56 protein-coding genes and 1 riboswitch (1 of these 57 cut by a window edge) are annotated in these 55,652 nt (G+C 71.5%); of the genes, 21 read left to right on the forward strand and 35 right to left on the reverse strand.

Annotated features, from left to right (window positions below):
- From ACIRQH_RS18170 to ACIRQH_RS18180, 3 genes are all read right to left on the reverse strand, one after another.
- Window positions 1–273 carry the beginning of a DedA family protein gene (locus ACIRQH_RS18170; protein WP_358819161.1) on the reverse strand. Its footprint begins 378 nt before the window's first position, so the window shows 273 of its 651 coding nt (coding positions 1–273); the start codon lies at window positions 271–273; its stop codon lies beyond the left edge, outside the window.
- A gap of 230 nt (window positions 274–503) precedes the next feature.
- Complete coding sequence (locus tag ACIRQH_RS18175) at window positions 504–2,972, reverse strand: beta-glucosidase (RefSeq protein WP_388873779.1); 2,469 nt, start codon at window positions 2,970–2,972, stop codon at window positions 504–506.
- A 143-nt stretch (window positions 2,973–3,115) separates the two neighbouring features.
- Window positions 3,116–3,688, reverse strand: coding sequence for a hypothetical protein (locus ACIRQH_RS18180; protein ID WP_388873782.1), 573 nt, complete (start codon window positions 3,686–3,688; stop codon window positions 3,116–3,118).
- Window positions 3,689–3,873: 185 nt separating this feature from the next.
- Here ACIRQH_RS18180 and ACIRQH_RS18185 point away from each other — a divergent pair, with 185 nt between their 5' ends.
- Window positions 3,874–4,818, forward strand: a complete 945-nt coding sequence (locus ACIRQH_RS18185; protein ID WP_388873785.1) for an SDR family oxidoreductase — start codon at window positions 3,874–3,876, stop codon at window positions 4,816–4,818.
- Window positions 4,819–4,898: 80 nt separating this feature from the next.
- Here ACIRQH_RS18185 and ACIRQH_RS18190 read toward each other — a convergent pair whose 3' ends face one another.
- Window positions 4,899–5,336 carry a DUF4442 domain-containing protein gene (locus tag ACIRQH_RS18190; protein ID WP_358819215.1) on the reverse strand — a complete coding sequence of 146 codons (438 nt, stop codon included), beginning with the start codon at window positions 5,334–5,336 and terminating at the stop codon, window positions 4,899–4,901.
- 217 nt (window positions 5,337–5,553) lie between these two features.
- On the opposite strand from ACIRQH_RS18190, the gene ACIRQH_RS18195 reads away from it, so the two are divergent.
- Together ACIRQH_RS18195 and ACIRQH_RS18200 are read left to right on the forward strand one after the other, a co-directional pair.
- Window positions 5,554–6,618, forward strand: coding sequence for a hypothetical protein (locus ACIRQH_RS18195; RefSeq protein WP_404226558.1), 1,065 nt, complete (start codon window positions 5,554–5,556; stop codon window positions 6,616–6,618).
- Between the two features lie 87 nt (window positions 6,619–6,705).
- Window positions 6,706–8,070, forward strand: a complete 1,365-nt coding sequence (locus ACIRQH_RS18200; RefSeq protein WP_388873791.1) for an MFS transporter — start codon at window positions 6,706–6,708, stop codon at window positions 8,068–8,070.
- Here ACIRQH_RS18200 and ACIRQH_RS18205 read toward each other — a convergent pair.
- From ACIRQH_RS18205 to ACIRQH_RS18215, 3 genes are all read right to left on the reverse strand, one after another.
- A complete protein-coding gene (locus tag ACIRQH_RS18205; RefSeq protein ID WP_388873794.1) occupies window positions 8,032–8,877 on the reverse strand; it encodes a spermidine synthase in 846 nt (281 codons plus the stop codon). The two genes, ACIRQH_RS18200 and ACIRQH_RS18205, sit on opposite strands and share 39 nt — an antisense overlap.
- A 156-nt stretch (window positions 8,878–9,033) precedes the next feature.
- Window positions 9,034–10,212, reverse strand: a complete 1,179-nt coding sequence (gene tuf, locus ACIRQH_RS18210) for an elongation factor Tu (RefSeq protein ID WP_358819168.1) — start codon at window positions 10,210–10,212, stop codon at window positions 9,034–9,036.
- Between the two features lie 350 nt (window positions 10,213–10,562).
- Window positions 10,563–11,297, reverse strand: a complete 735-nt coding sequence (locus ACIRQH_RS18215; protein WP_404226560.1) for a DNA alkylation repair protein — start codon at window positions 11,295–11,297, stop codon at window positions 10,563–10,565.
- A 49-nt stretch (window positions 11,298–11,346) separates the two neighbouring features.
- Here ACIRQH_RS18215 and ACIRQH_RS18220 point away from each other — a divergent pair, with 49 nt between their 5' ends.
- Window positions 11,347–12,171, forward strand: a complete 825-nt coding sequence (locus ACIRQH_RS18220) for a TVP38/TMEM64 family protein (RefSeq protein ID WP_388874144.1) — start codon at window positions 11,347–11,349, stop codon at window positions 12,169–12,171.
- On the opposite strand, the gene ACIRQH_RS18225 is transcribed toward ACIRQH_RS18220, so the two are convergent.
- Window positions 12,168–13,343, reverse strand: coding sequence for a thiolase family protein (locus ACIRQH_RS18225; RefSeq protein WP_358819171.1), 1,176 nt, complete (start codon window positions 13,341–13,343; stop codon window positions 12,168–12,170). The genes ACIRQH_RS18220 and ACIRQH_RS18225 overlap by 4 nt on opposite strands.
- 190 nt (window positions 13,344–13,533) lie before the next feature.
- Here ACIRQH_RS18225 and ACIRQH_RS18230 point away from each other — a divergent pair, with 190 nt between their 5' ends.
- The 3 genes from ACIRQH_RS18230 to ACIRQH_RS18240 all read left to right on the forward strand — a co-directional run bounded on the left by ACIRQH_RS18230 (window position 13,534) and on the right by ACIRQH_RS18240 (window position 15,393).
- The gene (locus tag ACIRQH_RS18230) at window positions 13,534–13,995 is read left to right on the forward strand and encodes a helix-turn-helix domain-containing protein (RefSeq protein WP_358819172.1); all 462 of its coding nucleotides are present in this window, start codon (window positions 13,534–13,536) and stop codon (window positions 13,993–13,995) included.
- A 173-nt stretch (window positions 13,996–14,168) separates the two neighbouring features.
- Window positions 14,169–15,044 (forward strand): undecaprenyl-diphosphate phosphatase, encoded by an 876-nt coding sequence (locus tag ACIRQH_RS18235; protein ID WP_388874150.1) that lies wholly within the window; start codon window positions 14,169–14,171, stop codon window positions 15,042–15,044.
- A 169-nt stretch (window positions 15,045–15,213) separates the two neighbouring features.
- Window positions 15,214–15,393: a hypothetical protein gene (locus ACIRQH_RS18240; protein WP_358819174.1), complete on the forward strand. Its 180-nt coding sequence runs from the start codon at window positions 15,214–15,216 to the stop codon at window positions 15,391–15,393.
- A gap of 36 nt (window positions 15,394–15,429) precedes the next feature.
- On the opposite strand, the gene ACIRQH_RS18245 is transcribed toward ACIRQH_RS18240, so the two are convergent.
- Window positions 15,430–16,170, reverse strand: coding sequence for an SDR family NAD(P)-dependent oxidoreductase (locus ACIRQH_RS18245; protein ID WP_404226561.1), 741 nt, complete (start codon window positions 16,168–16,170; stop codon window positions 15,430–15,432).
- 230 nt (window positions 16,171–16,400) lie between these two features.
- Between ACIRQH_RS18245 and ACIRQH_RS18250 the strand changes: the two genes are divergently transcribed.
- Window positions 16,401–16,886, forward strand: coding sequence for a nuclear transport factor 2 family protein (locus ACIRQH_RS18250; RefSeq protein WP_358819176.1), 486 nt, complete (start codon window positions 16,401–16,403; stop codon window positions 16,884–16,886).
- A 214-nt stretch (window positions 16,887–17,100) separates the two neighbouring features.
- The gene (gene lnt / locus ACIRQH_RS18255) at window positions 17,101–18,687 is read left to right on the forward strand and encodes an apolipoprotein N-acyltransferase (protein WP_404226562.1); all 1,587 of its coding nucleotides are present in this window, start codon (window positions 17,101–17,103) and stop codon (window positions 18,685–18,687) included.
- Here the strand turns inward: lnt and ACIRQH_RS18260 are convergent.
- Window positions 18,605–19,516, reverse strand: a complete 912-nt coding sequence (locus ACIRQH_RS18260; RefSeq protein ID WP_404226563.1) for a Gfo/Idh/MocA family protein — start codon at window positions 19,514–19,516, stop codon at window positions 18,605–18,607. The two genes, lnt and ACIRQH_RS18260, sit on opposite strands and share 83 nt — an antisense overlap.
- A 447-nt stretch (window positions 19,517–19,963) precedes the next feature.
- On the opposite strand from ACIRQH_RS18260, the gene ACIRQH_RS18265 reads away from it, so the two are divergent.
- Complete coding sequence (locus ACIRQH_RS18265; RefSeq protein WP_358819179.1) at window positions 19,964–20,434, forward strand: hypothetical protein; 471 nt, start codon at window positions 19,964–19,966, stop codon at window positions 20,432–20,434.
- A gap of 28 nt (window positions 20,435–20,462) precedes the next feature.
- Here ACIRQH_RS18265 and ACIRQH_RS18270 read toward each other — a convergent pair whose 3' ends face one another.
- The 7 genes from ACIRQH_RS18270 to ACIRQH_RS18300 form a co-directional block, all read right to left on the reverse strand.
- Window positions 20,463–21,020, reverse strand: coding sequence for a hypothetical protein (locus ACIRQH_RS18270; protein WP_358819180.1), 558 nt, complete (start codon window positions 21,018–21,020; stop codon window positions 20,463–20,465).
- A gap of 135 nt (window positions 21,021–21,155) precedes the next feature.
- Window positions 21,156–21,839 carry a uracil-DNA glycosylase gene (gene ung, locus ACIRQH_RS18275; protein WP_388874162.1) on the reverse strand — a complete coding sequence of 228 codons (684 nt, stop codon included), beginning with the start codon at window positions 21,837–21,839 and terminating at the stop codon, window positions 21,156–21,158.
- Window positions 21,840–22,006: 167 nt separating this feature from the next.
- A complete protein-coding gene (locus ACIRQH_RS18280) occupies window positions 22,007–23,587 on the reverse strand; it encodes an ABC transporter substrate-binding protein (protein WP_388874165.1) in 1,581 nt (526 codons plus the stop codon).
- 271 nt (window positions 23,588–23,858) lie between these two features.
- Window positions 23,859–24,620, reverse strand: coding sequence for an SDR family oxidoreductase (locus ACIRQH_RS18285; RefSeq protein WP_404226566.1), 762 nt, complete (start codon window positions 24,618–24,620; stop codon window positions 23,859–23,861).
- A gap of 17 nt (window positions 24,621–24,637) precedes the next feature.
- Window positions 24,638–25,399: a 3-oxoacyl-ACP reductase FabG gene (fabG, locus tag ACIRQH_RS18290; protein WP_081223210.1), complete on the reverse strand. Its 762-nt coding sequence runs from the start codon at window positions 25,397–25,399 to the stop codon at window positions 24,638–24,640.
- A 203-nt stretch (window positions 25,400–25,602) separates the two neighbouring features.
- Window positions 25,603–25,986: a DUF3037 domain-containing protein gene (locus ACIRQH_RS18295; protein ID WP_404226567.1), complete on the reverse strand. Its 384-nt coding sequence runs from the start codon at window positions 25,984–25,986 to the stop codon at window positions 25,603–25,605.
- Window positions 25,983–26,756 (reverse strand): HipA family kinase, encoded by a 774-nt coding sequence (locus tag ACIRQH_RS18300; protein WP_358819185.1) that lies wholly within the window; start codon window positions 26,754–26,756, stop codon window positions 25,983–25,985. Before ACIRQH_RS18300 ends, ACIRQH_RS18295 begins: the two co-directional genes overlap by 4 nt.
- 211 nt (window positions 26,757–26,967) lie before the next feature.
- Between ACIRQH_RS18300 and ACIRQH_RS18305 the strand changes: the two genes are divergently transcribed.
- A complete protein-coding gene (locus tag ACIRQH_RS18305; protein ID WP_358819186.1) occupies window positions 26,968–27,447 on the forward strand; it encodes a Rieske (2Fe-2S) protein in 480 nt (159 codons plus the stop codon).
- A 12-nt stretch (window positions 27,448–27,459) separates the two neighbouring features.
- Here the strand turns inward: ACIRQH_RS18305 and ACIRQH_RS18310 are convergent, their stop codons facing one another.
- Window positions 27,460–28,098, reverse strand: coding sequence for a cysteine hydrolase (locus ACIRQH_RS18310; protein WP_358819187.1), 639 nt, complete (start codon window positions 28,096–28,098; stop codon window positions 27,460–27,462).
- Window positions 28,099–28,243: 145 nt separating this feature from the next.
- Here ACIRQH_RS18310 and ACIRQH_RS18315 point away from each other — a divergent pair, with 145 nt between their 5' ends.
- Window positions 28,244–28,711, forward strand: a complete 468-nt coding sequence (locus ACIRQH_RS18315; protein WP_358819188.1) for a pyridoxamine 5'-phosphate oxidase family protein — start codon at window positions 28,244–28,246, stop codon at window positions 28,709–28,711.
- Between the two features lie 22 nt (window positions 28,712–28,733).
- Here ACIRQH_RS18315 and ACIRQH_RS18320 read toward each other — a convergent pair whose 3' ends face one another.
- On the reverse strand, window positions 28,734–29,636 hold the full coding sequence (locus ACIRQH_RS18320) for a LysR family transcriptional regulator (protein ID WP_358819189.1): 903 nt from the start codon (window positions 29,634–29,636) through the stop codon (window positions 28,734–28,736).
- Between the two features lie 75 nt (window positions 29,637–29,711).
- On the opposite strand from ACIRQH_RS18320, the gene ACIRQH_RS18325 reads away from it, so the two are divergent.
- Window positions 29,712–30,647 (forward strand): DMT family transporter, encoded by a 936-nt coding sequence (locus tag ACIRQH_RS18325; RefSeq protein ID WP_388874172.1) that lies wholly within the window; start codon window positions 29,712–29,714, stop codon window positions 30,645–30,647.
- Window positions 30,648–30,723: 76 nt separating this feature from the next.
- Here the strand turns inward: ACIRQH_RS18325 and ACIRQH_RS18330 are convergent, their stop codons facing one another.
- Complete coding sequence (locus tag ACIRQH_RS18330) at window positions 30,724–32,055, reverse strand: aminotransferase class I/II-fold pyridoxal phosphate-dependent enzyme (RefSeq protein ID WP_404226569.1); 1,332 nt, start codon at window positions 32,053–32,055, stop codon at window positions 30,724–30,726.
- Between the two features lie 35 nt (window positions 32,056–32,090).
- On the opposite strand from ACIRQH_RS18330, the gene ACIRQH_RS18335 reads away from it, so the two are divergent.
- Window positions 32,091–32,777 (forward strand): pyridoxamine 5'-phosphate oxidase family protein, encoded by a 687-nt coding sequence (locus tag ACIRQH_RS18335; RefSeq protein WP_358819192.1) that lies wholly within the window; start codon window positions 32,091–32,093, stop codon window positions 32,775–32,777.
- 87 nt (window positions 32,778–32,864) lie between these two features.
- Here the strand turns inward: ACIRQH_RS18335 and ACIRQH_RS18340 are convergent, their stop codons facing one another.
- From ACIRQH_RS18340 to ACIRQH_RS18350, 3 genes are all read right to left on the reverse strand, one after another.
- Window positions 32,865–33,842: an EamA family transporter gene (locus ACIRQH_RS18340; RefSeq protein WP_358819193.1), complete on the reverse strand. Its 978-nt coding sequence runs from the start codon at window positions 33,840–33,842 to the stop codon at window positions 32,865–32,867.
- 202 nt (window positions 33,843–34,044) lie between these two features.
- Window positions 34,045–35,055: an EamA family transporter gene (locus tag ACIRQH_RS18345; RefSeq protein WP_358819194.1), complete on the reverse strand. Its 1,011-nt coding sequence runs from the start codon at window positions 35,053–35,055 to the stop codon at window positions 34,045–34,047.
- 46 nt (window positions 35,056–35,101) lie between these two features.
- Window positions 35,102–35,623, reverse strand: coding sequence for a Clp protease N-terminal domain-containing protein (locus ACIRQH_RS18350; RefSeq protein ID WP_358819195.1), 522 nt, complete (start codon window positions 35,621–35,623; stop codon window positions 35,102–35,104).
- Between the two features lie 286 nt (window positions 35,624–35,909).
- Here ACIRQH_RS18350 and ACIRQH_RS18355 point away from each other — a divergent pair, with 286 nt between their 5' ends.
- Window positions 35,910–36,338 (forward strand): SRPBCC family protein, encoded by a 429-nt coding sequence (locus ACIRQH_RS18355; RefSeq protein ID WP_358819196.1) that lies wholly within the window; start codon window positions 35,910–35,912, stop codon window positions 36,336–36,338.
- Between the two features lie 108 nt (window positions 36,339–36,446).
- Here ACIRQH_RS18355 and ACIRQH_RS18360 read toward each other — a convergent pair whose 3' ends face one another.
- Entirely contained in the window at window positions 36,447–37,100 is a 654-nt protein-coding gene (locus ACIRQH_RS18360; protein ID WP_358819197.1) for a PadR family transcriptional regulator, read from the reverse strand.
- A gap of 152 nt (window positions 37,101–37,252) precedes the next feature.
- Between ACIRQH_RS18360 and ACIRQH_RS18365 the strand changes: the two genes are divergently transcribed.
- Both ACIRQH_RS18365 and ACIRQH_RS18370 read left to right on the forward strand, forming a co-directional pair.
- A complete protein-coding gene (locus ACIRQH_RS18365) occupies window positions 37,253–37,672 on the forward strand; it encodes a hypothetical protein (RefSeq protein WP_404226571.1) in 420 nt (139 codons plus the stop codon).
- A 244-nt stretch (window positions 37,673–37,916) separates the two neighbouring features.
- On the forward strand, window positions 37,917–38,726 hold the full coding sequence (locus ACIRQH_RS18370) for a PhzF family phenazine biosynthesis protein (RefSeq protein WP_404226573.1): 810 nt from the start codon (window positions 37,917–37,919) through the stop codon (window positions 38,724–38,726).
- Between the two features lie 102 nt (window positions 38,727–38,828).
- Here ACIRQH_RS18370 and ACIRQH_RS18375 read toward each other — a convergent pair whose 3' ends face one another.
- Window positions 38,829–39,629, reverse strand: a complete 801-nt coding sequence (locus ACIRQH_RS18375; RefSeq protein WP_358819200.1) for a type II CAAX endopeptidase family protein — start codon at window positions 39,627–39,629, stop codon at window positions 38,829–38,831.
- A gap of 186 nt (window positions 39,630–39,815) precedes the next feature.
- On the opposite strand from ACIRQH_RS18375, the gene ACIRQH_RS18380 reads away from it, so the two are divergent.
- Window positions 39,816–41,585, forward strand: a complete 1,770-nt coding sequence (locus tag ACIRQH_RS18380) for a substrate-binding and VWA domain-containing protein (protein ID WP_404226575.1) — start codon at window positions 39,816–39,818, stop codon at window positions 41,583–41,585.
- Window positions 41,586–41,675: 90 nt separating this feature from the next.
- On the opposite strand, the gene ACIRQH_RS18385 is transcribed toward ACIRQH_RS18380, so the two are convergent.
- On the reverse strand, window positions 41,676–43,193 hold the full coding sequence (locus ACIRQH_RS18385) for a glutamate-cysteine ligase family protein (RefSeq protein ID WP_358819202.1): 1,518 nt from the start codon (window positions 43,191–43,193) through the stop codon (window positions 41,676–41,678).
- A 544-nt stretch (window positions 43,194–43,737) separates the two neighbouring features.
- On the opposite strand from ACIRQH_RS18385, the gene ACIRQH_RS18390 reads away from it, so the two are divergent.
- Window positions 43,738–44,331, forward strand: coding sequence for a hypothetical protein (locus tag ACIRQH_RS18390; protein WP_358819203.1), 594 nt, complete (start codon window positions 43,738–43,740; stop codon window positions 44,329–44,331).
- Between the two features lie 377 nt (window positions 44,332–44,708).
- On the forward strand, window positions 44,709–44,915 hold the full coding sequence (locus tag ACIRQH_RS18395; protein WP_081223229.1) for a DUF5999 family protein: 207 nt from the start codon (window positions 44,709–44,711) through the stop codon (window positions 44,913–44,915).
- A 134-nt stretch (window positions 44,916–45,049) separates the two neighbouring features.
- On the opposite strand, the gene gcvP is transcribed toward ACIRQH_RS18395, so the two are convergent.
- A complete protein-coding gene (gene gcvP, locus ACIRQH_RS18400; RefSeq protein ID WP_388934827.1) occupies window positions 45,050–47,935 on the reverse strand; it encodes an aminomethyl-transferring glycine dehydrogenase in 2,886 nt (961 codons plus the stop codon).
- A 177-nt stretch (window positions 47,936–48,112) separates the two neighbouring features.
- A riboswitch (glycine riboswitch) is annotated at window positions 48,113–48,208 on the reverse strand.
- A gap of 135 nt (window positions 48,209–48,343) precedes the next feature.
- Between gcvP and ACIRQH_RS18405 the strand changes: the two genes are divergently transcribed.
- Window positions 48,344–48,715, forward strand: coding sequence for a PRC-barrel domain-containing protein (locus tag ACIRQH_RS18405; RefSeq protein WP_388874194.1), 372 nt, complete (start codon window positions 48,344–48,346; stop codon window positions 48,713–48,715).
- Here the strand turns inward: ACIRQH_RS18405 and ACIRQH_RS18410 are convergent.
- The 8 genes from ACIRQH_RS18410 to ACIRQH_RS18445 form a co-directional block, all read right to left on the reverse strand.
- Entirely contained in the window at window positions 48,637–50,187 is a 1,551-nt protein-coding gene (locus tag ACIRQH_RS18410) for a DNA polymerase IV (protein WP_388874197.1), read from the reverse strand. The genes ACIRQH_RS18405 and ACIRQH_RS18410 overlap by 79 nt on opposite strands.
- Before the next feature lie 74 nt (window positions 50,188–50,261).
- A complete protein-coding gene (locus ACIRQH_RS18415) occupies window positions 50,262–50,897 on the reverse strand; it encodes a MerR family transcriptional regulator (protein WP_404226577.1) in 636 nt (211 codons plus the stop codon).
- A 217-nt stretch (window positions 50,898–51,114) separates the two neighbouring features.
- Window positions 51,115–51,588 carry a bifunctional nuclease family protein gene (locus ACIRQH_RS18420; RefSeq protein WP_006123076.1) on the reverse strand — a complete coding sequence of 158 codons (474 nt, stop codon included), beginning with the start codon at window positions 51,586–51,588 and terminating at the stop codon, window positions 51,115–51,117.
- Window positions 51,589–51,673: 85 nt separating this feature from the next.
- Entirely contained in the window at window positions 51,674–52,426 is a 753-nt protein-coding gene (locus tag ACIRQH_RS18425) for a MerR family transcriptional regulator (protein ID WP_358819216.1), read from the reverse strand.
- A 41-nt stretch (window positions 52,427–52,467) separates the two neighbouring features.
- On the reverse strand, window positions 52,468–53,427 hold the full coding sequence (locus ACIRQH_RS18430; protein WP_358819208.1) for an FHA domain-containing protein: 960 nt from the start codon (window positions 53,425–53,427) through the stop codon (window positions 52,468–52,470).
- A 60-nt stretch (window positions 53,428–53,487) separates the two neighbouring features.
- Window positions 53,488–54,327 (reverse strand): DUF881 domain-containing protein, encoded by an 840-nt coding sequence (locus tag ACIRQH_RS18435; protein WP_358819209.1) that lies wholly within the window; start codon window positions 54,325–54,327, stop codon window positions 53,488–53,490.
- 5 nt (window positions 54,328–54,332) lie between these two features.
- Complete coding sequence (locus ACIRQH_RS18440; RefSeq protein WP_003988855.1) at window positions 54,333–54,665, reverse strand: small basic family protein; 333 nt, start codon at window positions 54,663–54,665, stop codon at window positions 54,333–54,335.
- Window positions 54,662–55,567 carry a DUF881 domain-containing protein gene (locus tag ACIRQH_RS18445; RefSeq protein ID WP_358819210.1) on the reverse strand — a complete coding sequence of 302 codons (906 nt, stop codon included), beginning with the start codon at window positions 55,565–55,567 and terminating at the stop codon, window positions 54,662–54,664. Before ACIRQH_RS18445 ends, ACIRQH_RS18440 begins: the two co-directional genes overlap by 4 nt.
- Window positions 55,568–55,652: the final 85 nt, after the last annotated feature.

A 55,652-nucleotide genomic window follows, 5' to 3' on the forward strand; every position in this document is an offset into this window, starting at 1 on the left:
GGGGAACTTCGCGCCGAGCCAGGCGAGCAGCGGGCGGCCTCCCTTGCGGCCGATCGCGTAGCCGATGGAGTCGCCGACGATCGCCCCGAGGCTCGCGCACGCTCCGAGGATGACCGGGTTGATGCCCGCGTGCTGGGAGGAGAGCAGGGCCGCCGAGACCAGAACGATCTCTCCGGGCAACGGGATGCCCAGGCTCTCCAGGCCGATGACCAGGCCCACGAGCGCGTAGATACTGACCGCGGGCACCGTCTCGAGCCATTCCTGGACGTGCAACGCCGGTTCCTCCCGTTGAGCTGTGCCTGACTCGGGCGGCTGTGTCTCGCTCGGTCACCCGGCGCGCGATTCCCCCGGAGCGCACGCCCGGAAGCCTACCTGGTCGCTCCGGGCCGGGGTCCCGTCGTGCGGCCCGGCAGCCGCCCCGGCCCGTCGGCGGGGGCAGGGGCGGCGCACGAGGGAGGGGCCGCCGGGCCGCGCGGGCGGGCCCGTGGCGCACCGGCTCCGGGTCAGGCACGCACCTCCGCGGTGGTCCTGAGCCGCAGGTCGCGCGAGGACGCCCCGACCCAGACGGTCCGGCGCCCGGTTCCGAGCACCCAGCCGTGCTTCTCCGTGTCCCAGGAGGAGAGGGTGCGTGCGGCGACTCGCACGCTGACCCGTCGTCGCTCCCCCGCGCGCAGCGCGAGCCGCCGGTAGCCGCCCAACGCCCGTACGGCCTGGTCGAGTCCGGTCCGGGGCGAAGGCCCGACGTAGACCTGAGCGACCTCGACGCCGTCGCGCCGCCCCGTGTTGCGCACCGTGAACTCGACCCGCAGTCCGCGCTGGTCCTGCCGTACGCGGACGTCGTCGTAGGCGAAGGAGGTGTACGAGAGTCCGTGGCCGAACGGGAAGAGCGGGCGCACGCCCTCGGCGTCGTACCAGCGGTACCCGGCATGGATGCCTTCGGAGTACTCCTCGGTGCCGTCGACGCCCGGGTAGCGGCGCGGGTCCCCGGCCACGGGGTGGTGGTCGTCGTCGACGGCGAAGGACTGGGTGAGCCGGCCCCCGGGATCGCGGTCGCCGAACAGGACGGCGGTGGTGGCGGCGGCACCCTCCTGGCCCGGGTAGTACATCTGGAGCACGGCCGCGGTGCGGCGCAGCCACGGCATGGACGTGGAGGACGACGTGTTGAGGACGACGGTGGTGCGCGGGTTCGCCGCCGACACCGCCTCGATGAGGTGTTCCTGGTGCCCGGGGAGGGCGATGGTCGTGCGGTCCAGGCCTTCGGTTGCGTCCTCGTAGGCGAACAGGACGACGCTGTGGGCGGCCCGGGCAGCGCGGACGGCCTCCGCGACGTCCTGGGCGCGGGTCGCGCCGGTGATGCGCCGCAGCCGGAACACCTGTCCTCCACTCCCGCCGTTCGCGGTGATCCGGAGGCTGTGGGCTCCCGCTGCGAGGTTCAGGGTCGCGCGCCGCACCGCCAGCCCGTCCGGTGCGGCGGAGACCAGGCCGCCGGAGAAGTACTCGCCGTAGCCGGGCGCCACGGGGAAGAGGTCCTGCCCGTCGAGGAGGACCTTGGGCCGTTCGCCCGAGTAGTGGATGACCAGCGTCCACTCGTCGGCCTCGGCGACGGTGAGCGTCCCCTCGTACGACCACGCCTGTCCTGCGGGGACGTTCTGTTCCTCGGTGGTGAGCCCCGGGCTGACCGCGCTCGTGGGAACGGCCTTGCCGAACAGGTCCTCGCCCAGCGAGTAGGAGACGCGGGCGCCGCGTCCGGCGCGGGCGCGGATGGCGTCGAGCGGGCTGTCGGCGTGGTCGGGCACCACGTGCGCGCTACCGCCGCCGCTGACGAAGGGCAGCATGCCCGTGGGCCCGACGACGGCGATGTCGCGTGCCGCCGCGCCGGTGAGTGGCAGCGCGTGGTGCTCGTTGCGGAGCAGGGTCGCTCCCGCCGTGGCGACCTCCAGGGCCACGGCCGCCCCCGCCTTCGCGTCGCGGGCCGGGCGGGCCGGAGCGCTCCCGTCGAGCAGGCCGAAGCGGTCCATCACCCCGAGGATCCGGCGCACGGCGCGGTCCACGTACGTCTCGGCCACGCTGCCGTTCCGGACCGCGGACTTCAGGGCCTCGCCGAAGTAGGTGCCGTCGGGCATCTCCATGTCGAGGCCCGCGGTGATCGCGGCGGCGGTGCTGTGGGCGGCGAACCAGTCGGTCATCACCCAGCCGTCGAAACCCCACTGATCGCGCAGGACTCCGGTCAGGAGCGGCCGGTTCTCGCAGGCGTAGGTGCCGTCGACCTTGTTGTACGCGCCCATGACCGCTCCGGTGCCCGCGTCGACGGCGGCCTCGAAGCCGCGGAGTTCGACCTCGTGCAGGGTCTGTTCGTCCACCACGACATCGACGGACTGGCGGTCCTTCTCCTGGTTGTTCAGGGCGAAGTGCTTGACGGTGGCGATGAGTCCCTCGCCCTGGATGCCGCGGATCTCGGCGGCGACCAGGTCCGCGGCGAGCAGCGGGTCCTCGCTGAAGGTCTCGAAGTTGCGGCCCGCGTACGGGGCCCGGATGAGGTTGACCATCGGGGAGAGCAGGACGTCCTGGCCGAGGGCGCGTCCTTCGCGTCCGATGACCTGGCCGTAGCGGCGGGCCAGTGCCGGGTCGAAGGCGGAGGCCAGCAGCACGGGGGCGGGCAGGGCTGTCGCGTGACGGGTGACACGCACGCCCGCCGGACCGTCGGCGAGGCGCAGGGAGGGGATGCCGAGGCGGGGTACTCCGGGGACGAAGCCAGCCTGGCCGAGCGACTCCGGGTCGGCCGCGCCGTGCAGGAGGGAGATCTTCTCGTCGAGCGTGAGTCTGCGGATCAGGCTTTCAACGCGCGGGCCCGCGCCCGGTCCGGATGCCGCGTGGGCGCCGGGGACGAAGCCGGGAGAGGTGGCGGCCGCGGCGACCGCGACGGCACCGCCGACCAGTCGCAGGGCCGATCGCCGGGAAAAGGTGTGGGACATGAGCCGTCACTCCTTCGGTGCGCGGGCACGTCGTCGTGGTCCGCGTGTACGGGTGCCGGCGGCCGGCGCGTTCGGTCCTTGAACACAGCGTGCTGCGAGGCCGACTTGACCGCCCGTCAGGCTCCGTGGGTACGGCGCGAAAACTATGACCCGAGGTGACTCGTGTCAATGAAGTGAACAGAAACAGCGGGGAGTCGGACAAGAACCGAAGGAGTGCGGTCAGCCGGACCGCGTCCGGCCCGCTCGGGGCGAGGCAGGCCGGTCGGGCTCCGGGCGCGGAGTCGGCGCCGTCGCGTGCCGCGCGGGCGAGCAGGCCCGCGACGCCGACCGCGAGCATCTCGCGCAGGACCTCGGTGAAGTCGAGGCAAAGGAGGGCCAGTTGGGGATCGGCCTCGTGGCGCCGAGCATCGCGACGGAGGCCGCGAATGCGGCCAGGCCGTTCCGGCGACCTTCACGATGGCGGCGGCAGACGGTCCGGCGTCACGGTCGCCGAGTTCGGGCACGTGTGTGCGCACCAGCCGGGCGAGCACGCCGACGCCGGCGATCGCGGCGTGCTCGTACTCGCACTCGGCGGCGACGACGGGCGAGACGTTCCGTTCGAGGGCGGGCGCCTGCGCGCCGAGCAGGTCGCACAGAACCGGTCGCGCCGCGAGGGACACCGCGCGCACCCCGGTCACCGCGCTCGGCCACGGACGCGCCCCCGTCGACGGCCGCACCGAACTCCCCCGTCACGGAGGGCCGGCGCCCCCACCGCGCGCCACTCCTCGCTACGGGCGCGCCGGAAGGACGCATTCACGGCCCCACCCTACAGACCCTCGGTCTCTCGTTATCAGGCCAACGGTCTGCTACGTTCGAAGGCAGAAAAGACCGCTGGTCTTTTGAATCTGCCGAGGGAGTTCTCATGTACACCGTGCCGGACCGGACCGGGAAGCTCGTCGTGGTCACCGGGGCCAACAGCGGCACCGGCAAGGAGGCCACCCGGCGGCTCGCCGCCGCCGGAGCACACGTGGTCATGGCCGTCCGTACGGTCGCCAAGGGCGAGCAGGCCCGCGCCGAGATCCTCGCCCGCCATCCGCAGGCCCGGCTCGACGTGCGCCGCGTCGATCTCGCCGACCTCGCGACGGTCGAGGAGTTCGCGGACGGTGTCCTGGCCGACGGCATCCCGCTCGACCTGCTGGTGAACAACGCGGGCGTGATGGCGCCGCCGACCCGGATGACCACGGCGGACGGGTTCGAGCTCCAGATGGGCAGCAACTTCCTCGGCCCGTTCGCGCTCACCGTGCGACTGCTGCCGGCCCTGCTCGCCTCGGGCGCCCCGCGGGTCGCCACGATGAGCAGCGGCACCGCCGCCTACGGCCGTATCGACTTCTCCGACCTCCAGTGGGAACGCCGCCGCTACAGCGCCAACCTGTCCTACGCCCAGTCGAAACTGGCCGACCTGATCCTGACCCGGCAGCTCGCGGCCGTCGCCGCCGAGCGCGGCTGGAACCTGCTGAGCACCGGCGCCCACCCCGGGTACACCGTCACCAACCTCCAGACGGCGGGCGCGAGCCTCGGGCGGGACAAGCCGAAGCGGTCCCTGCTCAACGCGCTGGACTTCCTGCCCAAGCAGCAGGTCGAACAGGGCACCGAGCCGCTCCTCCACGCGGCCACCAGCCCCGACGCGGCGGCCGGCGGCTACTACGGTCCGGGCGGCCGGTTCGGTCTGGTCGGCCCGACGGCCACGGCCCGCGTCACCCGCCGGGCGCTCGACCCCGCGACCAACGCCCGCCTGTGGGCCGAGGCCGAACGGCTCACCGGGGCCGCCCTGCCGGCGGTCACGGCCGGGTCCGGCCCCGCGGCCTGAGCGACGGCGGGGCCCGGGAACGACCGCGGGCCCCGATCGGGTCGTACTCCCCGATCAGGGCCCGGTGCGGACGATGCGGCTCAGCCGTTGGGACGCAGCGTCCACACGACGGTCATCTCGCCGGTCACGGCGCCGTCGCCGCGCCGGATCGCGATGGCGACCGGGAACTCGGGCCGCTGACCGGCGTCGAGTTCGGCCACCACCTCGGCGGCGGGCCGGCCGAGCGTCGCGGTGGCGGTGACGGGGCCCATCGCGAGCTTCTTGTACGCGATCTCGGCGCTCACGGCGAGCGGCACGGCGCGCGAGAGCTGGTCACCGAAGGCGGCCAGGACGATCGCTCCGCTGGCCGACTCCCCCAGCGTGAACATGGCTCCGGCGTGCGGTCCGCCGACGTGGTTGTGGAAGTCGCCCTGGTCCGGGAGCGCCACGACGGCCTTCTCCGGAGAGGTCTCGACGAACTCGAGGTTCAGGGTCCGGGCCATCGGCACGGTCGCGGCGAGCATCTCGCCGATCGTCATCTGGTCTGCGCTCATACCTCGATGTTACCCATGGGTAGCAAACATTGACCAGCCCGCCGCCCACCACCCGTTCCGGCCGACCGGCCGCATGCGCGAGACAGAGGGAGGTCGCCGCCGGTCGCAAGCCGGGACCAAAGGGGGCAAGTACCGTGGCGGCGCGGCCCTTTCGGGGACCGCCATGGCACTCGGGTCTCCGGCCCCTCTATCGTTACCGGCCATGTGGCCAGGACAGCAGCCGCCCGGGGGCGAGCAGAACCCGCAGGACCAGAACCCGTACCAGCAGCCGGGGTACCAGCAGCCGAATCCCTACCAGCAACCCGGATACCAGCAGCCGGGCCCGCAGCCGGGGCAGCAGCAGCCCGGCCCGTACGGACCGCAGCAGGGCCAGCCGCAGTGGGGGCCTCCGACCGTCCCCCTCGGCGGACCCCGGCCGGCAGGCGGCGGGGGCGGGGGCGGGGGCGGCGGCAACAAGACCAAGATCACCGCGATCGTCGCGGCCTCCGCCGTGGTGATCGCCGCCGGAGTCACCGCGTTCCTCGTCCTGGGCAGCGGGGACAAGGACGACAACGCGGGCGGTGACGCGTCCAAGTCGCCCAAGGCGTCCGCCTCGACGTCGCCTAGCGCGAGCGTCAGCGGGAGCGACGACGACCCGCGCGGCGGCGACGAGGAGAAGGCGACGGTCGCCGGCTGGAAGGTCGTGGTGAACCCGAAGTGGGGCACCGCCTTCGACGTTCCGGCGGACTGGAAGGTCGAGACGCCCGGCACCTTCATCGGCTTCGAGGACGACAAGAAGGGCGACGGCTCCGCCCTCATCGGCATGTCCGCGCCCGCGTTCCTCAAGGAGAAGTGGTGCACGTCCGACGACGACAAGGACGGTCACGACAGTGACACGTCGCTGGCCGCGACGGGCACCAAGGGCCAGAGCGGCGCCAAGAACACGGCCGACGTGGCGCGCAACGACTCCGCGTGGTGGGTCTTCGGCGGGTACACCGACCAGAAGGACGCCTCGAAGAAGCTGCTGAAGATCGGCAAGCCCGAGACGTACACCACGGCGTCGGGCATCAAGGGCAGTGTCGCGACGACGTACTCCACGGCTGTCCCCGAGAAGGGGAAGTGCGACACGAAGGGCAAGGCGACCACGTTCGCCTTCAAGAACTCGGCGGGCGACTTCGTGGCGTGGACCTTCTACGGCGCCAAGGGCGTCAAGGAGGAGGTCCCCGACGCGACCGTGCGGAGGATCCTCAGCACGGTGCGGTTGCACGGCACCCCGACCGACTCCTGAGGGCCGGGATCCGTCCCGGCGGGGCGTTTGCTCGACGCGGGTGCAATCGGTTTGGCAAGTCGAGCGCCGGGCGGCGATAGTCTCGGGGTGACCTCAGCCGCCGCCCTCCCCCGCCGCACCCGACGCCCTTCCTGGGCGGGACGGAACTACACCCTGCTGACCGCCGCCGCGGTCGTCACCAACCTGGGCAGCCAGGGCGCGCTCATCGCGGCGGCGTTCGCGGTTCTCGACACCGGTGGCGACGGCGGCGACGTCGGTCTGGTCGCGGCGGCAAGGACGTTGCCGCTGGTCCTGTTCCTGCTCATCGGCGGGGCGATCGCGGACCGGCTGCCGCGGCATCGGGTGATGGTCGCCGCCAACGTCCTCAACTGCGTCTCACAGGGCGCCTTCGCCCTGCTGGTCCTCGGCGGTCACGCGCAGCTGTGGCAGATGATGCTGCTGTCCGCGCTCGGCGGCACCGGACAGGCGTTCTTCGGCCCCGCCGCCGAGGGCATGCTGATGTCCTCGGTCGACGGCGAACAGGCCGGCCGCGCGTTCGCGGTGTTCCGGATGGCGATGCAGGGCGCGGGGCTCGGCGGAGCGGCCCTCGGCGGAGCGCTGGTGGCCGTGATCGGGCCGGGCTGGGTGCTCGCCGTGGACGCGGTGGCGTTCGCCGTCGCCGGCGCGCTGCGCTCGTTCCTGGACGTCGGCCACATACCGCCGCGCGAACCCGGCGGCGGTCTGCTCGCCGATCTCCGCGACGGCTGGCACGAGTTCGCCGGCCGCCCCTGGCTGTGGACGATCGTCGCGCAGTTCTCCGTCGTCGTCGCGGTCGTCGGCGCCGCGGACGCGGTCTACGGTCCGCTGGTCGCCCGGGACAGTCTCGGCGGGCCGGGGCCCTGGGGGCTGGCCCTCGGCGCGTTCGGCGCCGGAACCGTCGGCGGCGCCCTCCTCATGACCCGTTGGAAGCCGCGGCGGCTGCTGTTCGCCGGCACCCTGTGCGTCTTCCCGCTCGCGGCGCCCGCCGCCGCGCTCGCGGTTCCCGTCCCGGTGGGTCCCCTGTACGCGGTGATGTTCGTCAGCGGTCTGGCGATAGAGGTGTTCGGTGTCTCGTGGATGACCGCGCTGCACCAGGAGATCCCTGAGGACAAGCTCTCCCGGGTGTCGGCGTACGACTGGTTCGGCTCGGTCGCGATGGTCCCGCTGGCCACCGCGCTCGCGGGCCCCGCCGAGCAGGCCTTCGGCCGCACGTCCGCGCTGTGGGGCTGCTCCGTGCTGGTCGTGGTGGTCACGGCGGCGGTGCTGTGCGTGCCGGACGTACGGAACCTGACGCGCCGGACCAGGCAGGTGGCGCAGCGGACGCCCGTGTCCCCCGCCGACGGTGTCCCGCTGCTCGGTGCTGAGGGCGCCCAGCTGTCCGGCGGAACGCTCGCGTCAGCCGATGCCGAAGGATCCGCCGGGCGGCTCGGGTGACGGGACCGCGTCCTCGTCCCCGACGGGCGCCGCTCCGGCGACGAAGCGCCTGAGCGCGGCGCCGTGTTCGACGCGCGCCGGGAAGGCGTCGGCGGCGGTACGACGGGCCAGGGCCGCCGTGTCGAGGGGACGGTGGGAGGCCACGAGCACGGCGTTCCCGAACCTGCGCCCGCGCAGCACCCCGGGTTCGGCGATCAGGGCGAGTTCCTCGAACACCGTCGAGAACGTGGCGAGTTGGGATCGGAGGAAGGCGAAGGGCGCCGCGTCCGCGAGGTTGGCGAGGTAGACGCCGTCCGGGCGCAGGGCCCGTTCGGCGGCGTGCGCGTACGCGGTGGACGTCAGATGGGCCGGGATGCGCGAGCCGCCGAAGACGTCGGCGATCAGGATGTCCACGGCGCCGGGGGCCGCGGCTTCGAGCCAGTGCCGGGCGTCGGCGCCGTGCAGGGTGACACCCGTGCCGGACGGCAGCGGCAGGTGCTCGCCGATCAGGGCGAGCAGGCCCAGGTCCGCCTCCACCACGTCCTGCCGTGAACCGGGCCGGGTGGCCGCGACGTACCGGGGCAGGGTGAGCGCCCCGCCGCCGAGGTGCAGGACGTCCAGTGCCCGTCCCGGCTCGGCCACCGTGTCCAGAACGTGCCCGAGGCGACGCGTGTACTCGAACTCCAGGTGCGTCGGCTCGTCGAGGTCCACGTACGACTGGGGTGCGCCGTCCACGGTCAGCAGCCACGCCCGCTTCCGGTCCACGTCGGGCATCAGCTTCGCGGTCCCGTGATCCACGGCCCGCGTCACGGGTATCGGCTCGTCCACGGCTCCATTGTGCGGCCTGCCGCCGGCCGCGCCGCCCGGGGGAAGCCCGGCGCCCCGTCCGGGCGCGGCCGGTCCCCGCATGTGCGGGCGGGCACCCGTGTCGCCACCCCTGTGGGGCGACGACACGGGTGGAGAACCGTGGCCCGGCCGAGCCGGTCAGCCGATCGACGTCACCGTCCCGGCGCCGACCGTCCGGCCGCCCTCGCGGATCGCGAAACCGAGCCCCGGCTCCAGCGGGACGTCGCGCCCGAGCTCGACCGTCATGGTGACGGTGTCACCGGGCCGGGCCACGGCCCGCTCGCCGAGGTCGACGTCGCCGACCACGTCCGCGGTGCGGATGTAGAACTGCGGCCGGTACCCCGTGGCGACAGCTGTCGTACGGCCGCCTTCGCGGGCCGACAGGACGTACACCTGCGCCGTGAAGCGACGGCTCGGGACGACACTGCCGGGCGCGGCGGCGATGTGCCCGCGGCGGACCGCGTCGCGGGGCACCCCGCGCAGCAGCAGCGCCACGTTGTCACCGGCCTGCGCCTCCTCCATGGGCTTGCCGAAGGTCTCCAGGCCGGTGACGACCGTGTCGACGCCGGCGCCGAGCACCTCGACGCGGTCACCGACGCGGACCGTGCCGCGCTCCACGGCACCGGTGACGACCGTTCCGCGTCCGGTGATGGTGAGCACGTTCTCGACGGGCATGAGGAACGGCGCGTCGAGATAGCGCTCGGGCATCGGCACGTAGGTGTCCACCGCGTCGAGCAGCGCGTCGATCGCCGCGGTCCAACGCGGGTCGCCCTCAAGGGCCTTGAGGCCGGACACCCGTACGACGGGTACCGCGTCGCCGCCGTACCCCTGCGCGGAGAGCAGCTCGCGGACCTCCAGCTCCACGAGGTCGGTGAGCTCCTCGTCACCGGCGTCGGCCTTGTTGAGGGCCACGACGATGTGGTCGACGCCCACCTGCCGGGCGAGCAGCACGTGTTCGGCGGTCTGCGGCATGATCCCGTCGAGCGCGGACACGACGAGGATCGCCCCGTCGAGCTGGGCCGCGCCCGTGACCATGTTCTTGACGTAGTCGGCGTGGCCCGGCATGTCCACGTGCGCGTAGTGCCGGGTGTCGGTCTCGTACTCGACGTGCGCGATGTTGATGGTGATGCCGCGGGCGGCCTCCTCCGGGGCCCGGTCGATGCGGTCGAACGGAACGTATCGGGTGGAGCCGCCGGAGCCGCGCTCGGCGAGCACCTTGGTGATGGCGGCGGTCAGCGTGGTCTTGCCGTGGTCGACGTGACCCATGGTGCCGATGTTCAGGTGCGGTTTGGTGCGCACGTAAGCCGTCTTGGGCATGGCTGTACCTCGAAGCCTCTTCAGTGTCAGCGGAGCTGAGTGATGGCCCCGGCGTGAACGGGCCGGAGCGGGGACCCCCAGGAGTTGCCGACCCTCCCCCTGCGGGGTCCGCCGGACGATCCGGGAAGGGTCAGCTTCGGGCGCCGTCGACGGCTGCCGCGATGAACGGGACGGCAGCCTTCGGCGCATCCGCGACTGCGGATGCTGCGAGGAGGAAGGCGTACCGGAACATGAGGAAATACTCATCCATGCGTCGTCGCACGTCGAATGGTTTTCCGTCCCCCCGCCGCGGCGTCGTAGCGCGAACGGAGCTTCAGGAGGCGGGGGTTCACGGGGAGGCCGTCCGTGCGTCAGGGGCCGATGTTCTTGAGGGCTTCGCGCACGGAGAGCGGGGCGAGCCTTTCGCGCTCCGCGGCCACGAAGTCACGTACCGCCTGCGGGTTCGTCTTGGCGTACTCGCGCAGACACCACCCGATCGCCTTCCGGATGAAGAAATCCGTGTCCCCGGACCGGCGGACGCAGTACGCGAACAGCCGCTCGACGTCGGTGGCCTCCTTGTGTCGGAGTTGATGGAGCAGCGCTGTCCGGGCGACCCACAGATCGTCGTCCTCGATCCAGGCGTCCATCGCGGACCGCAGCGCGGGGTCGGCGGCCACGAGCCCGCCCACGACGTGCGCGGCGAGCGCGTCGACCGTGTCCCACCAGGAGACGGTGGCGACGAGGTGCCGGGCCACCGGCAGGAAGTCCGGGGACAGACGCGTCACATGACGGCGCAGGTAGTCGACGGCGAAGTACTGGTATTCGCGTTCCGGCAGCTCCCAGCAGCGCAGCGCGAGCGCGGTGCAGTCCCTCTCCTCGGGGCGGCCGGTGTCCAGGAGCACCGTCCGCGAGAGGGCGCGGCGCTCGGGAGTGGTCAGTCCGAGGAAGGGGGCGATGTCCTTCATGTACGCGCCCGTCGACGCGGCACGCTCCGGATCCGCGGCGGCCGGGTAGACGGCCGTGAGCCGTTCCATCAAAGTGTCCGCGAGCGTGCTGTCCGGCACCTCGAACGGAGTATCTGACGTTCCGGAAGCTGTGACGCCCATGAGACGAACCATACGGCGATCACACACATCCGTCGGTTAGTGTCACCGGATGCTCGATGCCACCAACCGCTCTGGGGGCACCGCCACGGTCACTCCCCAGGCCACCGCAGGCAAGCTCGGCGTCACCACCGATCTGGTCGTCGCCGCTGAGCTCGTCGGCGCCGCGCCCGCCGCCCTCGACACCGCACGCACCGGCCCTGCCGCCCGGTGTCTGAGAGTGCTCCTCTCTCCCTGGTCACGCCTGTCCCTGCTGCTCGTCCTGCTCGCCGGCGCCGCGTCGAGCGTGCTGCTCTTCGAACCGCAGCGCCTGCTCGCGGACGGCTGGCCGCCCCAGCTCGGCGGCGCCGCGGCAGCCCTGGCGTTCGCCGTCGCGTACGGACTGTGCACCGTCGCGTTCGTGCCCCGCCCGCTGCTCAACCTGGCGGGCGGCGCCCTGTTCGGCTCCCAACTGGGTCTCGGTACGGCACTGGCGGGCACCGTGCTCGGCGCGGGTGTCGCCTTCGGGCTGGGCCGGATCCTCGGGCAGGACGCGCTGCGCCCGCTGCTGCGGGCCCGCTGGCTCAAGGCGGCGGACGGACAGCTCAGCGAGCACGGGTTCCGCTCGATGATGGTGGCCCGGCTCTTCCCGGGCGTGCCGTTCTGGGCCGCCAACTACTGCGCCGCCGTCTCCCGCATGGGATGGCTGCCCTTCCTTCTCGCGACGGCGCTCGGCTCGATCCCGAACACCGCCGCGTACGCGGTCGCCGGCGCCCGCGCGTCGGCTCCGACCTCTCCGGCCTTCCTCATCGCGATGGGGTTCATCGCGGTTCCGGCCCTGGTCGGCGCGGTGGTGGCCTGGCGCAAGCGTCACCATCTGCGCGGGACGGCACCCTAGGGCCGGACGGCTTCCAGGATCATCGCGTTGGCCAGGCCGCCGGCCTCGCACATCGTCTGCAGCGCGTAGCGGGCTCCGCGGGCGCGCATGGCGTGGACGAGGGTCGTGGTGAGCCGGGTGCCGCTCGCGCCGAGCGGGTGGCCGATCGCGATCGCTCCGCCGTGCACGTTGACCTTGGACAGGTCGGCGCCCGTCTCCTGCTGCCAGGCGAGGACGACGGCCGCGAAGGCCTCGTTCACCTCGAAGAGGTCGATGTCGCCGAGGTCGAGGCCCGCCCTGCGCAGCACCTTCTCGGTGGCCGGGATCACGCCGGTGAGCATGAGCAGCGGATCGGAGCCGGTGACGGCGAAGCTGTGCAGACGGGCGAGGGGCCGCAGGCCCAGGCGGTCGGCGGTCTCGCCGGACATGATGAGCACGGCCGAGGCGCCGTCGTTGATCGGGCTCGCGTTGCCCGCCGTGACCGACCAGTCGATCTGCGGGAAACGGTCGCCGAATCCGGCGTCGTAGTAGGCGGGCTTCAGACCGGCGAGCGTCTCGGGTGTACTGCCCGGCCGGACGCTCTCGTCACGGGTGACGCCTTCCAGAGGTGCGACCTCGGCGTCGAAGAGACCGCTGTCCCACGCTTCGGCCGCCTTGTGGTGCGAGCCGACGGCGTAGGCGTCCATGCGCTCGCGGGTGATGCCCCACTTGGCGGCGATGAGTTCGGCGCTGATGCCCTGCGGCACCAGCCCCTCGGGATAGCGCTCGGCCACCCCGGGTCCGAACGGGTCCTTGCCCGCGGGCACGTTCGACCACATCGGAACCCGGCTCATCGACTCCACGCCGCAGGCCACGACGATGTCGTACGCCCCTGACATGACGCCCTGGGCGGCGAAGTGGACGGCCTGCTGGGACGAACCGCACTGACGGTCCACGGTCGTCGCGGGCACGCTCTCCGGGAAGCCCGCGGAGAGCACGGCGTACCGGGTGGTGTTCATGGCCTGCTCGCCGACCTGGTCGACCGTGCCGCCGACGACGTCGTCGATCAGCGCCGGGTCGATCCCGGTGCGCTCGACCAGCGTGCGGAGGGTGTGGGCGAGGAGTTCGACGGGGTGGACGTGGGCGAGCGAGCCGTTCGGCTTGCCCTTGCCCACGGGGGTGCGTACGGCTTCGACGATCACGGCGTCACGCATGGGATGCCTCTCTCAGGTCTCTGAGGTCGGGTACCGGCGTCCGAGCGGGTCCGGCTCCCCCACTCGGTGCACCGCGCCGGGTGCGCCGACGACGCGTCCGGACCGAGTGCGTTTGATTTCCCAACCCACTAAGTGACCCAAGAGTAACCGAGTGAGTTGGAACATCCAACCCTCCCCGTAGACTGAAGCCATGAAGGACGCGCGCCCCTGTTCCATCGCCGCCACCCTCGCCCTCGTCGGCGAGAAGTACTCACTGCTGGTCCTGCGCGAGGTGTCGCTCGGCGCCACCCGCTTCGACCAGCTCGTCCGCAACACCGGCGCCCCGCGCGACGTGCTGACCACCCGGCTGAAGCGCCTCGTCGACGTGGGCGTCCTGGAGAAGGTGCAGTACAGCGAGCGGCCCAGGCGTTACGAGTACCGGGCGACGGCCGCCGGGCTGGAGCTGGAACCTGTCCTGCTGACCCTCATGGCGTGGGGCGACCGGCACCTCCAGGAGGACGGCGCGCGGCCCATGGTGCTGGAGCACGACTGCGGTCACGAGCTGGTCCCCCAGGTGGTCTGCCGGGAATGCGGCCGGCAGGTCGACCACGACACCCTGACGCCCCACCCCCAGAGCCCGGGGTGGACGGTGACGGGACCGGTGGTGGCGTAACGCGCGACGGACCTGGCCTCACCGGCGAGCCGGGCGTGAGGGGCCGGTGAAACCCCTGTGGCGGGACGATCGGGCGCGGACGCTACGCTGCCCTCAACACCCGTGATCACCTCGCACCGCGATACGGCGTGCCCGTCGCCCTCCCTCGATCAGCGCTTGGACCACGTAACTTCATGTCTTGGTTTGAATCCCTCATCCTCGGACTCGTCCAGGGGCTGACCGAATTCCTTCCCGTCTCCTCCAGCGCGCATCTGCGGCTCACCGCCGCGTTCGCGGGCTGGGAGGACCCCGGTGCGGCCTTCACGGCGATCACGCAACTGGGCACCGAGGCGGCCGTGCTGATCTACTTCCGCAAGGACGTGGGACGCATTCTGTCGGCGTGGTTCCGCTCGCTCACCAACAAGGCGATGCGCCGCGACCACGACGCCCAGATGGGCTGGCTGGTGATCGTCGGCTCGATCCCGATCGGGGTGCTCGGCATCACCCTCAAGGACCAGATCGAGGGGCCGTTCCGCGATCTGCGCGTCACCGCGACCATGTTGATCGTGGTCGGCATCGTCATAGGCGTCGCCGACCGGCTCGCGGCCCGCGACGAGACGGGCGGCAGGCACCGGGCGGCCAAGCAGCGCAAGTCACTCGAGGACCTGAACACCAAGGACGGCCTCATCTACGGCCTCTGCCAGGCGATGGCCCTGATCCCCGGCGTCTCCCGCTCGGGCGCGACGATCAGCGGCGGCCTGTTCATGGGCTACACCCGTGCGGCTGCGGCCCGTTACTCCTTCCTCCTCGCCATGCCGGCCGTCCTGGCCTCAGGCACCTTCGAGCTGAAGGACGCGGCGGAGGAGGGCCATGTGGCCTGGGGTCCCACGATGTTCGCGACGGTCATCGCCTTCGCCGTCGGATACGCGGTCATCGCCTGGTTCATGAAGTTCATCTCGCACAAGAGCTTCATGCCCTTCGTCTGGTACCGGATCGCCCTCGGCATCGTCATCATCGCCCTGGTCACGATGGGCACCCTGAGCCCGCACGCGGCGGAGTCGGCGGGCTGATCCCCCGCCCGGCCCGGTGGACGGAGCGAGGGACCAGGTCAACCGGCGTCTCGCCAAGGGAAGTTCGTCGACCGGCGTGATGTCGTTCCGTTTCGTCGTGACGAAGCGCATACGGGTTGCGTAGCCGTCCGGTAGCGCAGTGTCAGTCCTTGCCCCTAGGCTGGTGCGCATGTCCCCCGACTTCGATCCGTCTGGTTCCGTGCGTTCGGCCGCCGCGTTAAACGAACAGATCCGTGCCCTGTGGACGCGGGCGGGCGGATCCCTGTCCGCGCAGGAGCGGGCCGAGTACGAGCTGTTGGTCGTGCGGTGGGCCGAGGCGATCCGCGGGGAGATCATCGAGGCGGCCTGAGGCCGACCGCCGCGAGCCCGTGGCTCTGCCGCGGCCTCAGCGCCCGCCGGACACCCGCAGCACCGCTCCCGTCGCGTACGACGCGTCGGGGGACATCAACCACGCGACGGCGGCGGCGATCTCCTGCGCCCGGCCGGCCCGGCCCAGCGGAATCGACGCGGCGGCCCGCTCGGCACGGTCGGGGGCGCCCATGGCCGCGTGCATCCCGGTGTCGATCATTCCGGGCGCGACCGCGTTGACGCGGATGCCGTCGGCACCGAGTTCCTTGGCGAGTCCCGTGGTCAGCGCGTCGACGGCCGCCTTGCTCGCCGCGTAGTGCACGAACTCGCCGGGACTCCCGAGGGTGGCCGCGGCCGAGGACACGTTGACGATGACACCGCCGCCCAGGGCCGCCATCGAGCGGGCGGCGCGGCGCGAACACAGCAGCGTGCCCAGCACGTTGACCTCCAGCACGCGCCGCAGGTCGGTGGGATCGGCGTCCGCGAGGCGGCCGAGCGGTCCGGTCACCCCGGCGTTGTTCACCAGTCCCGTCACCTGTCCGAGGCGGTCCTCGGCCGTGGCGAACAGCCGCTCCACGTCGGCCTCGTCGGAGGTGTCCATCCGCACCGTGACGCACCTCGCACCGGTCTCGCGAACGGCGGACTCGGTCCGCTCGGCCGCATCGGCGTCGCTGACGTAGCCGACGGCCACGTCGTGCCCGTCGGTCGCGAGCCGGACACAGGTCGCGGCCCCGATGCCCCGGCTGCCACCCGTGACGATCGTGACAGGACGTGCCATGACAACCTCCCAGCGCGGCCGACCGCGTCACCCGGGTCCGCGGTCGGAAGTGGATCACCCACGATCGCAGATCCGTTGCGACGACGCGTCACCGGCTGCGGTCCGTGGTCCGCGCCCGGCGTCCACGGTCCGCGACACCCGTGGGCGAAAACGGAACCCGATGCGGCCGGGCACCGAATAACCCCGCCGACCCCCTTGGCGTGGCTGTCCCGGTGGCCAACACTGAGCCGATGACGCAGCGCGTGGAACTCGCTACCGTGATGGACCGGTTGGCCGTGGACGGACTCGTGACCGAGTACGCGGTGGCGGTGGACGACGGCGACTGGGACGCCTACCGAAGGCTGTTCACGAAGGACGGACGCGCCGACTACCGCACGGCCGGCGGCATCGAGGGCGACGCCGGCGCGGTCGCGGAGTGGCTCGCAGGGAGCCTGGAGCTGTTCTCGATGCGCCAGCACCTGATCGTCAACCGGCGCGTGCGCTTCGAGCTCCTGGACCAGAACGCGGGCGACACCGGCCTGCTCCAGGCGGACTACATCAACCCGATGAGGCTGGCCGGCCAGGACGGAGCGTCCACCGCCCCCGACTTCGTGTGCGGCGGACGCTACTCCTTCGGCCTGCTCCGAACGGACGACGGCTGGCGACTGCGTCAGGTCGTCGTCGAGGAGAAGTGGCGCCGGATGCCGCAACCCCGGCACGCCCCCGCGACGACCTGACCGACCACCGCCCCCCCGACCCCGGCGCCTGCGCCCCCGCGCCGGTGGCCTGCGCGCCACCGGCCCTAGCCCGCTCCTCCTCCCCGCCAACGTGTCAGGTGTCACGACCTGGGTCGCTGTCCCCGGTGCGCGCCCCGCCTCACGCTCCGTGCCCCCTGTCGTAGATCGCCGGGGACACGCACACTGGAGGGACCACCGGGGAGGGAGGCACGTTGTGACGAGGCCCGATCGCCCGCTCGGCCGATGGCTCGTCTCCCCCTGGAGGCGGAACGCCGTGGCGGCGCTGGCCGGCGCGCTGCCCATGTTCGCCTTCCCGGCCCCGTCCTGGTGGTGGTTCGCGTACGTCGCGCTGGTGCCCTGGATCCTGCTGGCCCGCGCGGCGCCCACAGACAGGCGTGCCGCGTACGACGGCTGGCTCGGCGGGCTCGGTTTCATGCTGGCCGTGCACCACTGGCTGCTGCCGAGCCTGCACGTCTTCACGGTCCTCATAGCGGCTCTGCTCGGCGCGCTGTGGGCCCCTTGGGCCTGGCTCGTACGCCGGTTCCTGGCGGGAGTGCCCTCACCGGCCCGGGTCGGCGCCGCCCTCCTCGTCCTGCCCTCGGGCTGGCTGGCGATCGAACTCGTCCGCTCCTGGCAGGGGCTGGGCGGCCCCTGGGGTCTGCTCGGTTCGAGTCAGTGGCAGGTCGAACCAGCGCTGCGGCTGGCCTCGGTCGGCGGGGTGTGGCTGCTCAGCTTCCTGCTCGTCGCGGTCAACGTCGCGGTCGCCGTCCTGGTCGCGGTGCGCGAGTCCCGGGTGCCCGCCGTGGCCGGACTGGTCGCGACGGCAGCCGTGACCTCGGCGGCCTGGGTGTGGTCGCCGCGCCCGGACGTCGACGGCCGCATACGGATCGCCGTCGTGCAGCCCGGCGTCGTGGACGGCCGCGCCAGTGGTGACAAGCGGTTCGACCGGGAGGAGGTCCTCACCCGGCAACTCGCGGGCCGGGGGGCCGACCTGGTCGTCTGGGGCGAGAGCAGCGTCGGGTTCGACCTCGCCGGCCGGCCCGATCTGGCGAACCGCATCGCGGCACTGTCGCGCGAGGTGGGCGCCGACATCCTGGTGAACGTCGACGCGCGCCGCTCGGACCGACCCGGGATCTACAAGAGTTCGGTGCTGGTCGGTCCGCACGGCCCGACCGGCGACCGCTACGACAAGATGCGGCTGGTCCCCTTCGGCGAGTACGTGCCGGCGCGTTCCCTGCTGGGCTGGGCCACCTCCGTCGGCAAAGCGGCCGGCGAGGACCGGATGCGGGGCACCGAGCAGGTGGTGATGGACGTCGGGCACGGCCTGAGCATCGGTCCGATGGTCTGCTTCGAGTCCGCGTTCCCCGACATGAGCCGCCATCTCGCCGAGGACGGAGCCGAGGTGCTGCTCGCCCAGTCCTCGACGTCGAGCTTCCAGCACAGCTGGGCACCCGAGCAGCATGCCTCGCTCGCCGCGCTGCGAGCCGCCGAGACCGGCCGCCCCATGGTTCACGCCACACTCACCGGAGTCTCGGCGGTCTACGGCCCGAGCGGCGAGCGGATCGGCTCCTGGCTCGGCACGGACGCGAGCGAGGCCATGGTGTACGAGGTGCCGCTGGCCACCGGCGTCACCCCGTACGTCCGCTTCGGGGACTGGCCCGTGCACGGTGCCCTGCTCGTGCTGGCGGCGCTGTGCCTGACGGAGGGTGCCCGTGCGCTCAGAGTGCGGCGGAGCGCTCCTGAACCGCCAGGACCACCCGCTCGCACAGCTCATGAGTCGCCAGCGCGTCCCGGGCGCTGAGCACCTTTCCCGCGCGGACGGCGTCGAGGAACGCCAGGACCACCTGCTCGATGCCCCGCTGACGGGCCACCGGCACCCAGTCCCCGCGCCGCCGGACAGTCGGCTGTCCCTTGTGGTCCACGACCTCGGCGAGGTTGACGACCTGTCGCTTGGTGTCCTGGCCCGACACCTCGAGGATCTCCTCGCTCGAGCCGCTCATCCGGTTCATCACACCGAGCGCGGTGAAACCGTCCCCGGCGAGCTGAAGGACGAGGTGGTGCAGCAGTCCGCCCTCCGTACGGGCGCGGACGGTCACGTCGTCGACCGGGCCGGGCACCAGGAACCGCAGGGTGTCGACGACGTGGATGAAGTCGTCGAGCACCATCGTCCGAGGGGCCTCGGGCAGCCCGGTGCGGTTCTTCTGCATCAGGATCAGCTCGCGCGGGTGCTCGACGCACTGCGCGTATCCGGGTGCCTGACGCCGGTTGAACCCGACGGCGAGGCTGACGTTCCGCTCCTCCGCGAGCCGCACCAGCCGCTCGGAGTCGGCCAGTTCGTAGGCGAGCGGCTTGTCGACGTACGTCGGGACGCCCGCCTCCAGCAGGCGCGTGACGATCTCCGGGTGGGCGACCGTGGCAGCGTGCACGAACGCCGCGTCGAGGTCCTGCGACAGGAGGTCGTCCAGGTCGGTGTGGCGCTGCGCCGTCGGCAGGTGAAGGGTGTCGGCGACCCGGGTGAGTGTCTCGGGGTTCCGCGTCTGGAGGTGCAGTTCGATCCCCGGCTGCACGCCGAGCACGGGCAGATACGCCTTCTGCGCGATGTCGCCGAGTCCGATGCAGCCGACCTTCACAGCGATCTCCTTCGTTCGTCCGAGCCTGTCCGCGGGCACGTGTCCCGGCGCGCCTGTCCGAGGGCGGGGGCCCGAGCCCGTGCTCCGTCGGAAGCATACGGCCGGCGCGTCGGGCGTCCGTCGGCGATGCCGTCCCGCGCGGCATGGGAAAAGCGCAGGTCCGCAATGGTCGGCGACGGCACCTTTCCGCGTGCGGCCGTTCAGGGGCGCCCGCTCTTCGCGATCACGGTCCGCCCGGTCGACGCCTCTCGGTCGGCGGGCGGGGCGGAAGGGGGGCGGCGGTCGGTGGGACCCGGCCCGACGGGGACCGTGCCCCCGGCTCGCGGTCTCCTCCGTCGTCAGCTCGCCGGGCCTCGCGCCCACCGGAGGAGCGGAAGGATCACTCGTGCGGGGCAACCTGCGGCTCTCCGCTCCCCAAAACCGGTCCGCACCAGCAGAGTTGCGGGGGTGCATCGAACGACGACGACCGCGACGCTGCTGGTCACCGTGGCGGTCACCGCCCTCTCCGGCTGTATGACCGTCCAGCGGCCGCCCGCCTCCGGCCCGCCGACCGCCCCGTCCGGATCCGCCGTGCCGCAGCCGGGCGGCCGTGCGGAACCGCAGATCGTGCAGGCACCGGCCCGTGAAGCCCTGGAACGCGTCGGCCCCTCGAAGGAGCCGAGGCCCGCCGCGTCACCCCGGCAGCGGGCGGCTCCCCCGCCGGCCGCCGCGCCGGTGGCGCCCGCGCGTCCCCGCCCGCATCACCCGCGCCCGGCCCCTCCTGCCGCGCCGCGCCACTCCGAGCCCCGCGCCACTGTCCCGCGTGTCTCCCCCGACGTACCGAGGAACACGGACGTGTGTGCCCTGGGAAGGACCTACGGCGGCTGGAAGGCGGACAGTCCCGAGGCGGTCATCTGTTCCGGGACCTACGGAAACTGAAGCCCGCCCGCGGCACGCCCGCGCGGCCTCACGGACGCTGCCTCGGCGGTCCCAGGGTCTCGCCCCCGGGGCCACCGAAACGGTCGGGCCTGTTCGTCCGCACCGAGCTGCCGGTGTCCTGGATGCGCAGTTCGAGGCGGCCGATCGCCGCCCGGACGCCGTCGCCGTACCGGTCGTCCGCGAGCGCGCCGGTCGCTCCGCGCGCCCGGCTCAGATGGGTGCGCGCCGCTTCGGAACGGCCGAGCTTCACATAGTCGGCCGCGAGGTTCAGATGGAGCGAGGGGTAGAACGCGCGCACGGCGAGGGACTCATGGTGCTCGGCGACCCGGCCGTCCGTCAGCTCGTCTGCGGCCGACAGGGCCCGCAGGTCCCACGCGAGTTCGTCCGCGGGGTCGTCCTGGGTGTCGGCCATGTAGTGCGCCAGGGTGCAGCGGTGCAGGGCGTCGCCGCCGTCGCCGATCTCACCCCACAGATCCAGGAAGCGGGTCCGGGCCTCTTCGCGGTCACCGGCGTGGTGCAGCATGACGGCCTGTCCGATCCTGGTCATCATGGCGTCCGGCGCCGCCTGCTCCTGTTGCTCCGCCACCGTGTCCTCCAGGCTCGTCACTGTCTCCGCCGACGCTAGCCCGAGCCGCCGACAATCGCGCTCAGGCGCCCCCGTGCACCGATGGGCCAGGACGGTGACGGTCCTGACCCAGCGGTGGTCCCCGGCGGACGACGGTCAGCCGAGGTTCGGAACGGTCCAGTCGATCGGGGCGTGGCCCTGCGCGGCCACGGCCGCGTCGATCTGCGTGAAAGGACGCGAGCCGAACCACTTCTTCGCGGACAGCGGCGAAGGGTGCGCCCCCTTCACCACCACGTGCCGCGTCTCGTCGATGAGCGGGAGTTTCTTCTGCGCGTAGTTGCCCCAGAGCACGAAGACCGCGGGGTCGGGGCGCTCGGCCACCGCGCGGATGACCGCGTCGGTGAACTTCTCCCAGCCCTTGCCCTTGTGCGAGTTGGCCTCACCGGCACGCACCGTCAGCACCGCGTTGAGCAGCAGGACGCCCTGTTCGGCCCACGGCATGAGATAGCCGTTGTCCGGAATCGGGGTGCCGAGCTCCTCCTTCATCTCCTTGTAGATGTTGCGCAGCGACGGCGGGGTCTTCACTCCCGGGCGGACCGAGAAGCACAGGCCGTGTCCCTGGCCCTCGCCGTGGTACGGGTCCTGGCCGAGGACGAGCACCTTCACCCGCTCGTACGGTGTGGCGTCGAGCGCGGCGAAGACCTCCTCCCGCGGAGGGTAGACGGGGCCGTTCGCACGCTCCTCCTCGACGAACTCGGTGAGTTCCTTGAAGTAGGGCTGCTGCAGCTCCTCGCCCAGTACGCCGCGCCAGGACTCGGGCAGCATGGCGATATCGGTCACGTCAACTTCCTCCGATGTGCGGTCACTTCCGGACCACAGAACCTACCGTCGCGCACTGACAACCGGTTCCGTGCCCCGCGCCGCTCACCGTCCGCCAGGACGTGACCGGACGGCAGGCCCTGGTGTCCGGCCGCACGCGGGTCGTCGCGGCGGCCGGTCCGGGCCCGCTACCAGCTGGTCTTTCGGTCCAGCTCCCACATCGTCATGATCGTCGACGGGTCCAGGGCCCGCTCACCGCCGGAGATCTCCCCGCTCGCGGCCACGTACTGCTTGCCCTGCCACAGGGGCAGCAGCCGTGCGTCGTCGACGAGGATCTGCTGGGCCTCCTCGAACTCCTTGACCACGGCGGCGCGGTTGCTCACGCCGCGGGAGTCGGGCAGCAGGTGCTCGGTGATGCGCGGGGCCGGGTACGGCGTTCCGAGCGCGTTCTGTTCGCCCACGAAGGGTGCGATGAAGTTCTCGGCGTCCGGGAAGTCGGGGAACCAGCCGCGCCCGAACACCGGGTACTCGCCGTCGCGGTAGCCGGCTTCGTAGGTCTTCCAGGGGCGGCCGCTGAGCGTGACCGTGAACAGGCCGGAGTTGTCGAGCTGTCGCTTGAGCTCGCGGAACTCGGGGGCGGTCTCGGAGCCGTAGCGGTCGGTCGTGTACCAGAGTTTGAGCGGGACGCGTCGGTTGATCCCGGCGTCCTGGAGCATCTTGCGGGCCTTGGACGTGCTGGGGCTGCCGTAGGCGTCGAAGTAGCCGGTGGTGTGACCGACCAGGCCGGCCGGGACCATGGAGTACAGCGGGTCGACGGTGTCGCGGTAGACCTTGTGCGCGATGGCGGGCCGGTCGACGATCTGCGCGATCGCCTTGCGGACGGCGGCCTTCCCGGCCCAGGGGTCCTTCGGGTTGAAGACCAGGTAGCTGATCTCGGTGCCCGCGCCCTCGACGAGCTGGAGGTCCTTGTCCGTGCCGCCGTCCTGCAGGTCGACGATGTCGGAGGCGGCGAGCCCGCGGTAGGTGAGGTCGATCTTCCGGTCCTTCAGGGCCCCCACCATCTGGGCCGAGTCCGGGAAGTAGCGGATGGTCACCGCGTCGTTCCGGCGCTTGGCGAAGCCCTCGTAGTGGCTGTTCCTGACGAGGACGGCCTGCTTGCCCTCCTGGTAGGACTCCAGGCTGTAGGGCCCGGAACCGAAGACCTTGTCGCCCTTGTGCAGGGAGCGGGCCGGGTACTCCTCGGGGTCGACGATCGACATCGCCGGGGTGGCCAGCACGAACGGGAAGGTGGCGTCGGGCTGGTTGAGGTGGAAGACGATCTCGCGCTCGCCGAGCACCTGGACCCGTTCGAGGCTGCCGAGCAGACCCGCGGGGCCGCCACGGACGTTGATCTTCCTGATGCGGTCGATGGAGTACTTGACCGCCCGGGCGTCCAGCGGGTCGCCATCGGAGAACGTCAGGTCCGGCCGCAGTTCACAGCGGTAGGTGCGGTTGGTTCCGTCTGTGAACGCGCACTTCTCCGCCACGTCCGGCTGGGGGCTGACCGAGCCGTTCGGGTAACCCAGCAGGGTCTGGTAGATGTTGCGGAACAGCTCCCAGGACCCGTCCCAGGAGGCGGCAGGGTCCAGCGTGCTCGGGGAGCTCGTGGTGCCCACCACGATCGGCCCCTTGTCTTCGGACGAGCCCGAGGAGAAGACGCCGCATCCGGCCACCAGGGTTATGGACGTGATCGCAGCCAGCTGTCTCAGGCATCTGTTCCGGTTGAACACGCGCACGCTCCTCGATCTGCCGTACCAAGGGTCGGCAGACCATACCGCAGCACCCCGGCGCCGGAACCGTGTTCGCGGCAGGGCACTTGATCAGCACGTTTGTGACTACGTTGTCAGGATCCTGTGAACCGTCCGAGGCTCCGCATATCGGACTCCGCGTCGCCCGACACGGGCACCCGCGTTGTCGACTGCCCACAACACAAGGGCCGGTGGTCCCCCGCGTGCGGGAGGCCACCGGCCCTGGGTCCGGGGAACGATCCCCGACGGTGTCTCAGGCGACGCCGGCGTTCAGGAACAGACCGCCGTCGACCACGAGCGTCTGACCGGTGACCCAGTCCGACTGCTGCGAGGTGAGGAACGCGGCGGCCCCGCCGATGTCGGTGGGCACGCCGAGCCGGTTGAGCGGGTAGGCCGCAGCGGCCTCCGCCTCACGGCCCTCGTACAGTGCGGCCGCAAACTTCGTCTTCACGACAGCGGGTGCGATCGCGTTGACGCGCACCTTCGGCGCGAACTCGTGCGCCAGCTGCACGGTCAGGTTGATCATCGCGGCCTTGCTGATGCCGTACGCCCCGATGAACGGCGAGGGCGCGAGGCCGGCGACGGAGGCGATGTTGACGATCGCGCCGCCGTTCTCGCTCTGCCAGGCCTTCCAGGTCTGCTGGGCGAAGCCGAGCGCGGAGACGACGTTGGTCTCGAAGACCTTGCGCGCCACGTTGAGGTCCAGCTCGGCGATCGGGCCGAACACCGGGTTCGTACCGGCGTTGTTGACCAGGTAGTCGACGCGTCCGAAGGCCTCCATGGTGCGTTCCACGGCGACGGCCTGGTGGGCCTCGTCGTGCGCCTTGCCGGCGACACCGATGACACGGTCGGCGCCGAGCGCCTCGACGGCCACCTTGAGGGCGTCCTCGTTGCGGCCGGTGATGCAGACCCGGTCACCGCGGGCGACCAGGGCCTCCGCGACGCCGTAGCCGATGCCGCGGCTCGCGCCCGTGATGAGCGCGACCTTGCCCGAGAGTTCGGGAAGAGTGGTCATGTCGGTTTCCCCCGGCCTCAGTTGAGCGGTCCGCCGGCCACGTACAGCACCTGGCCGGAGACGAATCCGGCGGCTTCGCCGGTGAAGAACGCGATGCTGTTGGCGATGTCGTCGGGGTTGCCGACGCGCTGCACGGGGATCTGCGTGGCGGCCGCGGCCTGGAAGTCGTCGAAGTCCATGCCGACGCGGGCGGCGGTGGCGGCGGTCATGTCGGTGACGATGAAGCCGGGCGCGACGGCGTTCGCGGTGACGCCGAACTTGCCGAGCTCGATGGCGAGCGTCTTGGTGAAGCCCTGCAGACCGGCCTTGGCCGTGGAGTAGTTGGCCTGGCCGCGGTTGCCCAGCGCCGACGAGGACGACAGGTTCACGATCCGGCCGAACTTGGCCTCCACCATGTACTTCTGGACGGCCTTCGCCATCAGGAAGGCACCACGCAGGTGCACGTTCATGACGGTGTCCCAGTCGGTCGCGCTCATCTTGAACAGCAGGTTGTCGCGCAGGACACCAGCGTTGTTCACCAGGATGGTCGGCGCGCCGAGCTCCTCGGCGATGCGGGCGACGGCGGCCTCGACCTGGGCCTCGTCGGAGACGTCGCAGCCGACCGCGAGGGCCTTGCCGCCGGCGGCGGTGATCTTCTCCACGGTGTCCTTGCACGCGGCCTCGTCGAGGTCGATCACCGCGACGGCGCGGCCCTCGGCGGCCAGACGTACGGCGGTCGCGGCGCCGATGCCGCGCGCGGCACCGGTGACTACGGCGACGCGCTGCTCAGTGGTGGACATTGCTGGTTCTCCTCGCCCTTGGAAAGCCGGCCCAAGCCCGGCCAAGCTGTCTCGACAACCTTGCGGCACCTTCGGAAGCCCCGAAGGACCTGCGGCTCACACGGTACGCCCGTCCAGTGAGCGACCGCTTAGTACCTTCAGCAGACGTGACGCTAGAAGCCCTGGCACCCGGTGTCAACGGCACACCGCGCGCATGTGATCCATTACCTGACCAGCAGCTGGAGCAACCGCTCGGCCTCGGCCTGCGGATCGGCGGTCAGGCCGGTGTGCACGGGGCCGGGCTGGACGACCGTCGAGCGGGGTGCGATCAGCCAGCGAAAGCGCCGCCCCGCGTCGTCCCCCGCCGCCTGACCGGCGGCCTTGCCTCCGGCGCAGACCCCTTCCACGGCACGCAGCGCGGCGCGTACGCCCGCCACGTCGGCGCCCGGGTCGAGTGCGAGCAGCTTGCCCTCGTCCAGATGGGTGCGGGCCGCCACGAAGGTCCGGGCGCGGCAGTACACCAGCACGCCCGCGTTGAAGCACTCCCCGCGTTCGACGCGCGGCACCACCCGCAGCAGCGCGTACTCGAAGACGTCCCGCTCGCTCACTTGTCCCCCTCGATGCCGTCGACGCCCTTGATCCGTCGGTGGATGTCGCCCGCCCGGGCCAGCAGCGGTCGCGCGTAGGCGCGGCGCAGCGCGTCGGGCGACTCGAAGCCGGGTTCGTCCGCCAGCCAGGCATCGGGAATCCGGGCGGTGACCTCGGCGAGGAGGTCCTCGGTGACCAGCGGGGCCAGCTCGGCGGCGGCTGCGGCGATGTCCGGGCCGAAGGGCGCGAGAGCGTGGTCGGCGATGTCGTACGGCTTGGCGGCGGAGGCCTCCGCGCCGGGCCAGTGGTGGTGCCAGATCATCGTGGCACCGTGGTCGATGAGCCACAGTTCGCCGTGCCACATCAGCAGGTTGGGGTTGCGCCAGGACCGGTCGACGTTGTTGACCAGCGCGTCGAACCAGACGATCCGGCCGGCCTCCTCCGGGCCGACCTCGAAGGCCAGCGGGTCGAAGCCGAGGGCGCGGGAGAGGAAGTCCATGCCGAGGTTCGGGCCGCCGCTCGACTTCAGCAGTTCCTGGACCTCCTGGTCCGGTTCGCCGAGGCCGAGGACCGGGTCGAGGCCGATCGTCACGAGTCCGGGCACCCGCAGTCCGAGCCGGCGCGCCAGCTCACCACAGACGACCTCCGCGACGAGCGTCTTGCGCCCCTGGCCCGCGCCGGTGAACTTCATGACGTACGTCCCGAGGTCGTCGGCCTCGACGAGTCCCGGCAGCGAGCCGCCCTCACGCAACGGCGTGATGTAGCGGGTGGCGTTGACTTCCTTGAGCATCGCCCCAGGCTACTGGGGCGTCCACGCCCGGCCGACCCAGCCCGCGGGCCTCGCCCGAACCGGTTTCCCGGACGGGGACACCGCGCCGCGGCGCCGCTCCTGTCGACTCGCTGTCGATCCGGTCAAGAAGTCCTCATGCCCTGAACAGGGCGGACGGCCCGACCGTACTTCTGATCAGAATCACCTCACGTCCGTCGAAGGGAAAGTCAGCATGACCAGCGAATCGCTTCACCCCGTGCCGGGACCGGCACGGCGCACCGTCGTGGCGGCGGTCGGCGCGGCGGGACTCGCCGTGGCGCTGACCGCGTGCGGTGCGGACGACAAAGCCTCCGACAGCGTGGGCCCCGGCGACGGCGGGAGCGGCAGCAAGAGTTCGGGCGGCACGGACAGCGGGGCCGGCGGCGGCACGGAGCTGGCGAAGACCGGTGACATCCCGGAGGGCGGCGGCAAGGTCTTCGCCGATCAGGGAGTCGTGGTGACCCAGCCGGCGGCCGGCACCTTCAAGGCCTTCTCGTCCAAGTGCACCCACCAGGGCTGTGCGGTCAAGGGCATCGCGAACGGCGTGATCACCTGCCCCTGCCACGGCAGCCAGTTCTCGGCCACCGACGGCAGTGTGAAGAAGGGGCCCGCGACCAGCGCCCTGGCCGCCGCGACCATCACCGTCGAGGGCGACTCGATCAAACTCGCGTGATCGTGCCGGGCGTCACCGCCGGGGCCCCTTGAGGCAGGCGAGCACGTCGTCGGTCGTCGTGATGGTGGCGACCAGCGCGAGGGTGTTCCGGATCATCGCGGGGGTGTACTCGGCCGGCACCCCCGCGATGGCGTCCGCCGGCACGACGACGGTGTAGCCGCGGTTCACGGCGTCGAACACGGCGTTGGGGACGGCGATGTTGGCCGAGACGCCGGTCACGACGAGCGTGCGGCAGCCCAGATTGCGCAGCAGCGGATCGACGTCGGTGCCCGCGATGGGCGACAGCCCGTGCAGCCGGCGAACGACGAAGTCCTCCTCGGCGACCTCGATGGGCGGCGCGACCCGCACCGCCGTGGTGCCGGTGAGCTGCTGCACGGGCAGGCGTTCGGCGGCACGGAAGAGCCGGGCGTTGCGGTTCGCGCCGCGACCGTCCGGGCGCCGCTCGGCGACCGCGTGCACGACCTGCACGCCGCACTCGTGGGCCGCGTCGACCAGGCGGGCGACCCGGGCCAGCACTCCGGAGGACCGTGCCTCCTTGGCTAGTTCGGGCAGCGCGCTGTCCTGCCCCACGACACCCTGTTGGCACTCGATGGTGAGCAGTACCGTGCCGGCCGGGTCGAGGAGTTCACTGAGGTGCTCGGACGACGGCATGGCTCTCCTTGTCGTCGTGGGTCGGGGCGGGCGAGCGTAACGACCATTGCGTGAGGACGGAAGACACCTCATGCTTTTCTGACGGAACGTCAGAAGACCCGATCCGCAGGGAACGGGGCCGACAGACACAGGACGAGGGGACCGCATGGCCGTCACTCAGCGCCGAGGCCGGAAGATCATGATGACTCCCGGCGAACTGGACGAGTTCCTCACCACCGAGCGCACCTGTCGCGTCGCGTCCGTGTCCAAGGACGGCGTCCCGCACGTCAGCGCGCTCTGGTTCACCTGGGACGGCACCTCCCTGTGGCTCTACTCCGTGGTGCGCAGCAAGCGCTGGGTGCAGCTGCGCAACGACCCGCGCGTCGCCGTGGTGATCGACTCCGGTGAGGAGTACGGGGAGTTGCGCGGCGTCGAGCTGTCCGGCACCGTCGAGTTCGTGGGCGAGTTCCCGCGGACCGGGGAGCTGTGCGCCGAACTCGACGTCCCGGAGACCCTGTTCGCCCGGAAGAACTTCGGTCTGGAGGAGATGCCGCACGACGGCCGGCACGCGTGGATGCGGCTGACGCCGGACGCCATCGCCTCCTGGGACTTCCGCAAGCTGCCCCCGATGTAGCCGAACCGCCCCTCCGGGCGGCTCACTCGACCGCCTCTCCCGCCCTGCGCAGGGCGTCCACCGCCGCCCTGATCGAAGGCCTGCGGTCGGCGTCGGCCCGCCAGACCACGTAGACGTGCCTGCGCACCCGCTGGCGCACCGGGACCGTCACGACCCCCTCGGGCATCGGATGGCGCCCGAGGAGCGGGGCCACGCACACGCCGAGTCCGGCGGCGACCAGCCCGAGCTGGGTGTGCGTCTCCGCGGCACGGTGCCCGACGTGCGGTTCGACGCCCTTGGAGCGCAGGGTGAACATCAGCCACTCGTGGCAGAACTCGCCCTCGTTCCAGGTGATCCACTCGTCGTCCGCGAACTCCCCGAGGTCCACCTCGTCCCGGCCCGCGAGCCGGTGTCCGGCCGGCATCGCCACATCGGCGGGGTCGTCGAGGATCGACGCCTTCACCAGGCCGTCCGGGAGCGGCATCGGCTTGTTGTACCAGTCGAGCACGACCGCCAGGTCGAGGTCGCCGCGGACCACGCCCGCGACCCCGGCCTCCGGCTCCAGCTCGCTGGAGCGCACCCGCAGTCCCGGGTGGTCGGCCCGCAGCGCGGAGAGCGCGGCCGGGAACAGCCCGCGCGCCGCGGTCGGGAACGCCGACAGTCTCAGCTCGCCCACCACCTGCCCGCGGTGCGCCTCCAGGTCCGACTGCGCCAGCTCGACCTGGGACAGGATGCGCGCTGCGTGCTCGGCGAGCAGCCGTCCCGCGTCGGTGAGGCGCACCCCCCGGCCGTTCTTGGCCAGGAGTTGCTGGCCCACCTCGCGCTCCAGCTTGGACATCTGCTGCGAGACGGCCGATGTCGTCACATGCAGGCCCTCGGCCGCCGCACTCACCGAACCGTGCCGCGCGAGGGCGTCCAGGGTGCGCAGGCGTTCCAGATTCAACATGTAAGTGATGCTACGAGATACCGCTCCGAACTTCTCGCTTGTGCTACGAGCTCGTGGTGCCTCATCGTTGGCCCCATGACCACCGTCACCACGCCCCGCACCACCTCACCGGCCGGCGTCCCGGCCCGATCCCGTACCGCCCTGGACTGGCGGATCCGGTTCGGGATCCTGTCCCTGATCTGGGGCTTCAGCTTTCTGCTGATCAAGGTCGGCACGGAGGGCTACGCGCCCTTCCAGGTCACCTTCGGCCGGCTGCTGTTCGGGACGGCGGTGCTCGTGGCCGCGATGGCGGTGAAGCGGGAGCGGCTGCCGCGCGGGGCGCGCACGTGGGGTCACCTCGCGGTCGCGGCCCTGCTGCTGAACGCGCTGCCGTTCTCCCTGTTCGCCTACTCCGAGCTGACCATCCCGTCCACGCTCGCGGGCATCTGCAACGCGACCTCGCCACTGTGGGGCATGGCCCTCTCCCTGGTCGCCCTCTCCGAGGACCGGCCCACCCGCCGCAGGGTCGCCGGACTCGGTATCGGATTCCTCGGCGTCCTGACGGTCCTCGGCGTCTGGCAGGGCTTCCACGGCCTGGACGCCACAGGCACCGCGATGGCCCTGCTCGCCTCGCTCAGCTATCCGGTCGGCTGGATCTACGTCCGCCGCACGCTGGCCGGCACCGGCTCCTCGCACCTGTCGATGACCGGCGCCCAGTTGCTGCTGGCGACCGTGCAACTCGCTTTTGTCACGCCGCTGTTCACCACGCTGCCGAGCCGGTTCCCGGTGGTTCCGCTGCTCGCGATCGTCGCTCTGGGCACGCTCGGCACCGGCCTCGCGATCTTCCTCCAGTACGGCATCGTCGCCGAGGTCGGTCCGACGACGGCCCAGATGGTCACGTATTTCATCCCGGTCATCGCCACCGCCGCCGGCGTCGCCATCCTCGGCGAGTCGCTGACCTGGTCGACCCCGGTCGGCGCGGTGATCGTCCTGGCGGGCGCGGCCCTCACCCAGGCGAAGGCGCGCCGCTGAAACGCGGGGCAGCCACCGTCCGGTGCGCGCCCGGCGCCGTCCGCGTACACGACGGCCGGCGCACGCCCCGCACGCCTCAGACGTATCGGCGTGCCGGACCGGGGTGCACGGCGGAGGCGACGGCGTCCGCGAGCGGCTCCATGTCGTCTGGCCCGAGCGTCGAGACGGTGATCCGGATGCCCGGCGGCGCGCTCATCCGGAACCGGGCGCCGGGGGCGACCGCCCATCCGGCGTGCAGCAGCCGGGCGACGGCTCCGGTCTCGTCCGGGACCGGGATCCAGACGTTCATGCCGCTGCGCCCGTACGCCGTGACGCCGCGTGCCTTCAGGGCGGAGATCAGCGCGTCGCGGCGCCGTCCGTAGGCGGCCGGCACGGCCGCCACGTCGACCGCGCCGGAGGTCCACAGATGGACCACGGCCTTCTGCAGCAGACGGCTCACCCAGCCGGGTCCGAGCCGCTGCCGTCCGTGCACGCGGTCGACGGTGACCGCGTCCCCGGTGAGCACGGCGAGCCGCAGGTCGGGGCCGTAGGCCTTCGCGGCGGAACGCACGAACGCCCAGTGGCGCGTGACCCCGGCGAGCGGATGCAGGGGCACGTCGACGATCCGGTGACCGTGGTCGTCCTCGACGAGCAGGGTCTCGGGGTACTCGGCGAGCACGGAGCGCAGGGCACGCGCGCGTGCGGCGGTCACCGCGGCGCCGGTGGGGTTCTGCGCCCGGTCGGTGACGATCAGCGCCCGCGCCCCGCCGGCCAGCGCACTCCGTACGTCGTCGGGCAGCGGGCCCTCGTCGTCGACACCGACCCCGACCGTACGCAGCCCCAGCACCGGAGCGAGGTCGAGCACACTGCCCCAGCCGGGGTCCTCGACGGCCACCGCGTCGCCGGGCTTGAGGTGCGCCGCCAGGACCCGCTCGATGGCGTCGAGCGATCCCGAGGTGACGACCAGGGGCCCCTCTGGCACTCCGTCCGCGTCGAGGTCGGCGCGGGCGATCCGCCCCAACTCCGGCTCCACGGCGTCCTCCCCGTACTGCACGGGGTGACGGTCGGTCGCCCGCCCCGCTGCCGCGAAGGCTTCGGCGAGGCCGGGCAGCAGCGCCCGGTCGGGGTTGCCGTGGGCGAGGTCCCGCACGCCCTCGGGGACCTCGACGCGGAGGTACTCCCGTCCCGTGGTGACCGGCTTCGACCGCACCCGGCTGCCCCGCCGGCCCGCGGTCTCGATCACCCCGCGTTCCCGGAGCGTGCGGTAGGCGGCCGCGACCGTATTCGGATTGACCCCGAGCCGCTCGGCCAACTCCCTCATGGGCGGGAGCAGTTGCCCCGGCTCCAGCTCTCCCGACCCCACCGCGCGCTCGACACTGGCAGCGATGTCGGCTGCGCGACGCCCCTCGATCCGATACTCTCCTAGCACAAACCAGATTATGCACTAGTGCAATGGAGAAGGCAATGCCGGAGACGAGCACCCAGCCGAGGACGACGCAGTCCGCTGCCTACACCCCGACCGACCGCACCGTCCCCACCCGCTCCAAGGAGCGCGCCGCGTACGACCACGAGCTGGTGCACGCGATACTCGACGAGGGATACGTCTGCCACCTCGGCTTCGTCCGCGACGGCGCGCCGGTCGTGCTGCCGACGTTGTACGCACGGGCCGGTGAGCGTCTCTACGTCCACGGCTCCACCGGGTCACGCCCCCTGCGGATGACCGGCCAGGCCGATCCCGGCCTCGCCGTGTGCCTCACCGTGACGCACGTGGACGGACTCGTCCTCGCCCGCTCGGCCTTCCACCACTCGATGAACTACCGCTCCGTGGTGGTGCACGGCATCGCCCACCAGGTGACGGACCCCGAGGAGAAGCGCCTGGCGCTGGACGCGCTGGTCGACCACGTCGTCGCCGGGCGCTCGGCCGACTCCCGGCCCGCCAACGCCAAGGAACTCGCGGCCACCGCCGTGATCAGCCTCGATCTGGACGAGGTCTCCGCGAAGCTGCGTACCGGCGGCCCGAACGACGACGAGGAGGACCTCGGTCTTCCGTACTGGACCGGCGTGGTTCCGCTGACCAAGGGGCACGGCACCCCGGTCCCGGCGGACGACCTGGCTCCGGGTATCGAGCTGCCGGACTACCTGACCGCCTGACGGATCACCGGTCGAGGGAGACCCGCGTTCCGCACGGCAAGTGCGGGGAACCGGGCGCGGGCCGATCGGCCCGCGCCCGCGCGGTCCTCACACCAGTGCCGCCTCCCGCTCCGCCGCCGAACGGCGCCCTGCACCCGCGGCACGCGCCTCCGCCACCGCGAGTCCTCCGACCGACCCGAGCATGAGCAGGGTGCCGGCGACGGTCGGCAGGGTCAGCCGCTCGCCGAGGAGACAGACGGCGAGCACCGCCGCGCTGACCGGTTCCAGCAGCATGATCACCGACACCGTCGCCGAGCGGACGACAGCGGCACCCGCGAAGAAGAGGGCGTACGCGAGCGCGGTGGGAACCGCGGCGATGTACGCGAGCAGGGCCAGCACCTGGACCGGGTGCGCGGTGTGCGGCGTCAGCCCCTCGGCGAGCGCGAACGGCAGCAGGCAGGCGGTGGTGACGGCGAACGCCCCCACCGTCGTGCCGGACCCGTCGGCCCGGCCGTCGCGCCCCCACCACCGGGTGAGCAGCGTCATCGCCGAGTATCCGGCCGCGGAGAGCAGGGCGAGCACGACACCCCAGGGCCTCACGGTCGCGCCCTCACCGCCCAGGACCAGCACTCCGAGCCCGGCGAGCGCCCCGACGACGGCGGCGCTCCCGCCGCGCCCGAGCCGCTCCCCCATGGCCAGCCGCGCGCCGAGCGCGATGAGCACCGGCCCAGCGCCCAGCGTGACGACGGTCGCCACCGCGAGCCCGGTCGCCTCGACGGCGGCGAAGTAGGCGGTCTGGAAGACCGCGAGACCGATCCCCGTGAGACCGATCCGCAGCGCCCTGCCGCCGAGGGGCTCCCGGACGACAGGACGGACCGGGCGGCGCCCCGGCCGCACCCGCACGGCGAGCAGCAGCGCGAGTCCGCCCGCGCAGCGCCAGAAGGAGAGCGCGATCGGCCCCATGTCGCCGGCCCGGTAGACCAGTGACGCGGCCGCGCCCGCGGTGCCCCAGGCGGCACCGGCGACGATCAGATAGAGCAGGCCTCGCCCGATGGGCAGGCCGGAAGAAGTGTTCGAGTTCGACACGTGTTCTCTCCGCAGATCCGCAGAAGTTTCGGGAAGGACCACGTCGCCGTCCCGGCCGTGGTGGCGGGGACGTACGGAAAGGTCCTCGGACTTCTTCTGCGGGCAGCGCCGTTCCGCCCGGCACGGGGCCGGGCGGTCTCCGGAACGCCCGCCTCAGGCGGCCGGAGGCGGAAGAACGAGCGTCACTGGCATGATCCGCAGCCTAGACGGCGGTTCCGTGGGCCGACAACTCCCTTTCGGCGTCGCCCGGCCCACCGGCCACCGGCCCGTCGGAGGGCTTCGCGGGCGCCGACGACTGCGCGATGAACGCGCCGAGCAGGACGACCGCTCCGCCGATGATCTGCGGAGCCGAGAGATGCTCGCCGAGCAGCACCCAGGCGAGAACGGTGGCGATCACCGCTTCGAGGCAGGCGACCACCCCCGCGACCTGCGGGGAGAGCCTGCGCACCGAGAGCACCCCGGTGACGTAGGCGACGACGGTGGCGATCAGCACGATCCAGCCGAGGAGCAGCGAGGCGAGGACGGACGTGCCGTTCATGTCCGCGCTGCCGCCGAGGACGGACCAGTCCATGCGCCAGGGGCGGGCGACGGCGGTCAGCACGACCGTTCCGACGAGCAGCCCGTACGCGATGACACCCAGCGGGGCGGGTGCCTCGTCCCCGGCGTCGCCGCCCTGGTCGGACAGGACGAAGTAGCCGACCTGGCAGCAGGCGGCACCGAGCGCGAGCAGGAGCCCGAGGAGGTCGAAGCTCAGCCCCGACCACACCTCGACCACGCAGGCGAGTCCGCCGGCGGCGAGGACGACGCCGAGTGCGGCGGCACGGGTGACGGGCCTGCGCTGCACGAACCGCACCCAGCCGAGGACGAGTGCCGGAGCGAGGTACTCCACGAGCAGGGCGACACCCACGGGGATGCGGGAGATGGCGGCGAAGTAGCAGGCCTGGACGCCGGCCACGCCGAGCAGTCCGAACCCGGCGAGCAGCGCGGGGCGCCGCTTCACCAGCGCCCGGTGCCGGACGGCCCACGGAAGCATGACCAGCGCGGCGCCCGCGACCCTCAGCCACACCACGTGGAGCGGGTCGAGCCCCGCCTCGATCAGCGGCTTGGCCGCGACACCCGATCCGCCGAAGGCGACCGCCGACACGAGCGCGAGTCCCAGGCCGACCCCCCTGCCGCGGCTGCCCTGACTCCCTTGAGACGTATGCACGGGCACATGATGGCAGGCGATGACATGACCGTCATCCCCGTTGACACCTGTCTCAACGACTGGACTCCGTCGCCGCCCCTCCCGGCAGCACCGGGACGTCGACCCCGGCATGGGCGAGGACCTCGACGGCCCTCGACCGGGGGTCGGCGACGAGCGCGGCGAGCAGGTCGAGGCCGCGGGCGCGTTCGTCCCCGCGCAGCACGGCATTCTCGTGCGCCCGCTCCATCGCGCCGGCCGCCGCCGGCGACCAGCCCGCCTCGGTCACGACCGGGACGACGCCGGAATCCTCGACGGAGCCCTGCCAGCGCAGTCCGTAGCCGATGCTGCGCTGCACGAGGTAGCCGAGGAGGCGGGCGAGCTGCGCCGCCCCGTCGAAGACGGCGCGCACCTGCTGGTCGGACTCCAGCAGCGAGTGCAGCAGATGGGCCGTGTCGATCTGCCGGTCGCCGTCCCGCAGCGCCCGTCTTCGCGCACCGGAGACCACCGAGGCCAGCTCCGCGCTGAGACCGGCATCGTTGTCAGGATGGTTCGGGCCGCTCTCGGCGGCGGACTGCTGGGGGATACGGGACGACACATCCCTTACCTCATCAGCCTCGCGGAGCCGGGGCATCCCCGGCGGGCAGCATCTTGGAGTCCGACACAGGGTGGGCATCCCTGCGCGGATTCTCCTCCCTGCGGATGACTTCGCGCCGATTTCCCCCGAGGAGCGCGCGCCGCCTTGCCCCACCTCCGCGGGCCCCTCAGACACCCGTCCGCAATTTCTGACGGTTCATCAGTATTGAATGTTGCGGGGCCTGCGGCTACGTTCCGCGACACCGGAGCTGCGCCGGGCGCAGCCCCCGACACGAAGGGGTGGCCGCATGGCCGAAGTCAGCGCGGAAGCACGCATCGAGGCGCCCGCCGGGAAGATCTGGGACCGGCTCACGGACTGGCCGGGGTACGGCGAGTGGAACGTGACGCACACGAACTTCCCGAACGGCGGGCCCGAGAAGTTCGAAGTGGGCGGCACCTTCGCGGAGAACATGAAGCTCATGGGCTTCCCGGCCGAGGTCACCTGGACGATCGAGGAACTGGAGCCCGGCCGCGTGCTGGCCATCCGCGGCAAGGGCCCGATGGCGGTGAACGTCACCACGCGCTACACACTCACCCCCGACGGCGACGCCACGTCGGTGCGCATCGACGGCGAGTTCACGGGTGCCGCGGTCTCCCTCATGGCCGGCAAGCTCAAGGACTCGGCGACGGCCGCGCTCGACGAGTCGCTGCGCAAGCTGTCCGGACTGGTGGCCTGAGTTCCGCACGGCTCCGCGTCGCGCGCGGCGGCACCCGGCACCCCGTATGCGGAAAGGCGCCCCGCGGAAACACTTCCACGGGGCGCCGGCAGGTACCACAGCATGCCGTCAGTCCTCGTCGGCGAGGATCAGGTACAGCTTCTTGCGGGCTTCGTTGATGACCTTCAGCGCCTTGTCGCGCTGATCCTTGCTGCCGGTCTTCCAGACCTGGCCGAAGGCCTCCATGAGACCGAATCCGGCCTGCCGGATCTCGTGCAGCGTCTCCCAGTCGACCCCGCGCCCGGCCTCTTCCCAGGGCGCGTCGGGTCCCTCGTCGGCCGCGCTGCGGCCGGACTCGGTGAGCGAGAACAGCTTCTTGCCGCCCTCCGCCTCACTGGTGATCAGACCCTCGTCCTCCAGCAGCTGGAGGGTCGGGTACACCGAACCCGGGCTGGGCTTCCACGCCCCGCCACTGCGCTCGGCGATCTCCTGGATCATCTCGTAGCCGTGCATGGACCGGTCCTTGAGCAGGGCGAGGATCGACGCGCGCACGTCGCCGCGCCGCGCCCTCCCCCGGGGTCCGCCCCGACCGCCACGCCCGCCCCAGGGGCCGGGACCGAAGCCCGGTCCGCCGAAGCCGGGGCCACCGGGTCCACCCGGCCCGAAGGGCCCGAAAGCCCCCCGCCGCCCCTCGAAGCCGCCCCGACCTCGATGGCCGGGCCCGCCGTGGTGTCCATGTCCGTGTTCGTGCTCGTATCCGAAGTCTTCTCCACGGGAACGCATCGCAATCACTCCATTCCATCGTTGATCGGTCGCGATGCGTCAACGATATATCGGAAGCGCTCGGAAGACAACCCCCGCTCCGAGCAGGTCCTCCGTTCTGCCGTTCGGCTCTGCCGCCCGGCATGCGGGTGAGGCCGCGTAGCCTCGCCCGCATGCCTCGCCGTTCGAAGCAGTCCCGTCGCCTCGTCGCCGACGGGCGCGCGTATCTGTGGACGATGCGCCACAGCCACCGCAGGGATCCCGACGGACGCGCGGTCGACTGCCGCCAGATCCTCACCCTGGCCCTGCAGCCGTCCGGAACAGGCGGAGTCCTGCGCGTCGTCTTCGCCGACGGGCCCGCCCGGTACGTCCCGGGCGGGGCCCCCTTGGGCTCCGGGGACGTGGGCTTCACCCGGGGAGCCGACCTGAACCTGCACGAGCCGGGCGCGGTCCGGGCCCTGCTGGATGTGGCACTGGCCCGCGGATGGCTCCCCGAGGAGCGGCGGACGGTGGAGATCGACGGCTGGCTCCTGCTGGACGCGGCGGCCGCGGCGCGGGCCGGGGAAGCCGGCCCCGAAGGCCCACAGCCCTGAGGGGACGTTCGTCGGCTGACGTCGTCGTTCCTCCGACCGGCCCGCCGCACCGCGTGCGACCGGAGTCCGGTGAGACCGGTCGGTGTCCGCGCCGACGAGACGGCGTCCAGTCCCCCGCGAGCTTCCCGGTCTCCCGCCTGCCGGGCGGGCGTTCACGGGGTGCGTTCGCGGCGGCGCCCTCCTGAGTCCAGACGCACCGGATTGGCCTTGGCCCCGCGCTTCGTACGGCCGCTAGCTTCGGACCATGCGCATTCGTATCGTCGACGCCTTCACCGACCGCCCCTTCGCCGGCAACCCGGCCGGGGTCCTTCTCCTCGACGCCTTCCCGGACGACGCCTGGCTCCAGAACGTGGCCGTGGAGGTCAACCACGCGGAAACGGCGTTCACCCACCCTCTCCCCGCCGGCGGCGAGGCCGACTGGGCGCTGCGCTGGTTCACCCCCACCACCGAGGTCGCCCTGTGCGGGCACGCGACACTGGCCGCCGCGCACGTCCTGCACACGTCGGGTGCCCATCGGGGTCCGGTGCGGTTCGCCACGCACAGCGGCGTTCTCGTCGCCACCCCCGGCGACGACGGTTCGATCGCGCTCGACTTCCCGACCGCGCCGCTCACACCGGTCGCGACCCCGGCCGGTGTCGCGGAGGCCCTCGGCGCCGAACCACTGGCCACCCTCGACACCGGCCCGAACACCGGGGACCTGCTGATCGAGTTGGCCGGCGAGAAGACGGTGCTCGGTCTCGCCCCGAACCACAGGGCGCTCGCCCGCTACTCGAAGCGCGGCATCATCGCGACCGCCCGCGCAGAAGACCCCGCCCGCGGCTACGACTTCGTGTCGCGCTGCTTCTTCCCCAACGTGGGCATCGACGAGGACCCGGTGACCGGCAGCGCGCACACCGCCCTCGCCCCGTTCTGGTCCGAGCGCCTCGGCCGGACGGCCCTCACGGGGCTGCAGGCCTCACCCCGCTCCGGTCTGGTCCGCACGGAACTGCGCGGCGAGCGCACCCTGCTCACCGGGCACGCGGTCACCGTCGTCGACGGCGAGCTGCTCGCGTAGCCGCGCCAGGGCCGCGCGCCCGGCCGGCCTCGCCACCCGTCCCGGCACACGGAAGGGGCGTACGACCCTGTCGTACGCCCCTTCGTGGTCCGCTCCCGGCGCTCATGCCGTCGGGAGCCACCCCACCTTGCCCGCGAGCAGCGCGTATCCCACGAAGGCGCCGATGTCGAGCAGCGAGTGCGCCACCACCAGCGGTCCGACCCGGCCCCAACGCCGGTACAGGTAGACGAAGACGATGCCCATCGCCATGTTGCCGACGAACCCGCCGATGCCCTGGTAGAGGTGGTACGAGCCCCGCAGCACCGCGCTCGCCACCAGGGCGGTCCCCGGCGTCCAGCCCAACTGCCCGAGCCTGCGCAGCAGGTACCCGACGACGATGACCTCCTCCAGTACGGCGTTCTGCACCGCCGAGAGGATCAGTACCGGGTACTTCCACCAGACGTCGGGCAGCGCCTCGGGCACCACCGTGAGGTTGGCGCCGAACGCGCGTGCCGCGAGATAGAAGGCGATCCCCGTACTGCCGATCACCGCCGCGACCACGGCACCCCGCCCGAGGTCCGGCCACGGTCGCGTGCGGTCGAACCCGATCACGCGCATGCCCTTGCCCTCGCGCATCAGCAAGTGCGCGACGAGCGCGACCGGCACCAGAGCGGACGCGATACCGAAGAGCTGCCAGGCCAGATCGAGCCACGGACGCCCCGGCGCGGCCGAGGCGTTGAGCGTGGCCGCCTGATCCTTCAAGCCCCCTGGTTTGGTGACCGATCCGACAAAGCTGATCAGGGCGGACACTCCGCTCGCACCGAGCGACAGCGCCAGGACGAGCAGCGTCTCATCCCGGAAAATCCGTCGTGTCAGCCGCTCTTCGGGAAAAGAATCGGCCACCGACCCCGCCTCCACCTGCACTCCCGCCTCCAGTTGAGTAATCCCGCCTCATCCCCATCTTCGCCCCGCTAGGGTCTCGAAAGAAGTTGCGAAGATCGTGCGCGACAGGCCGTTGGGGGACACGGGCGCCGTACGGGGTGTACTTCCCCCTTTGCCTGTTTACGGCTGTCCCACGGCTCAGGCTCACCTCGGAGGGACAACACCGTCATGGGACGTCACAGCTTGCCCGACGAGCGCCGGGCGGGCGTCGCCGACCCCCGGATCCGCGCGCGGCGCCGCACGGTGGCCGTCGCGACCGTGCTCGTCCTCACCGTCGCCGGCGGCACGGCCGTCGCGGTCCGCGGCGGGCTGTTCTCCTTCGGCGGTTCCTGCGAGGACGACGCCGTGCACTTCACGGTGGCCGCGTCGCCGGACATCACGCCCGCTCTCACGGCCACCGCCGCGTACGCGCGCGAGAAGAACATCACCTCGGACGGCCGCTGCCTCGCCGTCCGGGTGATCGCTCGCGAGTCCTACAAGGTCACCGACACGCTCCGGACCGGCAAGCCGACCGACATGCAGGTGTGGGTGCCCGACTCCGGGGTGTGGGTGGAGCGTGTCACCGGGGCCACGACCGCCACCCAGGTCACCGGTGCCGGCAACATCGCCTCCACACCGGTCGGCGTCGCCATGGTCCCGGCGGCCGCGAAGACCCTCGGCTGGCCCAAGAAGACCTACGCGTGGACCGAACTGGTCGGCGCGACGATGCAGGACGACAAGCTCAAGCTGGGCGCGGCCGACCCGACGCGCAGCTCGACGGGTCTGCTCGCCCTCACCCGGATCAGCGCGGCCGCGTCAAGGATCAAGGGCGGCGACACCCAGGCCGCCGCCATGGCCAAGGCCCTCTCTCAGCGCACCTCGGACAGCGACACCCAGGTCCTCGACACCCTGCCCCGCGACGACTCCGGCACCGAACAGGGCAACCCGAAGCGCAACCAGGCGCTGATCCTCTCCGAGCAGGCGGCGTTCGCGCACAACGCCTCGGACGAAGCCGGACAGGACCTCGACCTGTTCTACCCGAAGGACGGAGCGCCCCTGCTCGACTACCCCTACACCCTGGTCGACGAGGCCGGGCTGAGCACCGACGAGAGCCGGGCCGCGCTGCGGTTCATGACCCTGCTGGGAGAACCCGGCCCGCAGAAGATCCTGCGGAAGTACGGCTTCCGCACGGACGCGCAGAACCCGTCCAGGTCCCTGGTCACCGCGGCCGGCGGCAGCTCGCCGCAGCCCTACACCCGGACCGCCACGGAACCCGAGTCGCCCACCGCGGTCAAGGAAGCCCTCGGAATGTGGACGATCACCGTGCAGAGCGCCCGGATCACCACGGTCGTCGACGCCTCCGCGTCCATGAGCGAACCGGTGGCCGGGACAGGCCAGTCCCGCATGGACGTCAGCAAGTCGTCCCTGCTCCAGGCCCTCGCCACCTTCACCCCCGAGGACGAGATCGGGCTGTGGAAGTTCTCCACGAAGCTCGACGGCGACAAGGACTACCGCGTGCTCGTGCCGACCGCCCGGCTCGGCGACGCGAAGGGCGCCGGAACCCAGCGGGAGAAGCTGTCGGCGGCCTTCAGCTCCCTGGAGCCGGTTCCCGGCGGGGCCACCGGTCTCTACGACACGACGCTCGCCGCGTACAAGGCGGCTGTCGCGTCCTACGCGAAGGGCAAGTTCAACGCGCTGGTCGTGCTGACCGACGGCGCCAACCAGGATCCGGGCAGCATCTCCCGCTCCGGTCTCATCGCCCAGTTGCAGAAGCTGACCGACCCGGAGCACCCGGTGCCGCTGATCGCGATCGCGGTGGGCCCGGACGCCGACAAGGAGGAGGTCGACCAGATCGCCAAGGCGACCGGCGGATCCGGTCAGCAGGTCAACGACCCGGCGCAGATCCACGCGGTGATGCTCAAGGCGATCGTCGCGGCGGGCTCCGGCACCACGGGCTGACGCTCCGGCATCACGGTTGCCCCGGCCCCGCGGTCCGGGCGGAGGGCCGGTGCCCCCGTCCGGCCGCGCCGGGCCGCCGCCCGCGTCGCCTCACACCAGCGGAGCCGGCTCCGGCAGCCCCACCGGCCAGGTGTGCACCGGGTCCCCAAGGTGCATGAGTTCGCCGTAGCGCCTGGTCGTCGCGGCGAGCGCGGCGTCCCGTCCGAGTCCCTTCTCCAGCGCCCGGTGGAAGGTGGCGGCCTGCCAGGTCGCGCCGTTCGTGCGCAGTCGGCACCGGTCCTCGATCACGCCCAGGTACAGGTCCCGGTCGGCGGGTTCGATGCCCCAGGCGTCCAGTCCGGCGGCGGCGAGCGGAAGCAGCTCGTCGCGGATCAGGTTCGCCGCGTCCACCTGGGTGGTGCCGCTGTGGCGTCCCCGGCGTGGCCACTCGAGCCGCGCCTCGATGCCGTGCTTGCAGGCCGCGTCGAAGTTGGCGGCGGCGGCCTCGAAGGGCAGCCGCGTCCACACGGGCCGGGACTCCTCGGCCAGCGCGCGTACCAGCCCGTAGTAGAAGGCGGCGTTCGCGACGACGTCGGTGACGGTCGGACCGGCGGGCAGCACCCGGTTCTCGACCCGCAGATGCGGAACGCCGTCGGCGATGTCGTACACGGGCCGGTTCCACCGGTACACGGTGCCGTTGTGCAGCACGAGTTCGGCGAGCTTGGGCACACCGCCGGCGTTCAGGACCTCCAGCGGGTCCTCCTCGTCGCAGATGGGCAGCAGCGGCGGGAAGAACCGCAGGTTCTCCTCGAACAGGTCGTAGGCCGAGGTGACCCAGCGTTCACCGAACCACGTGCGGGGCCTCACCCCCTGCTCCTTCAGTTCTGGCGGGCGGGTGTCGGTGGACTGCTGGAAGAGAGGGGGCCGCGACTCCCGCCACAGTTCGTGCCCGAACAGGAAGGGCGAGTTGGCGCCGACGGCGACCTGCGGCGCGGCGACCGCCTGCGCGGCGTTCCACACGTCGGCGAAGCGGCCCGGGGTGACCTGCAGGTGCAACTGCACGGAGGTGCAGGCGGCTTCGGGCACGATGGATCCCGACCGGCAGACCAGGCGTTCCACCCCGTCGATGTCGAGCACGAAGTCCTCACCGCGCGCGGCGACGATCTGGTCGTTGAGCAGGGCGTACCGGTCGACGTCCGACAGGTTCGCGGAGACCAGGTCGTCCTGTCCGAGGGTCGGCAGGATGCCGATCATGACGATTCCCGCATCGACCTCGCTCGCCTTTCGATGGGCGTACGCGAGTGAGGTGCGCAACTCCTCGGCGAGCCGGTCGAATACCCGGCCGCCCAAGCGGTGTGGGGCTATGTTGACTTCCAGGTTGAACATGGCGAGTTCTGTCTGGAAATCCTTGCTCGCAATCCGCTCCAGTACTTCCGCATTCATCATGCGCGGCATGCCGTCGGGTCCCGCGAGATTCAATTCGATCTCCAGGCCCATCAGGTTCTGCGGCCGATCGAACCTCTTCTCCTCCAACAGCCTCTCCAGCACCGTCAGACACTGCCGGAGCTTGTCGCGGTGGCGCTGTCGGTCGCTCAGGTCGAACGGCCCTGCAACGACCTTCTCCCCCATCGCGATGTCCTTCCTCGACTGGGCAGGCCGACGATCCGGCGGCCTTGGCGTCCCGGGTACGGAAGATGATGCCCCGGCAACGCGATCCATAACGTCCCGCGCGCGCCCATCGGCCGCTACGCTGGGATCCGTTTCCCCGGGCACATTCACGAGGCATGCGGCAATAAGCAAGTTTACCGTCGGCATGATCTCGTGAAAAACGCCGACGAGTATCGGCCGACCGCTCCGGTGAAATATTCCGAGGTCACCGCGGTGCGGCCACACAGAACCGGGATGAAGCGCGCGTTTTCGCGACCGAATAGTGCCTTGTTCTTCATATTCGGTACGACTAGCCGAAACACTGTATGAACACGTGTCGTATAAACTCCGCTACCGAGGCAGAGAGTTTGCGCTCGCGGTCCTAGGTCCTGTCGTCACGGTGATGACGACAGGCGGCATTCCTGTCGGCGGATCCAGAACCCACGCCCCTCTGACCCGAGAGCTGACAGCGCCGTCCGCCCCCTCCCTCGCGCCACTGTGCCTGTCGAACGAGAGGCGACCCACCATGCCGCTGCACGTACCTCCGGCTCCCGCGCCCGCCCTGCGCACCGTCCTCACGGCACTCGGTTCTCCCACCGCCGTCCGCGAAGCCCGCACCCCCTCCCTGCGCCTGGCACAGGGACCGATCACGCCCGAACTCCCGCTGCCGGTCCATGTCCTGGACCGCATCACGCCCGCGGGCGCGTCGGCCACCCGGCTCGCCGGCTGGCGCTTCCTGCTCCGCAGCGGGGACCGCGCGGTGGCCGCCGCCGACACCATGCTCACGCCGGACGGCTGGGCCTTCTCGCGCTTCTTCGAGGGGCCCTACATCGCCGCCACGGAACACGCCCTGGGGCAGGCCGAGGCCATGCACCAGCCCTACCAGGCACGCCTGTTGTCCGTACCCGAGCTGTACATGCTCACCCTCTGGCTGCACGGCGACATCACGGCCGACGGCGCCGACGGCCATCCGGCCGCCACCGACCTCCTCGTCCCGCTGGCCCCCGCCCCGCCCGGCATCGCCGCCCACCGTCCGCACCGCGTCGCCGAACTCCTCCCGGTGCTCACCCACCGGGTCACCCCCGTCACTCCCGGCCCGCTGCTCGGCTCACCCGCCTGACCTGACGACCACCGTGCCCCGCGGCCGACGGCCGGCCGCGGGGCACAGCGCTGTCACGGCCCCGGACCGCGGATCCGCTCATCGGGGCTCCGCAACGCTCGTACGAGGGACGACGCGCTCCGGACCCGAGCGGACTAGCCCTATTCGGTCACCTCGAACCACCCGAAGAGGTAGTGCAGTTGGGATGAACCGTCCGCACGGGTGATGCGTCATCAACCTGTGAGAAGCGGTGCCGTCAAATCCCTGCGGATCGACGCCCGTGGGGCAACACTGGGTTCCAGACCACACATCAACGGGGGGCGGCCATGAGTACATCGAGCCGCGGGACAGACACCACATCCATCACTGACCTCTCGACCCAGCGAAAGATCCCATCCATGTGCCAGCACCAGCCACCGTGCCCGTCAGCCGCGTCCGCCGACCGGGAGTCCGCCCGTCTCGTGGCGCATCACCCGGAACAGGGGTGGAGCCTGCTGTGCAACGGCGTTCTCCTCTTCGAGGACACCGGTGAGCTCCTGCCGGACGGCCGGATCATCGCCCCGCACCGCCCGCTGGGCGGCGCCGCGGTGATGACAGCGGCCTGACCCGCACACCCGGGCGGCCCTGACAGGCCGCCCAGACACACGAGGGGCCGGCCCGGAGACGTACTCTCCGAACCGGCCCCGACGCATGTCCACGGGTGGTCACTCCCCGTAGCCGCTCGCGTCCTGCGTGCCGATCAGTCCTCGTAGGCGTCCAGCGGCGGGCAGGAGCAGACGAGGTTGCGGTCGCCGTAGGCCTGGTCGATCCGACGGACCGGCGGCCAGTACTTGTCGGCCTTCGAGACACCGGCCGGGAACACGGCCTCCTCGCGGCTGTACGCGTGCTCCCAGTCGCCACCGAGCGCGGCGGCCGTGTGCGGCGCCCCCCGCAGCGGGTTGTCGTCGACGGCCCACTCGCCGGAGCCGACCTTCTCGATCTCCGCGCGGATCGCGATCATCGCGTCGCAGAACCGGTCGATCTCGCCCAGGTCCTCGGACTCGGTCGGCTCGATCATCAGGGTGCCGGCCACCGGGAACGACATCGTCGGCGCGTGGAAGCCGTAGTCGATCAGGCGCTTGGCGATGTCGTCCACGCTGACGCCGGTCGCCTTGGTCAGCGGACGCAGGTCGATGATGCACTCGTGCGCGACCAGACCGCCGGGGCCGGTGTACAGCACCGGGAAGTGCGGCTCCAGGCGCTTGGCGATGTAGTTGGCGGAGAGCACGGCCACCTGCGTGGCGCGCTTGAGGCCCTCGCCGCCCATCAGCCGGACGTACGACCAGGAGATGGGCAGGATGCCCGCGGAGCCCCAGGGCGCGGCGGAGATCGGACCGACGCCCGTCTCGGGACCGGCCGCGGGCTGCAGCGGGTGGTTCGGCAGGTACGGGGCCAGGTGCGCGCGCACGCCGACCGGGCCCACGCCGGGACCGCCGCCGCCGTGCGGGATGCAGAACGTCTTGTGCAGGTTGAGGTGCGAGACGTCGCCGCCGAAGTGGCCCGGCTTGGCGAGACCCACCAGGGCGTTGAGGTTGGCGCCGTCGACGTAGACCTGGCCGCCGGCCTCGTGCACCTGGGCGCAGATGTCGGCGACGTGCTCCTCGAACACACCGTGCGTCGAGGGGTACGTGATCATCAGCACCGACAGCTCGTCACGGTACTGCTCGATCTTGGCACGCAGGTCCTCGACGTCGATCTCGCCGTCGTCGGCCGTCTTCACGACGACGACCTTCATGCCCGCCATCACGGCGCTCGCGGCGTTGGTGCCGTGCGCGGAGGAGGGGATGAGGCAGATCGTGCGCCGGTCGTCGCCGTTGGCCCGGTGGTAGCCGCGGACGGCCAGCAGACCGGCCAGCTCGCCCTGCGAACCGGCGTTGGGCTGCAGCGACACCTTGTCGTAGCCGGTGACCTCGGCGAGCTGGTCCTCCAGCTCGTGGATGAGCGTGAGGTAGCCCTGGGCCTGCTCGGCGGGCGCGAAGGGGTGCATCTGCCCGAACTCGGGCCAGGTGACCGGCTCCATCTCCGTGGTCGCGTTGAGCTTCATCGTGCAGGAGCCCAGCGGGATCATCCCGCGGTCGAGCGCGTAGTCGCGGTCGGAGAGCCTGCGCAGGTAACGCAGCATCGCGGTCTCGGAACGGTGCTGGTGGAACACGGGGTGCGCGAGGTACTCGTCGCCGCGCAGCAGGGCGGCGGGCAGGGTGTCCTCCGCGCTCGCGTCCAGCGCCTCGACGTCGCCGTCGACACCGAACGCGCTCCACACGGCCGCGAGCTGCGCGCGCGTGGTCGTCTCGTCGCACGAGATCGACACGTGGTCGGTGTCCACACCGTGGAAGTTGACGCCGAGGTCGCGGGCACGCTCCACAACGGCGGCGGCGCGGCCCGGGACCCGCACGGTGAGCGTGTCGAAGTACGCGCCGTGCACGACCTCGACACCGCCGGCGGTGAGCCCGGCGGCCAGCACCGTGGCGTAACGGTGGGTGCGCCGCGCGATGGTCCGCAGGCCGTCGGGGCCGTGGTAGACGGCGTACATGCCGGCCATCACGGCGAGGAGCACCTGGGCCGTGCAGATGTTGCTCGTCGCCTTCTCGCGACGGATGTGCTGCTCACGCGTCTGCAGGGCGAGGCGGTACGCCTTGTGCCCGTCGGCGTCCACGGACACACCGACCAGACGACCGGGCAGGCTGCGGGCGAACTTCTCGCGCACCGCCATGTAGCCGGCGTGCGGTCCGCCGAAGCCCATCGGGACACCGAAGCGCTGCGTCGTGCCGACGGCGATGTCCGCGTCGAGCTCACCGGGCGAGGTGAGCAGCGTGAGGGCGAGCAGATCGGCCGCGACGGTGACGACCGCACCCAGCGCGTGCGCCTGCTCGATCAGCGGCTTGATGTCGCGTACGGCACCGGAGGCGCCCGGGTACTGGACCAGCACGCCGTTGATCTCGCGCCCGGCCAGGTCGGCCGGGATACCGTCACCGAGGTCGGCGACGACGACCTCGACACCGGCCGGCTCGGCGCGGGTCTCGATGACCGCGATCGTCTGCGGCAGCGCGTCCGCGTCGACCAGGAAGAGGCCCTTCTTGTTCTTGCCCATGCGCCGGGACAGCGCCATCGCCTCGGCGGCGGCGGTGCCCTCGTCGAGCAGCGAGGCGCCCGAGGTCGGCAGACCGGTCAGCTCGGCGACGACGGTCTGGAAGTTCAGCAGGGCCTCGAGCCGGCCCTGCGAGATCTCCGGCTGGTACGGCGTGTACGCCGTGTACCAGGCAGGGTTCTCCATGACGTTGCGCAGGATCACGGGCGGCGTGAACGTGCCGTAGTAACCGAGGCCGATCATCGAGCCGAGCACCTGGTTGCGGTCCGCGAGCGAACGCAGCTCGGCGAGCACCTCGGACTCGGTGCGCGCGGCCGGCAGCTTCAGTGCCTCGGCGTTCTTGATCACGTCCGGCACCGCGGCGGCCGTCAGCTCGTCGAGCGAGCCGTATCCGACCTGCGCGAGCATCTTGGCCCGGGCTTCGGAGTCGGGCCCGATGTGGCGCTGCTCGAAGGGGATTCCCTGTTCGAGCTCGGAGAGCGGAATGCGATGGGCGGTCATGGCGGAGGCCTCCTGGTCTGACGCGACCTTCGAGGGGTACCCCGGCACGGGTACCCCGACGGCCTCCCCCTCTGTCATCTCAACCTGAGAGCTTCACCGGGCCGTCCGCTGACGTCCCGGCTTTCACCGTCGGTGAGGGCGGGGGCCATCGACACCCGCCCTGCTTTCCAGAGTGACCTCGTCCGTGCGGTACGTGAGCCTGAGAGATTCCGGGGAGGATTTGCTCCTTCGGCGCCTCCGGTGAAGTCTGGAGGACTCTCCCGCACGGGATCAGCAGCCGTTGGCCAGCGTACCAGCGGGGACAAGACACCTGCCTTCGAGTGGCCGCCCGCCCGAATGTGCTCTTTTGTAGTGCTTACGGATGTACTGCTTACGGATGAGTTTGCGACCACGACACGTGGAGGGACCGTGCAGACCGACATCGATCCGCGCAACCTGATCGGCCGCAAGGCGTTCGACCGCAAGGGCACCAAGATCGGCACCATCGACGAGGTCTACCTCGACGACGCGACCGGGGTCCCGGAATGGGCGGCCATACGCACCGGTCTGTTCAGCAGGGACGCGTTCGTGCCCCTGGAACCCAGTGAGGTCGTCGAGGGGACCCTGCGCATTCCCTTCGACCGGGCCCTGATCAAGGACGCCCCCGACTTCGGCGTCGGCCGGCACCTCTCCCCCGAGCAGGAGCTCCAGCTCTACCACCACTACGGACTCGACGTGGCGTCCCCTCCGCCTCCGCCGGACCGTGACTTCGGCCGGCTCGCGGGATCCGAGGACACCTGATCCCCGGCGCCCGGGACCACCCGGGCCGTCGGGCCGGACTCGGGCGCCCCGCCCTCTGACGCCCCCGGCTCCACGTCCGCCGGTGTCCGCCCGGGCTCCTCGGGTCTCCGCTCCACCAGGGGGAGCGGATCCGCCGGCTCCAGTCGCGGATCGTCCGTCCGGAAGGTCCGCACCCGGCCCGGCTCCGAGTACGGCGTCTCGAACCGCACCGTGACCCGGCCCAGACCGCTTCCCTGCACCCATCCGTAACCGAACTCGGCATGCCGGACGTCGTGCCCCGCGGACCACCTCCGCTCCGCGGGCGGTTCCTTCCCGGCCGCGGGACCCGTGTCCGGCTCAGCCTGGGCATGCTCCTCCGCCGACGGCTCCGCCGCTGCCGCGGCCTCGGCGTGCGCCTGCGCCTGTGCCTGCGCGAACAGGTCCTCCTGCGTGTAGTCGGCGAGCCCGGAGACACCGACCCCGAGCAGCCGCACGCCCCCGGTCGTGTCCACGCCCTCCAGGAGCCGCGCGGCGGCCTCCTGGACGACCCCGGGGTCGTCCGTGGGCCCCCGCAGCGTCTCGGACCGGGTCAGCGTCGAGAAGTCGTACCGGCGCACCTTCAGCACGATGGTCCGCCCCGACAGCCCGGCCCCGCGCAGCCGCCGCACGCAACGGTCCGCGAGCCTCTGCACCTCCAGGCCGACGCGGACCCGGTCGTGGATGTCCACGTCGTACGTGTCCTCGACCGAGACCGACTTGGCCTCCCGGTCGGACACCACAGGCCGGTCGTCGCGCGCGAGCGCCATCGCGAACAGCGCGTGCCCGTGGGCCTTCCCCAGCAGCCGTACGAGCTCGTCCTCGCCCGCCTCGGCGATCTCCTCGACCGTGGTGATCCCGGCCCGCCGCAGATGGTCCCCGGTCGCGGGCCCGACACCCGGCAGCGTCCGCACGGACATCGGCCCCAGCAGCTCACGCTCGGTGCCCGGATCGATCACCACCAGACCGTCCGGCTTCGCCTGCTCAGAGGCGATCTTCGCCAGCATCTTGGAGGCGGCGAGCCCCACCGATCCCGTGAGCCCCGTGACCGCTCTGATGTCCGCCCGCAGCTTCGCCCCCGCCAGCCGCGCCGAGCGCTCGTCCCAGGCCGTTCCGCCCGCCTCCAGGTCCACGAACGCCTCGTCCAGACTCAGCGGCTCCACCAGCGGTGACAGGGCCCGCAACAGACCCATCACCTGCTCGCTGACCTCGCGGTAGAGCCCGAAGCGCGGCACCAGATACGCGGCGTTCGGTGCGCGGCGGCGGGCCTGGGCCATCGGCATCGCCGAGTTCACCCCGAAGACCCGGGCCTCGTACGAAGCGGTGGAGACGACTCCGCGCGGCCCGAGGCCGCCCACGACCACGGCCTTCCCGCGCAGACTCGGCTTGGACGCCTGCTCCGCCGAGGCGAAGAAGGCATCCATGTCGAGATGCAGGATCGTGGGCGCGGTTCTCACATGTCCGATGCTGCCCTACGCCACTGACAATGCCCCGGCAACGCCGGGGCATCACGTCATCGGAAGCGCTCCGGTCACACAGCCCGGTTGCGCCGGCGGGCCAGCTCGTCGGCGGGATTGTGGGCGAGGAGCGTCTCCCCGGTGTCCACGCGCTCTCCGTGGAGCTGCGACAGGGCGCTCTCGACGTCCCGCCACACCACGCCGACAGCGATGCCGAAGATTCCCTGTCCGCCCTGCAGCAGGGCGTGGACCTCGTCGGGAGAGGTGCATTCGTAGACCGTCGCGCCGTCGCTCATCAGCGTCATGCGCTCCAGGTCCTGGAAACCACGCTCTCTGAGGTGCTGGACCGTGGTGCGGATGTTCTGCAGCGACACCCCGGTGTCCAGGAATCGCTTGACGATCTTCAGAACCACCACGTCACGGAAACTGTAGAGCCGCTGCGTCCCCGACCCGTAGGCCGGTCGCACACTGGGCTCGACCAGACCGGTCCGCGCCCAGTAGTCCAGCTGCCGGTAGGTGATACCCGCGGCGGCACACGCCGTGGGTCCCCGGTAGCCGACCTCTTCGGGAACAGCCCCTCCCTCGTCGGACACTGCCGTCGGCCGCCGCGGAACGTGATCGGCCGCGCTGCCATGAAGCGGGTACGGGCCGCTCTCCCCCAGACCGCGTCCGGGGGCACCCCCAGCCGTACCGTCGCCGCTGCTTCTCACGCCGACCTCCGTCCTTGACCTGCCTTCTCGACGGTAGGCAGTCACCAGGGGCGCGTCAACGATCGCCACACTCGGCACGCCGAGTGATAATCACCCAAGGAGTGGTTTGCCGTGTCCTACCGCGGGGAAAGGCTAGCCGAATGCGCTCGGCGCGGGCCGCGGCACACCACACTCGCCACGGGCAAATGCCGACGAACCGACTCCCGCGCCGCCGGCCTCACTGACTGTTGGTGCCGAAGTCCTCGGGCGAGATCTGGTCGAGGAACTCGCGGAACTTCTCCACCTCGTCCTCCTGCTCGTCCGGGATCGCGATACCCGCGTCGTCCAGCACCCCGTCACTGCCGTAGATCGGCGTTCCGGTGCGCAGGGCGAGCGCTATGGCGTCAGAGGGACGCGCGCTGACCTCGACCCCGCTCGCGAAGACGAGCTCGGCGTAGAACACACCCTCACGGAGGTCCGTGATCCGTACTTCGGTGAGCTCCTGGCCGACCGCCTCCAGCACGTCCTTGAACAGGTCGTGGGTCAGCGGTCGTGCGGGGGCCATGCCCTGCTGGGCGAAGGCGATCGCCGTCGCCTCCCCCGGTCCGATCCAGATGGGGAGGTAGCGGTCGCCTCCCACTTCACGCAGAAGCACGATCGGTTGGTTGGAGGGCATTTCCACCCGGACACCTACGACATCGAGCTCGTTCACACAGCAACCCTAGGCCGTGCTCGGGACGTTTGGGTAGTCGGGCACAGAACGGGTGGCCGATCCACCGGCGGCGACGGTGCCCCGATCAGCGAAGTCGCACGCCCAGGGCGGTCTGCACGAGCGCCGCGTGCAGCTTCACGGTGAGCCCCGCCAGCTCCTTCGCACGGGCCTCCGCGTGCGCCCGCGTCTGCGGGTTGCGGTGGCGCCGCAGCGGGGCAACCACCTGGTCCACGAGGCCCGCGTCGCGCTCCGCCGCCGCCTTCATCGCCCGGAGGTGGCGCGGTTCGATCCCGAACCGGCCCAGCTCCACGACGAGCGCCGCGACGGTCACCGCCTCGGCGTCGTACACACCGTCCGGCAAGGGGCCGATCAGGCCGTACGACTCCCACTCCTCGAGTTCCTGCTCACCGATCTCCGCGGCGGCCAGCAGCTCCGCGCGGCCCACCCGAGCCGCTGTCGGCCCCTCGGGCCCGCCGTAGAGCTCTCCGAGGGGTTCTCCGTCACCGGAGTCGCGCTGGCGGCCCACAGCGGGCAGACGCACCTGCTCACCGCGCTCCAGCGCGTCCAGATGCTCGCGGATCACCTTGAGCGGGAGGTAGTGGTCACGCTGCATCCTCAGGACGTGACCGAGGCGCGCGACGTCGTTCGCACTGAACTTGCGATACCCCGACGGGGTCCGCCGCGGCTCGACGAGTCCCTCCGACTCCAGAAATCTGATCTTGGAGATGGTTACTTCGGGAAACTCGTCGCGCAGCTGGCTCAGCACCGCGCCGATGCTCATCAGACCACTGTCCGCGGCGGTGCCGCTGCCGGCACCGCCGCTCGGTGTTTGAAGCATGGACATCCCTCGGTGTCCCCCCGGACGGAGTTGGGGGAGGGTCAGACGCCCCGCTGGCTCGCGTAGAACACCAGCCGGTACTTGCCGATCTGCACCTCGTCACCGTTCGACAGGGCGACCTGGTCGATCCGCTCCCGGTTGACGTACGTCCCGTTCAGGCTGCCGACGTCGGCGACGGTGAACGAACCGTCCGCCACGCGACGGAACTCCACATGACGGCGCGACACGGTCACGTCGTCGAGGAAGATGTCGCTCTGCGGATGACGCCCGGCCGTGGTCAGGTCACCGTCCAGCAGGAAGCGGCTGCCCGAGTTCGGCCCGCGGCGCACGACGAGGAGCGCCGAGCCGAGCGGCAGCGCGTCGACCGCCGCCTGCGCCTCAGGGGAGAGCATCGGCGAGGGCGTCTGGCCCGTCACCTCGGCGTCGTAGGCCTCGATCCCGGAGATCGAGATCGTGGACGTCGTCTCGGAGGGGCGCTCCGCGCCGCCCCGCAGCGGGGCACCACAGTTGGAGCAGAACCGGCTGTTCTCCGCGTTCCGGTTCCCGCACCTCGTACACACCAGGGCCGACATGGACGGATCCTCCTGCCGCGGCTGCCCACCAGGGGCTTGGGACGCATACGGATCGGAGGTAAACCCTCCACCCGAGCTTGAGGCTGACGGTTCCCCGAAACCTATGCGGCCCGACTGGGCAGGGTCAACAGACGGCGCGCCGGGACCACCGGCACCGCCGACCTGGTCACGGAACAGCGGGCGGTCGCCGCTCTGGGCCTCCGCCCCGTCTCCCTGGCGCGGTGCACGGTGACGGGCGGTCGCGTTGTCACCACTGCCCTCTCGCGTGCTCTTGCCGAACAACTTCGCAAACAACTTCACGGGCGATTCCCCTTGACCGAAACAGACCCGCCCGTGGGGCAGGACGAACACTGATTGAACACACCGGTCGACCCGGACATCCTCACAACGTCCGTATCCACCAGACAGTTTCCACCACGCACCACCCATTCGGTGCGCCGACCCCCCGCAACCTCATGCCCTCGCCCGGCGGACCTCATGCGACCCACCTCACGGGGAGGACGACCGAGCGTAGTCAGGCCGCTCCGCCGGTCGCAAGGCGTCCACGACGATCTTCGTCGAACGCTCCACCGTGACGGTGGCCTGCTCCTTCTCGAGCGTCTGCACCACACCCCCCGGAATGTTCAGCGCCGGCTCCAGGTCCTGCGGCTTGCCGATGACCTTGAAACGATACGGCTGGGTGATCTTGTTCCCGTCGACCTTCACCCCGCCTCCGGAGTCGGCCAGATAGGTACCGGCGACGACACGCACTCCGTTCACCTGGATCGCCTCCGCGCCCGCGGCGCGCAGCTCCTGGATCGCGTCGAGCAGCATGTCCGCCTTGACCGTCCCCTTCGTGTCGTCGATCGTCAGCGTGATGCCGGGACCCTGGGCGGCCACGGTGCCCGCGAGGATGCCGAGTTGCTTCTCCTTCTCGACCGTCTGCTTGCGAGCCTCCTCGGCCTGGTCCGAGCTGCTCTCCAGTTCGGTGCGCTGGTCCTCGAGTCCCTGCTTCTCGTCTTCAAGACGCTGAGTGCGGTTGTCGAGTTCATCGAGGATGCGTACGAGATCCTCCTGGCGGGCTCCGCGCAGGGCGCTGTCTCCGTCACTGTTGGACGCCACCTGGACGGCCAGGCCGAAGCCGAGGCCGAACAGCAGCACGGCGACGATGAGTTGGGCGCGTGAGACGCGCGGAGGCCACAGCCCGTCGGCCAGCCGCCGGCGACCTGCGGACGACGGCCGGGCGCCCGGCTCCGGCTGTGCGGGGCCCGGGGCCTCCGCGGCGGCGGGGACCTCTTCCGGCAGCTCTCTGCGCAGCGGGTTCTCGGGGGTCTCGTCTTCGTTGCTCATCGGCCTCACGCCCGGAACACGTGCCGGCGGATCGCGGCGGCGTTGGAGAAGATGCGGATACCGAGGACGACGACGACACCCGTGGAGAGCTGGGCGCCCACGCCCAACTTGTCGCCCAGGAAGACGATCAGCGCGGCGACGACCACGTTCGACAGGAACGAGACCACGAAGACCTTGTCGTCGAAGATGCCGTCGAGCATCGCGCGCAGGCCGCCGAACACGGCGTCGAGCGCCGCGACGACGGCGATCGGAAGGTACGGCTCGACAACCGCCGGAACCTCGGGCCGGACCAACAATCCAGCCACGACTCCCACGACGAGGCCCAGTACGGCGATCACGATGTGCCCTTCTCTGTGCTCGGCTCTGCTGTACGTACGATCACACTCGGTGCCGCGGACAACCGGACGTCGTCCTCGGCGGAAATGCTGGTCCGGATGCCGTAGTTCTCCTGCAGGGCGTGCAGGTACAGCCCGTCGGCGCTGTCCTGGAACCTGGTGCTGAGTCGCTGGCCGTCCCCCACCGCGAGCACCGTGTACGGCGGTACCAGCGGCTTGTTGTCGACCAGTATCGCGTCACCTGCGGCCCGGATGGCCGACAGGGCGGTCAGCCGTTGCCCGTTGACGGAGACGGCCTCCGCGCCCGACTCCCAGAGCCCGTTGACCACGCGTTGCATGTCACGGTCCCGCACGCGTCCGGTGTCGGAGAACCCCGACGTCTCCCGCGGGTTGGTCCCGTCGCCGCCGGTGCTGGCTTCCTTGGCGTCGTTCACGACGAGCTTCACGCCCGGGCCGTGCACATCGGTGGCACCCGACAGGATGCTGACCAGGTCGGCCTGCTCGCCGCCGGTCTTCTTCAGGGCTTCGCGCTGGCGTGCGCTCACGTCGGAACGCAGCGTGTCGACGTTCTTCTCCAGCTTGTCCGCGGCCGAGGACTCACGCTCGATGCGGTCGATGAGTTCCTGGCGCTCCTTGGCGACGACCGGGGCCGCTATCCGCGCGTTCGCGGCTCCCACGGTGACCACCAGCGCGGCGAGCACCAGGCCCGCCGCCAGTCCGAGCTTCGCTCGCAGCGTCTTCGGCAGACCACCCTCGCCCTCGGCCTGCTTGCGGGCGGCCGCCTCGGCGTATCCGTCGTCGAGGCTGTGATCCATGACATTGGTGAGCAGCGACATGGAGGCGTCCGGGCGCGAGGGGCGCGGAGCGCTGCTCCGAACGGGGGGCTGCTGCGGCATGCCGCACATCGTCGCACGTCGCGGGTGCTACCTCCGAATGGCCCCACCGGCGTGCCGGACAGGCCCCCTTGGGGGCACTTGTCCGACACGCGCG

Source organism: Streptomyces sp. NPDC102279 (genome assembly GCF_044766365.1).
Classification (GTDB): domain Bacteria; phylum Actinomycetota; class Actinomycetes; order Streptomycetales; family Streptomycetaceae; genus Streptomyces.

Coding starts and splice junctions, on each gene's coding strand:
- fabG (WP_081223210.1), bottom strand. CDS start 25,399: ATGTCCACCACTGAGCAGCGCGTCGCCGTAGTCACCGGTGCCGCGCGC.
- ACIRQH_RS18285 (WP_404226566.1), bottom strand. CDS start 24,620: ATGACCACTCTTCCCGAACTCTCGGGCAAGGTCGCGCTCATCACGGGC.
- ACIRQH_RS18390 (WP_358819203.1), top strand. CDS start 43,738: ATGCCGCTGCACGTACCTCCGGCTCCCGCGCCCGCCCTGCGCACCGTC.
- ACIRQH_RS18235 (WP_388874150.1), top strand. CDS start 14,169: ATGTCTTGGTTTGAATCCCTCATCCTCGGACTCGTCCAGGGGCTGACC.
- ACIRQH_RS18370 (WP_404226573.1), top strand. CDS start 37,917: ATGCGCATTCGTATCGTCGACGCCTTCACCGACCGCCCCTTCGCCGGC.
- ACIRQH_RS18215 (WP_404226560.1), bottom strand. CDS start 11,297: ATGGGCGTCACAGCTTCCGGAACGTCAGATACTCCGTTCGAGGTGCCG.
- ACIRQH_RS18425 (WP_358819216.1), bottom strand. CDS start 52,426: ATGCTTCAAACACCGAGCGGCGGTGCCGGCAGCGGCACCGCCGCGGAC.
- ACIRQH_RS18220 (WP_388874144.1), top strand. CDS start 11,347: ATGCTCGATGCCACCAACCGCTCTGGGGGCACCGCCACGGTCACTCCC.
- tuf (WP_358819168.1), bottom strand. CDS start 10,212: ATGCCCAAGACGGCTTACGTGCGCACCAAACCGCACCTGAACATCGGC.
- ACIRQH_RS18365 (WP_404226571.1), top strand. CDS start 37,253: ATGCCTCGCCGTTCGAAGCAGTCCCGTCGCCTCGTCGCCGACGGGCGC.
- ACIRQH_RS18185 (WP_388873785.1), top strand. CDS start 3,874: ATGTACACCGTGCCGGACCGGACCGGGAAGCTCGTCGTGGTCACCGGG.
- ACIRQH_RS18305 (WP_358819186.1), top strand. CDS start 26,968: ATGACCAGCGAATCGCTTCACCCCGTGCCGGGACCGGCACGGCGCACC.
- ACIRQH_RS18225 (WP_358819171.1), bottom strand. CDS start 13,343: ATGCGTGACGCCGTGATCGTCGAAGCCGTACGCACCCCCGTGGGCAAG.
- ACIRQH_RS18395 (WP_081223229.1), top strand. CDS start 44,709: ATGTGCCAGCACCAGCCACCGTGCCCGTCAGCCGCGTCCGCCGACCGG.
- gcvP (WP_388934827.1), bottom strand. CDS start 47,935: ATGACCGCCCATCGCATTCCGCTCTCCGAGCTCGAACAGGGAATCCCC.
- ACIRQH_RS18240 (WP_358819174.1), top strand. CDS start 15,214: ATGTCCCCCGACTTCGATCCGTCTGGTTCCGTGCGTTCGGCCGCCGCG.
- ACIRQH_RS18175 (WP_388873779.1), bottom strand. CDS start 2,972: ATGTCCCACACCTTTTCCCGGCGATCGGCCCTGCGACTGGTCGGCGGT.
- ACIRQH_RS18315 (WP_358819188.1), top strand. CDS start 28,244: ATGGCCGTCACTCAGCGCCGAGGCCGGAAGATCATGATGACTCCCGGC.
- ACIRQH_RS18195 (WP_404226558.1), top strand. CDS start 5,554: ATGTGGCCAGGACAGCAGCCGCCCGGGGGCGAGCAGAACCCGCAGGAC.
- ACIRQH_RS18320 (WP_358819189.1), bottom strand. CDS start 29,636: ATGTTGAATCTGGAACGCCTGCGCACCCTGGACGCCCTCGCGCGGCAC.
- ACIRQH_RS18335 (WP_358819192.1), top strand. CDS start 32,091: ATGCCGGAGACGAGCACCCAGCCGAGGACGACGCAGTCCGCTGCCTAC.
- ACIRQH_RS18300 (WP_358819185.1), bottom strand. CDS start 26,756: ATGCTCAAGGAAGTCAACGCCACCCGCTACATCACGCCGTTGCGTGAG.
- ACIRQH_RS18360 (WP_358819197.1), bottom strand. CDS start 37,100: ATGCGTTCCCGTGGAGAAGACTTCGGATACGAGCACGAACACGGACAT.
- ACIRQH_RS18230 (WP_358819172.1), top strand. CDS start 13,534: ATGAAGGACGCGCGCCCCTGTTCCATCGCCGCCACCCTCGCCCTCGTC.
- ACIRQH_RS18435 (WP_358819209.1), bottom strand. CDS start 54,327: ATGAGCAACGAAGACGAGACCCCCGAGAACCCGCTGCGCAGAGAGCTG.
- ACIRQH_RS18245 (WP_404226561.1), bottom strand. CDS start 16,170: ATGGCACGTCCTGTCACGATCGTCACGGGTGGCAGCCGGGGCATCGGG.
- ACIRQH_RS18325 (WP_388874172.1), top strand. CDS start 29,712: ATGACCACCGTCACCACGCCCCGCACCACCTCACCGGCCGGCGTCCCG.
- ACIRQH_RS18430 (WP_358819208.1), bottom strand. CDS start 53,427: ATGGGTGGTGCGTGGTGGAAACTGTCTGGTGGATACGGACGTTGTGAG.
- ACIRQH_RS18380 (WP_404226575.1), top strand. CDS start 39,816: ATGGGACGTCACAGCTTGCCCGACGAGCGCCGGGCGGGCGTCGCCGAC.
- ACIRQH_RS18385 (WP_358819202.1), bottom strand. CDS start 43,193: ATGGGGGAGAAGGTCGTTGCAGGGCCGTTCGACCTGAGCGACCGACAG.
- ACIRQH_RS18250 (WP_358819176.1), top strand. CDS start 16,401: ATGACGCAGCGCGTGGAACTCGCTACCGTGATGGACCGGTTGGCCGTG.
- ACIRQH_RS18445 (WP_358819210.1), bottom strand. CDS start 55,567: ATGTGCGGCATGCCGCAGCAGCCCCCCGTTCGGAGCAGCGCTCCGCGC.
- ACIRQH_RS18355 (WP_358819196.1), top strand. CDS start 35,910: ATGGCCGAAGTCAGCGCGGAAGCACGCATCGAGGCGCCCGCCGGGAAG.
- ACIRQH_RS18190 (WP_358819215.1), bottom strand. CDS start 5,336: ATGACGATCGGCGAGATGCTCGCCGCGACCGTGCCGATGGCCCGGACC.
- ACIRQH_RS18310 (WP_358819187.1), bottom strand. CDS start 28,098: ATGCCGTCGTCCGAGCACCTCAGTGAACTCCTCGACCCGGCCGGCACG.